The following is a 56,196-nucleotide window of genomic DNA, read 5'->3' on the forward strand; positions in this document are numbered from 1 at the left end:
AAACGCCCGGTCACATTCCGAACCCGGAAGCTAAGCCTTACAGCGCCGATGGTACTGCAGGGGGGACCCTGTGGGAGAGTAGGACGCCGCCGAACTCCTTTTAGAGCTCTGGCTCCTGGGCATACAGCCCGGGGGCCAGAGCTTTTTTGCGTTGAGGTAGGGTCGGGGAGCATCGTTGGCTCGTTCTCTACTGGAGGCCCCCGGGTGGAGGTCCAGGAGACCCGTGTTCAGACGGACCGGGTCCTCACCATCCCGAACATTCTCAGCATGGCGCGTCTCGTCGGCGTACCGCTGTTCCTGTGGCTGATTCTCAGGCCTGAGTTCGGGGGCCCGCAGAGCGACGGCTGGGCCCTCCTGGTGCTGGCTCTGAGCGGGGTCAGCGACTACCTGGACGGCAAGCTCGCGCGGCGCTGGAACCAGATCAGCAGCCTCGGCCGGCTCCTCGACCCGGCCGCGGACCGCCTCTACATTCTCTCGACCCTGGTCGGCCTTACCTGGCGGGAGATCCTGCCCCTCTGGCTGACGGCCGCACTGCTCGCGCGAGAGCTGGTTCTGCTGGTGATGGTGGGCATCCTCAGGCGGCACGGCTATCCGCCGCCGCAGGTGAACTTCCTGGGCAAGGCGGCCACCTTCAACCTGATGTACGCCTTCCCGCTTCTGCTGCTCAGTGACGGAACCGGGTGGCTGGCGTCACTCGCTGCCATTTTCGGATGGGCGTTCGCAGGATGGGGTACAACGCTCTATTGGTGGGCAGGAGTCCTCTACGTGGTACAAGTCCGCCGTCTGGTCCGTGCGGACGCCACGGCCGACTGAGCTCACCATCAGCAGTGGCTCGATGGCCCGCCGCAGAAAAGTGCGGGACAATCTGGACGGGTGAAGTCGGCTAGACCGTCTCTTCAAGGAGGACGCTTCCGACATGAAGGCCGTCGTGATGGCCGGAGGCGAAGGCACGCGCCTTCGCCCTATGACCTCGAGCATGCCCAAGCCGCTCCTGCCGGTGGCCAACCGGCCGATCATGGAGCACGTGCTGCGGCTGCTCAAAAGGCATGGGCTCAACGAGACCGTCGTCACCGTCCAGTTCCTGGCCTCACTGGTCAAGAACTACTTCGGTGACGGCGAAGAGCTCGGAATGGAGCTCAGCTATGCCAACGAGGAGAAGCCACTCGGTACCGCCGGAAGCGTCAAGAACGCCGAGGAGGCGTTGAAGGACGACGCCTTCCTCGTCATCTCCGGCGATGCCCTGACCGACTTCGACCTCACCGATCTGATCAACTTCCACAAGGAAAAGGGAGCACTCGTCACCGTCTGCCTGACGCGGGTGCCCAATCCACTGGAATTCGGCATCACGATCGTCGACGAAGAAGGCAAGGTCGAGCGTTTCCTGGAGAAGCCGACCTGGGGCCAGGTCTTCTCGGACACCGTGAACACCGGCATCTACGTGATGGAGCCCGAGGTCTTCAATTACGTCGAGGCCGACGTGCCCGTCGACTGGTCCGGTGACGTCTTCCCTCAGCTGATGAAGGAAGGCAAGCCGATCTACGGCTACGTCGCCGAGGGCTACTGGGAGGACGTCGGCACGCACGAGAGCTACGTGAAGGCCCAGGCAGACGTCCTCGAAGGCAAGGTCGACGTCGAGCTCGACGGGTTCGAGATCTCCCCCGGAGTATGGGTGGCCGAAGGTGCCGAAGTGCATCCCGACGCCGTTCTGCGCGGGCCGCTCTACATCGGCGACTACGCCAAGGTCGAGGCCGGCGCGGAGATCCGTGAGCACACCGTCGTCGGCTCGAACGTCGTCGTGAAGAGCGGGGCCTTCCTGCACAAGGCCGTCGTGCACGACAACGTCTACGTCGGACAGCACAGCAACCTGCGCGGATGCGTCGTAGGGAAGAACACCGACATCATGCGGGCGGCCCGGATCGAGGACGGGGCGGTCATCGGTGATGAGTGCCTGATCGGTGAAGAATCGATCGTCCAGGGCAACGTGCGGGTCTACCCGTTCAAGACCATCGAGGCCGGCGCCTTCGTCAACACCTCGGTGATCTGGGAATCGCGTGGACAGGCGCACCTCTTCGGTGCGCGGGGTGTCACCGGGATCCTCAACGTCGAGATCACGCCGGAACTGGCCGTGCGCCTGGCCGGCGCGTACGCCACGACGCTGAAGAAGGGATCCACCGTCACCACGGCCCGTGACCACTCCCGTGGCGCGCGGGCGCTGAAGCGGGCGGTCATCTCGGCCCTGCAGGCCAGCGCCATCGACGTACGGGACCTGGAGAACGTGCCGCTGCCGGTGGCGCGGCAGCAGACCGCCCGGGGAAGTGCCGGCGGCATCATGATCCGTACCTCGCCCGGGGTGCCGGACTCCGTCGACATCATGTTCTTCGACGGGCAGGGCGCAGACCTGTCGCAGGGCGGTCAGCGGAAGCTGGACCGGGTCTTCGCGCGCCAGGAATACCGGCGCGCGTTCCCCGGAGAGATCGGCGACCTGCACTTCCCGGCCAGCGTCTTCGACTCGTACACGGGATCGCTGCTGCGGAACGTGGACACGACCGGGATCTCCGAATCGGGTCTGAAGGTCGTGGTGGACGCCTCGAACGGCAGCGCCGGTCTCGTCCTGCCCAGTCTGCTCGGAAAGCTCGGGGTGGACTCGCTGACCATCAACCCGGGTCTGGACGAGTCACGGCCCACGGAGACGGCCGACATGCGGCGGCGCGGGCTCGTACGCCTCGGAGAGATCGTGGCGTCCTCACGGGCCGCGTTCGGCGTGCGGTTCGACCCCGTGGGTGAGCGGCTGTCCCTGGTGGACGAGAAGGGCCGGATCATCGAGGACGACCGGGCCTTGCTGGTCCTGCTCGACCTGGTGGCCGCCGAGCGGCGCAGCGGGCGGGTGGCCCTGCCGGTGACGACGACGCGGATCGCCGAACAGGTGGCGGCTTATCACGGGACGCAGGTCGAGTGGACGACGACCTCGCCCGACGACCTGACCCGGGTGGGGCGCGACGAGTCGACGATCTTCGGCGGGGACGGCAAGGGCGGCTTCATCGTCCCGGAGTTCAGCAGCGTCTTCGACGGCACGGCGGCCTTCGTCCGGTTGATCGGGCTCGTGGCCCGGACGCAGCTCACGCTGAGCCAGATCGACGCCCGGATCCCGCGGGCGCACGTCCTGAAGCGGGATCTGGCGACCCCGTGGGCCGTGAAGGGCCTCGTGATGCGGCGGGTCGTCGAGGCGGCCGGAGACCGCTTCGTGGACACCACCGACGGCGTCCGCGTGGTGGAGACGGACGGGCGCTGGGTGATGGTGCTGCCCGACCCGGCCGAGGCCGTCACCCACCTGTGGGCGGAGGGTCCCGACGACGCCTCCGCGCAGGCTCTGCTGGACGAGTGGACGACGGTCGTGGACAGCGCGGGGCGCTGAAACACGCACATGCGCGCGTGCCGGACAAGTGCCCCCAAAGGCGCCTGTCCGGCACGCCGGTGGGGCCGTTCGGAGGTACTGGGCGCGACGTGCGACGATGTGCGGCATGCCGCAGCAGCCCCCCGTTCGGAGCACACCCGCGCGCGCGTCGCGTCCGGACGCGTCCATGTCGCTGCTCACCAACGTCATGGACCACAGCCTCGACGACGGGTACGCCGAGGCCGCCGCCCGGAAGCAGGGCGCGGGCGCCGGCGGCATGCCCAGGACGCTGCGGGCCAAGCTCGGCCTGGCCGCCGGGCTGGTGCTGGCGGCCCTCGTGGTGACCGTGGGCGCGGCGCAGGCACGGGTCGCGGCCCCGGTCGTCGCCAAGGAGCGCGAGGAGCTGATCGACCGCATCGACCAGGAGACCGAGGCGGCGGACGAGCTCGAGGAGACGGTCGACGAGCTGCGCGACGACGTGAGCGCGCGGCAGCGCGAAGCCCTGCGCGACAGCGGTGGCGGGGAGCAGGCGGAACTGGTGGGCGTCCTGGCGGGCGCTGTCGAGGTGCACGGCCCCGGCGTCAAACTGGTCGTCGACGACGCGAAGGAAGCCTCCGCGGGCGGCGACGGGGATCCCCGCGAGACCACCGGGTTCTCCGACACGGGGCGGGTGCGCGACCGTGACATGCAGCGAGTGGTCAACGGGCTGTGGGCGTCGGGCGCAGAGGCCGTCTCCATCAACGGGCAGCGGCTGACGGCACTGTCGGCGATCAGGGCCGCGGGCGACGCCATACTGGTCGACAACAAGCCGCTGGTGCCGCCGTACACGGTGCTGGCGGTGGGGGACGGGAAGAACCTCAGCAGCCGGTTCCAGGACAGCGCCGACGGGCTGTACCTGCATGCCCTCCAGGAGAACTTCGGCATCCGGACCGCGATCTCCGTGGAGGACGACGTCCGGCTGCCCGCCGCACCGAGTGTGATCGTACGTACAGCACAGCCGAGAACTGAGAAGGGCACATCGTGATCGCCGTACTGGGCCTCGTCGTGGGAGTCGTGGCCGGCCTGTTGGTCCGGCCTGAGGTTCCGGCGGTCGTCGAGCCGTATCTGCCGATCGCCGTCGTGGCGGCGCTGGACGCCGTGTTCGGCGGGCTGCGCGCCATGCTCGACGGGATCTTCGACGACAAGGTCTTCGTGGTGTCGTTCCTGTCGAACGTGGTCGTGGCGGCCCTGATCGTGTTCCTGGGTGACAAGTTGGGCGTGGGCGCGCAGCTGTCCACGGGCGTCGTGGTCGTCCTCGGCATCCGGATCTTCTCCAACGCCGCGGCGATCCGCCGGCACGTGTTCCGGGCGTGAGGCCGATGAGCGACCAGGACGAGACGCGCCGGGGCGAGCCGTTCCAGGACGAGACGCCGACGACCAGGCTGCGCAGGGAGCTGCCCGCGGAGGTCCCTGTGGTGCCCGCGCAGGGGGCGGCGCCCGAGGAGATCTCCGAGCCGGAGCTGACCGGCCGGCAGCGGCTGGCCAAGGGGCTGTGGCCGCCGCGCGTGACCCGGGCCCAACTCATCGTCGCGGTCCTGCTGTTCGGCCTCGGCTTCGGCCTGGCCGTCCAGGTCGCCTCCAACAGCGACAGCGACAACGCCCTGCGCGGCGCACGTCAGGAAGATCTCGTACGCATCCTCGATGAACTCGATGACCGGAGTCAGCGTCTTGAGGACGAGAAGCAGGGCCTCGAAAAGCAGCGGCAGGAGCTGGAGAACAGCTCCGACCAGGCCGAGGAGGCCCGTAAGCAGACGGTCGAGAAGGAGAAGCAACTGGGTGTACTGGCGGGCACGGTGGCCGCTCAGGGACCCGGTATCACGATGACCATCGAGGACACCGAGGGGACGGTCGAGGCGGACATGCTGCTCGACGCGATCCAGGAGCTGCGCGCGGCAGGGGCGGAGGCGATCCAGGTGAACGGGGTGCGGGTCGTGGCCGACACGTATCTGACGGATTCCGGCAAGAGCGTGAACGTCGACGGGAACAAGATCAACACGCCCTATCGTTTCAAGGTCATCGGCAAGCCGCAGGACCTCGAACCGGCGCTCAACATCCCTGGAGGCGTGGTGCAGACTCTCGAGAAGGAGCAGGCCACCGTGACCGTCGAACGATCCACCAAGATCGTCGTGGACGCCTTGCGAGCGGCGGAGCAGCCTGACTACGCTCGGTCGTCCTCCCGGTGAACCGGTGGTGCATGGCGGCCGTCCGGCAGGGGCATGAGGTTGCGGGGGGTCGGCGCACCGATCGGGTGGTGCGTGGTGGAAACTGTCTGGTGGATACGGACGTTGTGAAGGTGTCCGGGTCGGCCGGTGTATTCAGTCAGGGTTCGTCCTGCCCCACGGGCGGGTCTGTTTCGGTCAAGGGGAATCGCCCGTGAAGTTGTTTGCGAAGTTGTTCGGCAAGAGCGCGCGAGAGGGCAGCGACAACGCGACCGCCCGTCATCGCGCCCAGCCCGACGCGGAGGGTCAGCGGCCGCTGTTCCGGGACCAGGTGGCTGGTCCGGGCGGTGACATTTCGGGAGGTCAGGGCGGGGCGTCGGTTGACCCTGCCCAGGCCGGCGGAATAGGTTTCGGCCAACCGTCGACCTCGAGTGCGGGTGGAGGGTTTTCCCCTATGTCGGCCCTGGTGTGTACGAGGTGCGGTAACCGCAACGCGGAGAACAGCCGCTTCTGCTCCAACTGCGGTGCGCCGTTGAGGCCCGGCCTGACGCCCGAGCGTGCGTCGGAGACGACCTCCACGATCTCCATCTCCGGTCTCGAGGCCTATGACTCCGAGGCCACCGGTCAGACCCAGTTGCCGGCGCTGTCTCCCGAGGCGCAGGCCGCGGTGGACGCGCTTCCGCTCGGCTCCGCGCTGCTGGTCGTGCGCCGCGGCCCCAACTCGGGCAGCCGCTTCCTGCTGGACGGCGACCTGACCACGGCCGGGCGTCACCCGCAGAGCGACATCTTCCTCGACGACGTGACGGTGTCGCGTCGGCACGTGGAGTTCCGTCGTCACCCGGACGGCTCGTTCACGGTCGCCGACGTCGGCAGTCTGAACGGTACCTATGTCAACCGGGAGCGGATCGACGAGGTCGCTCTGTCCAACGGTGACGAGGTGCAGATCGGCAAGTACCGGCTGGTCTTCTACGCGAGCCAGCGAGGCTACTGACCTTCCCCCGGCTCCGTCCGGGGGTACCTCCAGGGAAGGTCCATGCTGCGAACACCGAGGGGCGGTGCCGGGCACGGCACCGCCGTCGCGGACGGTGGTGCGATGAGCATCGGCACCGTGCTGAACATGCTGCGTGACGAGTTTCCCGAAGTCACCATCTCCAAGATCCGCTTCTTGGAGTCGGAGGGCCTGGTCGAGCCGCAGCGGACCCCCTCGGGGTACCGCAAGTTCAGCGTCGACGACGTGGAGCGCCTCGGGCACATCCTGAGGATGCAGCGGGACCACTATCTGCCGCTCAAGGTGATCCGCGAGCACCTGGACGCCATGGAGCGCGGCGAGGCCGTGCCGCTGCCGACGCTGGGGCGGCAACGGGACGGGGAAGCCGTCCCGGAGCCTTCCGAGGCGCCCACGGTCGCTCGCATCGGGCGGGCCGAGCTGCTGGCGGCCGCGGGGATCGGGGAGCGGGAGCTCGAGGAGTGGGAGTCGTACGGTCTCCTCGCGCCGCTGGAGAACGGGGCCTACGACGCCGAGGCGGCCACCGTGGCCTCGCTCGTCGCCGAGCTGGGGCGCTTCGGCATCGAGCCCCGGCACCTTCGTGTGATGAAGGCCGCCGCCGACCGTGAGGCCGGGCTCGTGGACCAGGTGGTCGCCCCGCTCAAGCGGCACCGCAATCCGCAGACCAGGGCCCACGCGGAGGCCCGTACCAAGGAGCTCGCCGGGCTGACGGTCCGGCTGCACGCGGCGCTCGTGCAGACCGCGCTCGGGGTGCGGCTGCCCTGACGCGGGCGGTCGAGGGCGGCTGGATCGGTCACCCGTTCCCGGCCCGACTACCCAAACGTCCCGAGCACGGCCTAGGGTTGCTGTGTGAACGAGCTCGATGTCGTAGGTGTCCGGGTCGAGATGCCCTCCAACCAACCGATCGTCCTGCTGCGTGAAGTGGGGGGCGATCGTTACCTCCCCATCTGGATCGGTCCGGGGGAGGCGACGGCCATCGCCTTCGCCCAGCAGGGCATGGCCCCCGCGCGGCCGCTGACCCACGACCTGTTCAAGGACGTGCTGGAGGCCGTCGGCCAGGAGCTCACGGAAGTGCGCATCACGGACCTGCGTGAGGGCGTCTTCTACGCCGAGCTGGTCTTCGCCAGCGGTGTCGAGGTCAGTGCCCGTCCGTCCGACGCCATAGCGCTGGCGCTGCGCACCGGAACGCCGATCTACGGCAGTGACACGGTGCTCGACGACGCGGGCATCGCGATCCCGGACGAGCAGGAGGACGAGGTGGAGAAGTTCCGCGAGTTCCTCGACCAGATCTCGCCCGAGGACTTCGGCACCAGCAACCAGTGACCACCGGGCGGGCAGGAAGACGGGGCCCGTGCGGAAGGAGTCGCCCCGGGCCCGGCGACTGCCAGGGGCCCGTGAGAGCGTCCTACGGCTCCCGCTCAGCGCATTCGGCTAGCCTTTCCCCGCGGCGGGGTGCGGGAAACCACTCTTAGGGTGATTATCACTCGGCGTGGCGAGTGTGGCGATCGTTGACGCACCCCTGGTGACTGCCTACCGTCGAGAAGGCAGGTCAAGGACGGAGGTCGGCGTGAGAAGCAGCGGCGACGGTACGGCTGGGGGTGCCCCCGGACTCGGTGTCGGGGGGAGCGGTCCGTACCCTCCCCCAAGCTCTCGGCTGCGTTCGGGCAGGGGGTACTCCTCCCACAACGGCGCGGCCGATCACGCTCCGCAGCGACCCGCGGCCGTGCCGAGCAGCGGAGGGGCGGCGTCCATGGCGTCCGAAGAGATCGGCTACCGCGGTCCGACGGCCTGTGCGGCCGCCGGCATCACCTATCGGCAACTGGACTACTGGGCGCGCACCGGGCTCGTCGAGCCGAGTGTGCGGCCCGCGTACGGGTCCGGGACGCAGCGTCTCTACAGCTTTCGGGACGTCGTCGTCCTGAAGATCGTCAAGCGGTTCCTCGACACCGGTGTGTCCCTGCAGAACATCCGCACCGCCGTCCAGCATCTGCGCGAGCGCGGGTTTCGCGATCTGGAGCGCATGACGTTGATGAGCGACGGCGCCACGGTCTACGAGTGCACCTCGCCGGACGAGGTCCACGCGCTGCTCCAGGGCGGTCAGGGCATCTTCGGCATCGCCGTGGGCGTGGTGTGGCGGGACGTCGAGAGCGCGCTGTCCCAGTTGCACGGGGAACGGGTCGACACCGGGGAGACGCTCGTCGGACACAACCCGGCGGACGAGCTGGCACGGCGGCGCAACCGGGCGGTCTGAGCACCGTGCCGGGTGCCGGACGGGCTGTCCGGCACCGTTGTCAGTGGCGTGGTGCAGCATCGGAACTGTGAGAAACGCGCCCACGATCCTGCATCTCGACATGGATGCCTTCTTCGCGCAGGCGGAGCAGGCGTCGAAGCCGAGTCTGCGCGGGAAAGCGGTCGTCGTGGGCGGCCTCGGGCCGCGCGGGGTGGTGGCGACCGCCTCGTACGAGGCACGGGTCTTCGGGGTGCACTCGGCGATGCCCATGACCCAGGCGCGCCGGCTGGCTCCGAACGCCGCCTACCTCACTCCGCGCTTCGCCTTCTACCGCTCGATCAGCGACCAGGTGATGGGCCTGCTGCGGGACCTGTCCCCGTTGGTCGAGCCGTTGAGTCTGGACGAGGCGTTCGTGGACCTGGAGGCGGGAGGAGCGGCCTGGGACAGCGAATCGGCGGAGCTGGCCGGGGCTCGGCTGCGGAGCGACATCCGGGCCGTGACGGGGCTGACGGGGTCCGTGGGGCTGGCCGCGTCCAAGATGCTCGCGAAGATCGCCTCGGAGCAGGCCAAGCCCGACGGCCTGGTGCTCATCGAGCCGGGTACCGAGCGGGCGCTGCTGGGACCCATGTCGGTGCGGACGCTGCCGGGTGTCGGGCCGGCCACCGGTGACCATCTGAGACGGGCGGGGATCACCACGGTCGACGAGATCGTCGAGGCGGGTGAGGACGAGCTCGTGCGGTTGCTGGGCAAGGCCCACGGGCATGGTCTGTACGCCATGGCGCTGGCGCGGGACCAGCGGCCGGTGGTGGCGGAGCGGGAGGCCAAGTCGGTGTCCGTCGAGGACACGTACGACGTGGACATCCACGACCGGATGCGGGTGGAGTCGGAGGTGCGGCGGCTGGCGGACCGGTGTGTGCGCAGGCTGCGGGGCGCCGGTCTGTCCGGGCGGACCATCGTGCTCAAGGTGCGGCGGTACGACTTCTCCACGCTCACGCGGTCCGAGACGCTGCGGGGGCCCACGGACGATCCGGCCGTGGTCCGGGAGGCCGCGGCGCGGTTGCTGGACTCGGTGGACACGACGGGCGGGGTGCGGCTGCTCGGCGTCGGGGTCAGCGGTCTGGCCGACTTCACGCAGGAGGATCTGTTCGCGCAGGCGGCCGGGGAGCGCGGGGAGGGGAGCGCGGAGGAGGTCCACGAAGAGCCCGTTCGCGAGGAGGCGGTACCCGTGGGGCATCCGTGGCGTCCGGGGCACGATGTGCGCCATGCCGTGCTGGGGCACGGATGGGTGCAGGGCAGCGGACTGGGGAGGGTCACCGTGCGGTTCGAGACACCCGACTCGGAGGTGGGGCGCGTTCGGACCTTCCGGGTCGACGACCCCGATCTGGAGCCGGCGGAGCCGTTGCCGCTGGTCCGGCAGGCGGCGGGGGAGGGCGTGGAGGGGGATCCGGCTTCCCGTGCGTCGATGACCGGCAGCGGGAACTCTGTGTGACGCCGTTCGTTACCTACAGTGACGGGTTGGTTCGTGGCGGTGCCGGTCGGGCCTTGGCGGTGGTGCCGGCGCCGGAAGAGGAGGGGCGATGAACAAGAGCGACGGTCAGCCGCCGCAGCGGGGTCGGGTGGCGCAGGAGGGGCGTGCCGGTGTGCGGGACCGGGAGCTGCTCACCGCAATCGCGGTCGGGCGTCGCCCGCGGCCCGGACGTCGCGTCGCCGGCTCGCCGAAGCGGGCGCGGGCCGATGCCTTCGGAGCGGGCACGCGCAGAGTGGTCGCACACGGGGCGGCCCGCCCGTTGCGCGACTCCTGCCGGGCGGACGGCGGCGCCGATACGGGCCTGTGCCCGACCGCGCGGCTCAGCTCTCCTCCGTGCCGGCCAGCCTGCCGAAGTCGTGGTCCGGCAGCGCGGGAGGAGCGGCCACGTCCAGGCCGTAGTGGTGGTAGAGCTGGAGTTCCTGGTCCGGGGAGAGGTGGCGGCCGACACCGAAGTCCGGGGCATCCTTGATCAGGGCGCGGTCGAAGGGGACGCGCAGGGCGCCGTCGACCAGCTCGCTGGGCTCGAGGGGGACGAACGCGTCCCGGGAGAACAGGCCGGTGCGTATGGCCGCCCACTCCGGCACGCCGGTCGCGTCGTCGAGGTAGACCTCGTCGATCGTGCCGATCTTGGTGCCGTTGCGGTCGAACGCCTTGCGGCCGATCAGGTTGCGCGGATCGATGTCGGTCTGCACGGGCCCTCCACTTGGTCGCAACTCCTCCGTAGGCACTACAAAAGAGCACATCGGGAAAGGCGGCCACTCGAAAGGAGGCGGTATTGAGCTCGCTGGTAGTCTGGCAACGGCTGCTGACCCCGTGCGGGAGAGTCCTCCGGACACCACCGGAGGCGCCGAAGGAGCAAATCCTCCCCGGAATCTCTCAGGCTCACGTACCGCACGGACGAGGTCACTCTGGAAAGCAGAGCGGGTGTCGACGGCTTCCGCTCTCACCGACGGTGAAAGCCGGGCGCCCTCGGGCGGCCGGTGAAGCTCTCAGGTTGAGATGACAGAGGGGGAGGCCGTCCGGGTACCCGCGCCGTGGTGCCCCTCGAAGGTCGTGTCAGACCAGGAGGCCTCCGCAATGACCGCCCACCGCATTCCGCTCTCCGAGCTCGAACAGGGCACCCCGTTCGAACAGCGGCACATCGGGCCCGACCAGGAGGCGCGGGCCAAGATGCTCGCCCAGGTCGGGTACGGCTCGCTGGACGAGCTGACCGCCGCCGCCGTCCCGGATGTGATCAAGAACGCCGACGCGCTGGACCTGCCGGGTGCGCGCTCCGAGGCCGAGGTGCTGGCCGAGCTGCGGGAGCTCGCCGACCGCAACCGGGTCCTGGACTCCATGATCGGGCTGGGTTACTACGGCACCTTCACGCCGCCGGTCATCCTGCGCAACGTCATGGAGAATCCCGCCTGGTACACGGCCTACACGCCCTACCAGCCGGAGATCTCGCAGGGCCGGCTCGAGGCGCTGCTGAACTTCCAGACGGTGGTCGCCGACCTCACCGGGCTGCCGACCTCCGGGGCCTCGCTGCTCGACGAGGGCACCGCGGCCGCCGAGGCGATGGCGTTGTCGCGGCGCATGGGCAAGAACAAGAAGGGCCTGTTCCTGGTCGACGCGGACGCTCTGCCGCAGACCATCGCCGTGATCGAGACGCGGGCCGAGCCGACCGGCGTCGAGGTCGTCGTCGCCGACCTGTCCGAGGGCATCCCGGCCGAGATCGCCGCGCGGGAGATCAACGGCGTACTGATCCAGTACCCCGGCGCCTCCGGGGCCGTACGCGACATCAAGCCGGTCATCGAGCAGGCCCATGAGCTGGGTGCGCTCGTCACCGTCGCCGCGGATCTGCTGGCGCTGACGCTGCTGACGTCGCCCGGTGAGCTGGGGGCGGACATCGCGGTCGGGACGACGCAGCGGTTCGGTGTGCCGATGGGCTTCGGCGGGCCGCACGCCGGTTACATGGCCGTGCACGAGAAGTTCGCGCGCAGCCTGCCCGGGCGGCTCGTGGGCGTGTCCGTCGACGCGGACGGGAACAAGGCCTACCGGCTGGCGCTGCAGACGCGTGAGCAGCACATCCGGCGGGAGAAGGCGACCAGCAACATCTGTACGGCGCAGGTGCTCCTCGCCGTCATGGCGGGGATGTACGCCGTCTACCACGGGCCCGAGGGGCTCAGGGCGATCGCGCGCCGGACGCACCGCTACGCGTCGATCCTGGCCGCCGGACTCACGGCCGGGGGCGTCGAGGTGGTGCACGGCGCCTACTTCGACACGCTGACCGTGCGCGTGCCGGGGAAGGCCGCCGCTGTCGTCGCCGCCGCGCGCGAGCACGGTGTCAACCTGCACCTCGTCGACGCCGACCGTGTGTCGGTGGCCTGCGACGAGACCACCGGGCGGGCCCAGGTGGGCGCCGTCTGGGCCGCCTTCGGGGTCGACGGGGACATCGAGGCGCTCGACGCGGTCGCGGAGGACGCCCTGCCGGCCGCGCTGCTGCGCACCGACACGATCCTGACCCACCCCGTGTTCCACCAGTACCGCTCCGAGACCGCGATGCTGCGCTACCTGCGCCGGCTCGCCGACCGCGACTACGCCCTCGACCGGGGCATGATCCCGCTGGGCTCCTGCACCATGAAGCTCAACGCGACCACCGAGATGGAGCCGGTCACCTGGCCCGAGTTCGGACAGCTGCACCCCTTCGCGCCCGCGGAGCAGGCGGAGGGCTACCTCACGCTCATCCGTGAGCTGGAGGAGCGTCTCGCCGAGGTCACCGGGTACGACAAGGTGTCCCTCCAGCCGAACGCCGGGTCGCAGGGTGAGCTGGCCGGTCTGCTCGCCGTGCGCGGGTACCACCGGGCCAACGGCGACGACCAGCGGACCGTGTGCCTCATCCCGTCGTCCGCGCACGGCACGAACGCCGCCAGCGCCGTGATGGCCGGCATGAAGGTCGTCGTGGTGAAGACCGCCGAGGACGGCGAGATCGACGTCGAGGACCTGCGGACGAAGATCGAGCGGCACCGGGACGAGCTGGCGGTGCTGATGATCACGTACCCGTCGACGCACGGGGTGTTCGAGGAGCACGTCGCCGACATCTGCGCCCAGGTGCACGAGGCCGGCGGGCAGGTGTACGTCGACGGCGCCAACCTCAACGCGCTCGTCGGCCTCGCCAAGCCGGGCCACTTCGGCGGCGACGTCTCGCACCTGAACCTGCACAAGACGTTCTGCATCCCGCACGGCGGCGGAGGGCCGGGTGTCGGGCCGGTGGCGGTGCGGTCCCACCTCGCGCCGTACCTGCCGAACCACCCGCTGCAGCCCGCCGCCGGGCCGGAGACGGGGGTGGGGCCGATCTCGGCCGCGCCCTGGGGCTCCGCGGGGATCCTGCCGATCTCGTGGGCGTACGTGCGGCTCATGGGCGGGGAGGGGCTGAAGCGGGCCACCCAGGTGGCGGTGCTCAGCGCCAACTACATCGCCAAGCGGCTCGAGCCGCACTACCCGGTGCTCTACACGGGCCCGGGCGGGCTGGTCGCGCACGAGTGCATCATCGACCTGCGGCCGCTGACCAAGGCGACCGGCGTGAGCGTCGACGATGTCGCCAAGCGGCTGATCGACTACGGGTTCCACGCGCCGACGATGTCGTTCCCGGTGGCGGGGACGCTGATGATCGAGCCGACCGAATCCGAGGACCTGGCCGAACTCGACCGCTTCTGCGAGACGATGATCGCGATTCGCGCGGAGATCGACAAGGTCGGGTCGGGCGAGTGGCCCGCCGACGACAACCCCCTGCGCCACGCCCCGCACACCGCGGCCGCGCTCGGCGGGGAGTGGGAGCACGCCTACACCCGCGAGGAGGCCGTCTTCCCGGCCGGGGTGTCCGCGGCCGACAAGTACTGGCCGCCGGTGCGCCGGATCGACCAGGCCTTCGGTGACCGGAACCTGGTCTGCTCGTGCCCGCCGCTGGACTCGTACCAGGACTGACGCGCAGGGGCCGAGGGCTTCCGTCCGGTTCGGGCGGGAGCCCTTCGGCGTGTCAGGACGTCGCGAGCGAGACCTCGGTCGACTTGATCAGGGCGACGACCGGAGTGCCGGCTGTCAGGCCGAGCTCGGCGACCGCTTCCCTGGTGATCACGGAGGTCAGCTCGCCGTCCTCCGTGGAGATCCTCACCGAGGCCATGGCGTCGCCGGCCGTCATCCCGGCGACGGTTCCCGGGAGCCGGTTGCGGATCGAGAGGCCCTCGGCCGGGGTCGTCGCCAGGGCGACCTGCGTCGACTTCACCAGCGCCCGGACGGTGGAGCCCGGGACGAGGCCGAGTTCGGTCACGGCCTCCCGGGTGACCGCCGCCGTGAGGGCCCGGCCGCCGGACAGACGGATCGTGACCACGGTCATCACCTCGCCCGGGGTGATGGCGGTGACGGTGCCGGGGAGCTGATTGCGGATGCTCAGGGTCATGAGCATCCACCGTAGGGCTCCGCCGTACCCGTGCCGGGTATGTACGGCGCGGACGGCCTTGTCGTCACCCCGGGCGCCCTCTCACAGTCCGCTCCGTAATGTTCGTCGACGAGACCGAATGTTTCGGCCGCTTCGGCCTCCCGGAGGGGCTCACGCGCCTGCGGACGGCTGCCACCTGGTCTGTTCCGGCTTCGAGTACTTCCCCGGAGGGCCGCTCCTCCACAGTCGCGATCCCGTGCACGGGCGGCAGATCGGCAACGTCTTCGACCGGCCCGCCCGACTGCCGTCGTCGGACGACCCGCCCGCCCCGGCCGGCATCCCCGCGCCGACGATCCGTCACCACGACGGCCGCTTCCACGAGGTCGCCGTCGGCGTGGCCGACGGCGGCACCTTCCTGGTCACCGTCGAACGGGCGGGGGATCCACGGCCGAAGGGGTGCGGGCGGCGCGTATCGGCCCGGTGACCGGCAAGGTGACCGAGGGGCCGGCCCCGGGGGGCCGGCGCCCGCGTGGCTGGTTCCCCCGGTTCCGCGTGCTCGGCCGGGAGGCCTTCCCCGCCCCTACGGGGGCCTGGCGCCCTTCGAGTCCGAGCCACAGGCAGGAGGGCTCCCGGTCGCCGGACGCCCGGCCCGGACGGCTGCGCTCACCGCGACCGGCGACGTCCTGGACCGCCCGGGCACACCGTCGCCGGCCGTCGGCGGCGCCGCCCCGACTGCCGTACGGCCGCCCTGCTGGAACCCGGCGCCGAGCGTCGCCGGGCTCTCCGTCCGCGTCGGCGAGGCCCGTCACCACGACCTCGAAGCAGGCGGGGGAGAGGCCGCCGCACGACCCACTGCCGTCCAGGCCGGGTTCCGCACGGCAGTGGGTCGCGTGGCGGCCGGTGCCGCCCGGGCGCCCTCACGCCCGTCGTCGCCATCCGTGCGACGGACCTGGTGGTGCCCGTCGTGACGGCCGCGGGCCAGGAGGGCCCCGGTGTCCGCCCGGCGGGCCCCGAAACGATCGTCTTCACCGCCGAGATCGCGGAGGGCCGCGTGCCGCTCGCCGAGCTCGACGGCCGGTACCTCTCTCCCCCCAGGTGGCCTGCGGCTTCACCGGCCGGCTCATCGGTCTCCACGTCACCGGGGGGACCGCCGCCTTCGACGGGCACGGGCGCCGCCCGCCCCGCTGAGTCGCCGCCTCTGGATTGCCTGCGTTCAAGGGGTTGCCACCCGTCGGAGCCTGTCTCTAGGGTGCGGCAGCAGCGAAGCTTTCTGGATCTAGTCCGAAACTTTCGAAATCGCTGGACGGACATGGGTGTGCCGTCCCGTACCCCAAGGAGCGCATGATGGGCGACCGGGCACTGTCCCGCCGCGGCTTCCTGGCGGCCTCCGCCGCGGCCGGTCTGAGCATGACGGCACTGAGCGCCTGCGGCGGCGACTCGGACGGAGGGTCGTCGGGAACGACCACCATCGAGTGGTGGAACATCTCCACCACCCAGCCGACGAAAGACGTCTGGGCCGCTCTGGCCAAGCAGTTCGAGGCGCAGAACCCCAAGGTCAAGGTCAAGATCGTCCAGTTGGAGAACGACGCCTACAAGTCGAAGATGACGGCCCTGACCGCCTCCGGGAAGCTGCCCGACATCTTCCACACCTGGGGCGGCGGCGTCCTGAAGCAGCAGTTGGAGGCCGGACTCGTCGAGGACCTCACCGAGCGGACCAAGGGGTGGGGGGACGGTCTGCTGCCGGTCGCCCGGGAGCCGTACCTCTTCGACGACAAGGTCTACGGGATCCCGTTCGACATCGGCATGATCGGCTTCTGGTACAACAAGGCCCTCTTCCAGCAGGCCGGCGTCAGCGCGCCCCCCACCACATGGAGCGGTTTCCTCGACACCGTGCGGAAGCTGAAGGCCGCCGGCGTCACCCCGCTGGCTCTGGCCGGCAAGGAGAAGTGGCCGGGCATGTACTACTGGGCCTACCTCGCGATGCGCACCGCGGGGGTCGACGCCCTCCAGAAGGCCGCCGACGACAAGGACTTCACCGGCGACGGCTTCGTCCGGGCCGGGCAGCACCTGAAGGACCTGGTCGATCTCGAGCCGTTCCAGAAGGGCTTCCTCGGCGCCGCCTATTCCAGCCCCACCGGCCAGGCCGCCACCGTCGGCAACGGCAAGGCCGCGATGGAGCTCATGGGGCAGTGGGCCCCCGTGGTGGAGGCCGACGCCGGCAAGGGGCTCGGCACGAACCTCGGCTTCTTCCCGTTCCCCGAGGTCGAGGGCGGCAAGGGCGCGCTCACCGAGGTGTTCGGCGGAGGCGGCGGCCACGCCCTGCGCGCGGGCGCGCCGCAGGAGGCCGTCGACTTCCTGAAGTTCTTCGCCTCCGCCACCACCGACACCGAACTGGTCAAGAAGACGGGGGTGCTGCCGGTGGTCCCGGCCGCCGAGAGCGCCCTCACCGACCCCAACCTCAAGGCCGTGCAGACCCAGCTGAAGGCGGCCACCGGCTTCCAGCTCTACCTCGACCAAGCCTACGCGCCCGCCGTCGGCCAGGAGATCAACGACAGCGTCGCCGCGCTCATCGCCGGCTCCAAGTCGCCCCAGCAGGTCGCCGAGTCGGTCACCAAGGTCGCGAAGGAAGAGCAGTAACCCGCAATGACCTCGACGTTCCCAAGGAAGCGGGATAGCAGGCGATGACCTCGACCTTCCTCCCGGACAAGCGGAGCGGCCCGGACGTCGGTCCCCCGCCCCCGGCCGCCGGCGCGGCCGGGGGACGGGCGCGCCGGCGCGCACGGCACTGGCTCACCGCCTTCGGCCTCCAGGTGCCGGCTCTGGTGCTGTTCGGCACGCTCGTACTGCTGCCGATGCTGTTCGCCCTGTACGCCGCGTTCTTCCGCTGGGGCGGCTTCGGCATGCCCGAGGACTACATCGGCGGCGACAACTTCACCCGGCTCTTCCAGGACCCGGTCTTCCTGGGCGACCTGTGGCGCTGCCTGGTCCTGGTCGTGTTCTCGCTCGTCGTCCAACTGCCGTTCGCGCTCGCCCTGGCGGTCGCCCTCAACCAGCGCATCCGCGGCCGGGCCGTCTACCGGATGCTGTTCTTCGCGCCGTACATCCTCTCCGAGGCGATCACCGGCGTGCTGTTCGGCATGATCTTCGCGCCGGACGACGGCCTCGCCGACCACGTCCTCGGCGCGGTCGGCCTGGACGGTGCGGGCGGGCAGTGGTTCGCCGATCCGTCCACCGTCATGGCCACCCTCTTCCTGGTCATGACCTGGAAGTACTTCGGCTTCCACATGATGCTCTACCTGGCCGGACTCCAGTCCATCCCGGCGGAGCTGACCGAGGCGGCCCTGATCGACGGGGCCGGCCCCTGGCAGCGGTTCCGCCACGTCACCCTGCCGCTGCTGGCGCCCACCCTGCGGATCAGTGTCTTCCTGTCCGTCATCGGCTCGATCCAGCTCTTCGACCTGGTGTGGGTGACCACCGCGGGCGGCCCCGACCACCACTCCGAGACGATGGCCGTGACCATGTTCCAGTACGGCTTCAAGCGCTACCAGGTGGGCTACGCCAGCGCGATCAGCGTGGCCATGTTCGCCCTCAGCCTCGTCTTCGCCCTCGCCTACCAGCGGTTCGTGCTCCGCCGCGACCTGGAGGGGGCCACCACGACCCTGCGAGGAGGCGGCTCGTGAGCGTCCGTGAGACCGGCGGTGCCGGGAGCGTCCGCAAGACCGGCGCCGGGCGCCTTCGTGAGCCCGGCGGCGCCGTGGGGGCGCGCAAGGGCGGCCGCACCCTTCCGCTGCACGTCGTCCTCGTCGCCGTCGGCGCGGTGATGGCGGTTCCGCTCCTCTACGCGGTCCTGTCCGGCTTCAAGTCCACCGACGAGCTCTCCCGCAACCCCGTCGGGCTGCCCGAGTCGTGGGTGACCTCCAACTACACCGACATCCTGGGCGCGGGGTCGTTCTGGCGGCTGGTCGGCAGCAGCACGCTGATCGCGATCGGGACGACGATCGTGGTGGTCGCGGTGTCCGCGCTCGCCGCGTTCTCCTTCGCCCGCTTCACCTTCCGCGGCCGGGAGGCACTGTTCACGCTGTTCACGATGGGGCTGATGTTCCCCTTCGCGGTGGCCGCGCTGCCGTTGTTCCTGCTGCTGCGCTCGCTGGACCTGCTGGACAACCCGCTCGGCGTGATCCTCCCGCAGGCCGCCTTCGGGCTGCCGATGACCATCGTCATCCTGCGCGGCTTCTTCCGGGAGATCCCCGCCGAACTGGAGGAGGCGGCCACCCTCGACGGCTGCGGCACCCTCGGGTTCTTCTGGCGGATCCTGCTGCCCATGGCGCGCCCGGCCCTCGGCACGGTCTCCGTCCTCGCCGTGGTGGGCAGCTGGAACAACTTCTTCCTGCCGTTGCTGGTCTTCACCGACTCGACGTGGTGGACGATCCCGATCGGCGTCCAGCAGTTCCAGGGCCAGTACTCCGCCGAGTACGCCCGGGTCTTCGCCTACCTGGTCCTCGCCATGGTTCCCGCCCTGGCCTTCTACTCCGTCGCCGAGCGCCAGCTCGTCGGCGGCCTCACCGCCGGCGCCACGAAGGGATGACGCGCGCCCGCGGACGTACCGCACCACTGACGCCGTACGGCTCACCCACACCACCCGACCGTGAGGAGTCGCACCATGCCCGGCACCTTCCGTGTTCCCCGCACCTCCCGCACCCGGCTCAGACTCGCCGGGGCCCTCGCCGCCGTCCTCGTCGCCGCCGGGGTCGCGGGCGGCCCCGCCGCCCAGGCGGGGGAGCAGCACCGTGAGAGGACCCTGGCCGACCTCGCCCAGCGCCACGGCCGTTACTTCGGCAGCGCCACCGACAACCCCGAACTCACCGACACCGCCTACACGAAGGTCCTGGGCCACGAGTTCGACATGATCACCCCCGGCAACGGCATGAAGTGGTACGCCACCGAGCCGCAGCAGGGCGTGTTCGACTTCTCCGCGGGCGACGAGATCGTCGACCTCGCCCGTGCGAACCACCAGAAGGTGCGCGGCCACACCCTCGTCTGGCACAGCCAGTTGCCCGACTGGCTCACCGGCAGGGAGTGGACCGCCGACGAACTGCGGGCCGTGCTGAAGAAGCACATCCAGACCGAGGTCCGTCACTACCGGGGCAAGGTGTACGCCTGGGACGTCGTCAACGAGGCGTTCAACGAGGACGGCACCTACCGCGAGACGGTCTTCTACAAGACGCTCGGACCGGGCTACATCGCCGACGCCCTGCGCTGGGCCCACCAGGCCGACCCGAAGGCGAAGCTGTACCTCAACGACTACAACGTCGAGGCCGTCGGCCCGAAGAGCGACGCCTACCACCGGCTCGCGAAGGAACTGAAGGCCCAGGGCGTCCCGTTGCACGGCTTCGGCCTCCAGGCCCATCTCGCCCTCCAGTACGGCTATCCGGCGACCCTGGAGGACAACCTCCGCCGCTTCGCCCGCCTCGGCCTGGACACGGCGCTCACCGAGGTCGACGTACGGATGCTGCTGCCCGCGACCGACGAGAAGCTGGCCCAACAGGCCGACTGGTACCGGGACATGACCGAGGCCTGCCTCGCGGTGCGGCGCTGCGTCGGCATCACCGTCTGGGACTACACCGACAAGTACTCGTGGATCCCGGCGTTCTTCCCCGGCGAGGGCGCGGCGCTGCCGTGGGACGAGCAGCTCGCGCCGAAGCCGGCCTACCACGCGATCAGGGAGGCGCTGCTGCGGAAGTGAGGCTCGGCGCCGGACGCTCGGCGCCCCCGGCGGGGGAGGGGGAGCCGGCGGGGGAGGGGGAGCCGGTGGCGCGGCGCTCGGCCGCACCACCGGCTCCGCGCCCGGTTCCCCGCGCGGCGAGCCGGGTCGTCCGCCGCACGCCGGGCCGAGGACCGCGCGGACGGCGGGCTCGCCCGTGCCGGCGGGGGCCGGCGGACGGCCGGCGACGGCGGGCCGTCCCGGCGGACTTCCGGGAGGCCGGCCGAACCGGTCAGCACGCTCGTGTCCTCCGCTCCGGCGCCCGCAGGCCGCGCCGGCGCGGCGCCCCGATCGCGCCGAGCGCCCTCACGGAGGGCGAGGGGTGCCGGACACGCGTCGGGGCCGGTGCGCGGCGGCGGCCGCGTCCGGCCCCTCGGATCACCGGGCGGCGTCGGGCGGTGCCGTCCGGGCGGTGCTCGGGCCCGCTCAGGCCGCGGTGACGACCCGGCCGGCGCCCAGCGGACGGTGCGGCGCGATGATCCGGCCGTCCGGCAGGAGCTCACCGGTGTCCTCGAAGAGCAGGACGCCGTTGCACAGCAGGCTCCAGCCCTGCTCCGGGTGGTGCGCCACGCAACGGGCGGATTCCCGGTCGGCGGAGTCGGCTGTCGGGCACGGTGGCTGGTGCTGGCACATGGAGGGGATCTTTCGCTCTGTCGTGTCGTGTGGAAGGTGTGTCGTGTCTGTCCCGCGGCGTGAAACGTCGTTCATGGCCGCCCCCCGTTGTGATAAGTCGGTCGGAACCCAGTGTTGCCCCACGGGCGTCGATCCGCAGGGATTTCGCTGCACCGCTTCTCACAGGTTGATGACGCCTCACCCACGCGGGCGGTTCATCTCAACTGCACGGTCACTTCGGGTGGTTCCGACTGGCCGGATGGGGCTAGTCCACGCGTGTGCGACGGGCCGAGACAGAGCCGTACCCCGTCACCCCGGTACGGGTGACGGGGTACGGAGGGCCGGTGGCCGGGCCCGGCGCGTCAGGCCGGGGAGCCGAGCAGGGGGCCCGGGCCCGGGGGGACCCGCAGCGTCAGGACGGGCAGCAGTTCGGCGACCCGGTGCGGGAGGTGGGCGGGGATCCCGGGGGGCGCCGGGGCCAGCGGCACCAGCAGGTCGGTCTCGGCGGGGTGGCCGGTGGCGCCGTCGGAGGCGATGTCGCCGTGCAGCCACAGCGTGAGCATGTACAGGCCGGGGACGGACAACAGGCGTGCCTGGTAAGGCTGCGCGGACGACTCCGCCTGACGCAGCGCGCGCTCGGTGGAGGCGATGTAGGGCCCCTCGAAGAAGTGCGAGAAGGCCCAGCCGTCCGGGGTCAGCCGGGTCTCGGCCGCGGCCACGGCGCGGTCGCCGCAGCGGATCAGGAAGCGCCAGCCGGCCAGCCGGGTCGCGGACAGGCCCTCGGGGGTGATGCGGTCCAGGACGTGCACGGGCAGCGGCAGCTCGGGGGTGGCGGGCCCCTGTGCCGCGCGCAGTGACGGGGTCCGAGCCTCGCGGACCGCGGTGGGGGAACCTAGTGCCGTGAGGACGGAGCGCAGGGCGGGCGCGGGAGCCGGGGGGACATGCAGCGGCATGATGGGTCGCCTCTCAGTGGACAGGCACGGTGACGCGAGGGCGTGGGGCGGACGGCGCTGTCAGCTCTCGGTGAGGTCAGAGAGGCGGTGGCCGGGGCCGGGGAATCCGGGGTACGCCAGCGGCCTGCCGTCCGTCACCTCGACGACGACAGGCTCCTTCGACCGTGGGCGCCCACCTTCTCTGCCTGTTCGCGGAGTTTATACGACACGTGTTCAGACTATGTTTCGTCTAGCCGCTTCCGGGACACCCGGCAAGAGTCCATTCGGTCGGCGATACGCGTGAATCATCCCGATTCAGAAGGGGGTCCGCCTCGATGACCTCGGGATATGTGCGCGCAACGATCGGCCTATTCTCGTCGGCGTTTTTCACGAGACCCCGAGTTCGTGAAACAACGCTTTGCGCCTTGCCCGGTGAATGTGCCTGTGGACATCTCCGGTCAGGGTAGCGGGTGACAGGACGGACGGGGGACGTTATCGATCGACGGGGCTGGGCATCATCACACCTGACCCCGGACGGCGGGCGGCCGGAGCATCGGCCCGCCCATGTGAGGAGGGACGCTTCGATGGGGGAGAAGGTGGTGGCAGGAGGATTCGACCTGTCCGATCGCCAGCGCTACCGCGACAAGCTGCGGCAGTGCCTGACGGGACTGGAGCGACTCCTGGCCCAGCAGCGCTTCGACCGCCCGAAGAACCTCATGGGGCTCGAGATCGAACTGAATCTCGCGGGTGCCGACGGACTGCCGAAAATGCTGAATGGGCAAGTGCTGGAGAGGATCGCGAGCCGTGATTTCCAAACAGAACTCGCCATGTTCAACCTGGAAGTCAACATAGCTCCACACCGGCTGGGCGGGCGGGTATTCGATCGGCTCGCCGAGGAACTCCGCACGTCGTTGGCATATGCCCACCGGAAGGCGGGAGAAGTCGACGCGGGAATCGTGATGATCGGTATTCTGCCGACTCTGGACCGTGACGACCTGGTCTCCTCCAATCTCTCCGAGGTCGACCGCTACACCCTTCTGAACGATCAGATCGTGGCCGCCCGCGGCGAGGAGTTCACCCTCGAGATCGACGGCGTGGAGCACCTTTCCTGCACCTCGAAGTCGATCGTGCCCGAGGCCGCCTGCACCTCCGTGCAGCTGCACCTCCAGGTCACCCCGGCGCGCTTCCCCGACGTGTGGAACGCCGCCCAGGCCGTCGCCGCCGCGCAGGTCGCCATCGGCGCCAACTCGCCGTTCCTCTTCGGCCGCGAGCTGTGGCGGGAGTCGAGGCCCCCGCTGTTCCAGCAGGCCACCGACACCCGGCCGCCGGAGCTCCAGGCGCAGGGCGTACGGCCGCGGACCTGGTTCGGCGAGCGGTGGATCAGTTCGGCGTACGAGCTGTTCGAGGAGAACCTGCGCTACTTCCCCGCCCTGCTGCCCCTCTGCGACGAGGAGGACCCGCTCGAGGTCCTGGCGGCGGGCGGCGTGCCCAAGCTCGCCGAGCTCGTCCTGCACAACGGCACCATCTACCGCTGGAACCGGCCCGTCTACGGCATCGCCGACGGCGTCCCCCACCTGCGCGTGGAGAACCGCGTCCTGCCCGCCGGCCCCACCGTCACCGACGTCGTCGCCAACGCGGCCTTCTACTACGGCGTCGTCCGCGCCCTCGCCGAGGACTCGCGGCCGGTGTGGACGCGGATGCCCTTCGAGACCGCCGCGGCCAACTTCGACGCCGCCTGCCGGAACGGCATCGACGCCCGGCTCCAGTGGCCGCGGCGGGGCCGGCTCGGCGGCACGGCCGAGGTCGACGCGGTGAGCCTCGTCCGGGACGAGTTGCTGCCGCTGGCCGAGGCCGGGCTGGACGCGTGGGGCGTGGAACCGGCCGACCGCGACTTCTACCTGGGCGTCATCGAGGAGCGGTGCCGGCGGCGGACCAACGGCGCGAGCTGGCAGGTGGCCACGTTCCACCGCGCCCTGGAGGCGGGGCTGTCCCGCGACGCGGCGCTCGCGGCGACCACCCGGCGCTACGCCGAGCTGATGCGCGAGGGGGAACCGGCGCACACCTGGCCGGTGGGGCTGCCGGAGCCGGTCCCCGCGGGCTGAGGACGTCCCTCCCCCTCCTGGCCGGGGCTTCCGCAGCCAGGAGGGGGGAAGCGAGGCGCGTGAGACGCTGCCCGGACCCCGGGTCGCTCCGTCGGCGAGATCCCGGGGTGAGCCGGGCGCTCCGGACCGTGATCGCCCCCCTTCCCGACGCCCGCGCGACGGCCGTGCCGGAGGCGCTCGACGCGGCCGGTCCGGTGAACGACTGCGGGCCGCTGCCGCCACCGCGGCGGGGCCGTCGCACTCCGGCGTCCGGAAACCGTGCTCCTGGAGCGGTCGCCGTCGCCCGGGCCGGCGCGGGCACGCCAGGAACCCGAGGGCCGCCCGGTTCTCGTCGTGCGCAGCCCCCACCGGCCCCCCAGCGCGTACGGGCGGTCCAGCCAGCGCCTGCCGTCCTCCGGGCGGAAGAGGCCCAGGCCGACGGCGCGGAGGCGAGAGAGGCGTCCTCGGTCCGCTCGGCCGCGGCCTGCGGCGCAGGGGCCGGGTCCGGGGAGGCGGCCACGGCCAGGCGTACCGGGGCGCCCCGGCAGGAGGAGCCGAAGGGCGGCGAACCGCCGCGTCCGGCCGCCGCCGAACCGGGCACCGTGAGGACGAGGGCCGTCGCGCCCGCCGTGGCGCGGCGACGGGCGCGAACACGGGGGCCGCCCGCGCCCGCCTCCCGGGGATCGGGCAAGCTGTGACGTCCCATGACGGTGGTGCCCTCCCTGCCGGTCCGCGTGCCGGGTGCCCGGCCGCACGGCACGCGAAGGGGAGGCACGCCCCGTACGGCGTCCGTCCCCTCCACGGCCTGTCGCGCACGATGTCGCACCTGCCGTCGAGACCTGACGACGCGCCGACGGGGACGAGGCGGGTCTACCCCACTGGAGGCAGGTGTGCAGGCGGACGAGGGGCCGGTGGCCGGGTCTGTGCCGCAGGAGCGGTTCTCGCGTCGGATCTTCCGCGACGAGACGCTGCTCGTGCTGGCGCTCTCGCTCGGTGCGAGCGGTGTCTCCGCACTGATCAGATTCGTCGGATCGGTCACGAAACCGGGAGGCCTCAAGGACCAGGCCGCGACCCTCAACGCCTCGGCCGCACCGGGCCGTCCCTGGCTCGATCTGGCCTGGCAGCTCTTCTGGATCGCCACGGCGCTCGTCCCGGTCGCGCTCGTCGCGCACTTCCTGCTGCGCGAGGGACGGGGACTGCGCACCCTGGGCTTCGACCGCACCCGCCCCTGGTCCGACCTCGGACGCGGCGCCGCGATCGCGGCGGTCATCGGCAGTTCGGGCATCGCCTTCTACCTGGCCGCGCGCGGTCTCGGCTTCAACCTCACGGTGGTCCCCGAGGCGTTGCCCGAGGTGTGGTGGAAGTACCCCGTGCTCATCCTGTCCGCCTTGCAGAACGCGATCCTCGAAGAGGTCATCGTCGTCGGCTACCTGCTGCGCCGGCTGGGCCAGTTGGGCTGGACGCCGACCGGCGCGCTGGTGGCCAGCTCCGTGCTGCGCGGCTCCTACCACCTCTACCAGGGCATCGGCGGCTTCGTCGGCAACATGGCGATGGGCGTGGTCTTCGTGTATCTCTACCGGCGCTGGGGCCGGGTGGGTCCCCTGGTGGTGGCGCACTCCCTGCTCGACATCGGGGCGTTCGTCGGATACGCGCTGCTGGCGGGGAAGGTGGGGTGGCTGCCCACGGCGTGAGCCGGCACGGGGCGGGCGGGCGCCGTCACGCGCCCTCACGCGTCGGTGCGCGGCGGTGCGCGGCGCACGGGTCGGGACGGGCCACCCGTCCTCCTCGCGGGACCCGTCCTAGGCGAGCAGGTCGCCCTCGATGACCGTGACCGCGCGGCCGCCCAGCAGGGTGCGCTCGCCCCGCAGTTCGGTGCGCACCCGGCCCGAGCGGGGCGACGCCTGGAGGCCGGTGAGGCCGGGACGGCCCAGGCGCTCCGACCAGTAGGGGGCCAGTGCGGTGTGGGCGCTGCCGGTGACCGGGTCCTCGTCGATGCCGACGTTCGGGAAGAAGCACCGGGAGACGAAGTCGTAGCCCAGGGCCGGGTTCTCGGCGCGGGCGGTGGCGATGACGCCGCGGCTGGAGCAGGCGCCCAGGGCCTTGTGGTCGGGCCGCAGCGCGTGGACGGTCTTCTCGTCGGCGAGTTCGACCAGCAGGTCGCGGACGTTCGGGCCGGTGTCGAACACCGCGAGCGGTTCGGCGCCCAGGGCCTCGGCGACGCCCTCCGGGACGTCCACGCGGGTGAGCGGGGCGGTCGGGAAGTCCAGGGTGTAGGAGCCGTCCTCGGCGGGCGTCGCCACGAGGACACCGCTGCGGGTGGCGAACCGCACCGGCCCGGTGTGGGCGCCGGTGGTGTGCAGGACATGGGCGGTGGCGAGCGTGGCGTGACCGCACATCGCCACCTCGGTGACCGGGGTGAACCACCGCAGTGCCCAGTCCGCCTCGCCGCCCGGCGGGAGCGGGTGGGTGAACGCCGTCTCGGCGTGGTTGACCTCCATGGCGACGTTCTGGAGCCAGTCGTCGTCCGGGAAGGCGTCGAGCAGCAGGACCCCGGCCGGGTTGCCGGCGAAGGGACGGTCGGTGAAGGCATCGACGATTCGAATCCGCATGTCGGCGACGGTAGGGGACGACGGAGAAGACGGGCCAAGGCCAATGCGCAACTGCTGGACCGCTCGGGGAGCGGGCCGGTCGCGGGCCGGCTTGGGCCCCGCCGCGCGGAAGCGGTGCCGGACCCGGCCCCGCCGTACAAGGTGCCTCCCGGGGGGCGCTGCGCACCTCGCGCCCTGCATCCGCCCCCGAGAGGGGCCCCGGGAGGAACCACGCCTTCCCGAAAGGGATTTGAGGGGCGGCAGGTCCGGGACGGCGGGAAACCGAGCGGGAGGAGCGGCCCTGGACGACACGACGGCGACCGGCGAGAAAAGGGGCGGCGGACCGGGTCGGCCCCGGCCGTGAGCAGGGCCCGGTCGGCGGGGGCGTACGCGTGGAAGGCGGGGGCCGTCGTCCTGCGCCCCGGGACCGTGCTCGAGGCCGGCGATCCGCGGCGCGGCCGTCGGCGCTCGGCGTGCCGCCGCCCCGCGCGACCGGCAACCGGCCGCGGAACCCCCGTCCGGAGCGCCTACGGGCGGCCCCGTCGACCGCCCCGAACCGTGCGGCGGTGCTCCGGCAAGGCGCAACCGGGGGAACGCTGGGATGCTGGGGAAAGGCCTCGCGGCGTGGCGCGTCCCGGAGGGACGTCGCCGGTCCAGGACAGCCGCGAGACCGGGAAGGCGGTGGACCATGTGCCGTTGGCTCGCCTACTCGGGCGCACCCGTCCTGCTCGACGCGATCCTCTACAAGCCGAAGCACTCGCTGATCGACCAGAGCCTGCACTCGCGGCTGGGCGTCGAGACGACGAACGGCGACGGGTTCGGCATCGGCTGGTACGCGCCGCACGTGGACACCCCCGCGGTGGTGCGGGACATCGGCCCGGCCTGGAGCAACCGCAACCTGCGGGAGATCTCCGGACACGTCGCCTCGCACCTGTTCTTCGCCCACATCCGGGCCTCGACCGGATCCGCCGTGCAGCAGACGAACTGCCATCCGTTCCGCCACGGCCGCTGGATGTGGATGCACAACGGCGCGATCGCCGAGTTCCACCGGATCCGGCGCGACCTGGCCCTGGCCGTGGATCCGCGGCTCTTCCTCGACATGGAGGGATCGACGGACTCCGAGATGATGTTCTACCTGGCCCTCACCTTCGGCCTGGAGCAGGACCCGCCCGGCGCGGTCGCGCGGATGGCGGACCTGGTGGAACGCACCGGTCACGAGCACGGCGTGGAGTACCCGCTGCAGATGACGGTCGCCGTCACCGACGGGAACCGGTTGTGGGCCTTCCGCTACTCCAGCCAGAAGGACTCCCGCTCGCTCTTCTACAGCACCCGGGTGGACACCCTGCGGGCCCTCCACCCCGACCTGCGGTACCTGTGGGAGATGTCCGAGGAGGCCCGTCTCATCGTCTCCGAGCCCCTGGGCGATCTGCCCGGCGCCTGGAACGAGGTCCCCGAGGGCACCTACGGCGTGGTGCAGGCCGGAAGGGACGAGATGCGCGCCTTCGTCCCGCAGGCGGCGTAGTCCCGGGCCGCTGTCCGGACGCGGCGGCGCACGGTCGTCCCGCGCGGCCGCGTCGACGGCGGAGGGGCTCCGCCCGGCGCCGGAGTGGCGTCAGCGCCGCCGGCGCCGTCCGGGACGCGGGCGGAGCGCACCGGCTCGGGGACGGCGGACGGAGACGCAGGGCTCAGTGCGCCGGCCTGGTCACCCGCACCGGAGTCTGCTGCCCGTGCGTGACCGGTGACCTCCGGTCGCGCACGGTCGGCAAGAGCGGTCACATGCCTTCCTTGCGGTCCGCCGGCAGCAGCCTGCCGGCGGCGATCACCCTGCACCGCGGACGCGGCGGACCTCCGGTGGGGGTCTTGTCAGGCGAGTGTTTCCGATATATCGTTGACGCATCGCGACAGATCAACGATGGAATGAAGGAAGTGGTGGCGATGCGTACCCACGGATTCGAGCACGGACATCGGCAGGGCGGCCCCTCCGGGCGTGGCCGGGGCGGTCACGGACCGGACTTCGAGCGGCTCCGCGCGGCCTTCGGCCCCTTCGGGCCGGGTGGTCCGGGCGGTCCCGGATTCGGCCCCGGCGGTCCCGGCGGCTTCGGGCCGGTCTTCGGCCACGGACCCTGGGGCGGACGAGGGCGTGGCGGGCCGAGGGGGAGGGCACGGCGCGGTGACGTACGGGCCTCGATCCTGGCCCTGCTCAAGGAGCGGCCCATGCACGGCTACGAGATGATCCAGGAGATCGCCGAACGCAGCGGCGGCGCGTGGAAGCCGAGCCCCGGCTCGGTGTACCCCACCCTCCAACTGCTGGAGGACGAGGGCCTGATCAGCAGTGAGTCCGAGGGCGGCAAGAAGCTGTTCTCGCTCACCGAGCCCGGTCGTGCGGCGGCCGAGGAAGGACCGGACGCGCCCTGGGAGGAGGCGTCCCGCGGAGTCGACTGGGAGGCCCTCGGCGAGATCCGCCAAGCCGGCTTCGGTCTGATGGAGGCCTTCGGCCAGGTCTGGAAGACCGGCAGCAAGGAACAGCGGGAGAAGGCCCTCGCGGTCATCAACGAGGCCCGCAAGAAGCTGTACCTGATCCTCGCCGACGAGGACTGACGGCCTCCCCGCCGTGAGAGGGGCGCCCCGTGGACCGGTCCACGGGACGTTCCCGTGTCCGGGCGCGCGGACGGCCGGTGGCGGAGTGAGTCCGGCAGCGAGGGCGAGGAGGCGCGCGCGACAGGGCGGAGAACGGCCTGATCTCCTCCCCAGGGAGGAGATTCCGTCCCCCGCCGTCCGCTCCGCGCGGGACGCGAAGATGCTCCGCTCCGCGGATGACCCGGTGCGCCGGGACTGATGGGGTGGAGGACGTGCAAGCCCGTACTTCCCGGCAGCCGGCCCGCGACGAGGCGGCCCGCGCCCTGGACGACGACGCCGGGTGCAGCGCCGAACTGGCGGCGGCGCTCGCCGGTGCGCGCCGCAGGGCCGTCCGGGACGGGGACCGGCAGGTCGACACCGCTCACCTGCTGCACTCACTCCTGGAACACGACCCCGAGGTGCGCGCCGCCGTCGACGACGGCCCTCGGCTCGTCCGCCTCCTCGGCTACCTCGTCCAGCGCAGCATCGGCTACGGCCTGCGCTGGCGCAGCGGTGTCGAGGACTCCGGCACGCCGCCGGCCGGCACGGGCGTGGAGGGCTTCTCGCCCCTCGCCGCCGCGGCGACGGAACGGGCGCGCGGCCGGGCCGCCCGCCGCGCCGGCGACAGGGTCCGGGGCGCCGATCTGCTGGCGGCGATCGTCGCCGACCCCGAGGCCCGGGCCGTCGAGGTGCTCACCCGCGCGGGCGTCGACGTCCGCGGGGTGCGGAGCCGGATCGCGGACGGTCCGCAGGAGTGCGCCGGGGGCGGCGAGACCTCCCGCTGACCGCCCGCCGCTCCGCCGCGACAGCCCGCCGCTCCGCCGCGACCGCCCGCCGGCCGGTCGCGGCCGGTCCGCTCCGCGTCCAGCCGCTGAGACAGGTGTCAACGGGGATGACGCTCATGTCGTCGCCTGTCATCATGTGCCGGTGCATACGTCTGTGAGCAGTCAGGGCAACCGCGGGAAGGGCATCGGGCTCTCCCTGGCGGTCGGGTCGGCCATCGCCTTCGGCGGGTCCGGAGTGGCGGCCAAGCCGCTGATCGAGGCGGGGCTCGACCCGCTGCACGTGGTGTGGCTGAGGGTGACGGGCGCGGCCCTGGTGATGCTGCCGCTCGCCGTGCGCCACCGCGCGCTGCTGCGCCGCCGGCCCGCCCTGCTCGCCGGGTTCGGTCTGCTCGGCGTGGCCGGCGTGCAGGCCTTCTACTTCGCCGCGATCTCCCGCATACCCGTCGGCGTCGCCCTGCTCGTGGAGTACCTCGCGCCCGCCCTGGTGCTGGGCTGGGTGCGCTTCGTGCAGCGGCGGCCGGTGACCCGTGCCGCCGCGCTCGGCGTGGTCCTCGCCGTGGGCGGGCTCGCCTGCGTCGTCGAGGTCTGGTCGGGGCTCGGCTTCGACGCCCTCGGACTGCTTCTCGCGCTGGCCGCCGCGGGCTGCCAGGTCGGCTACTTCGTCCTGTCCGACCAGGGCAGCGACTCCGGTGACGGCGCCCCCGACCCGCTCGGCGTCATCGCGTACGGCCTTCTGGCCGGCGCCGCCGTGCTCACGGTGGTCGCCCGCCCCTGGGGCATGGACTGGTCCGTGCTGGCGCACACCGCCCGCATGAACGGCGCCGAGGTCCCGGCCTGGCTGCTGCTCGCCTGGATCGTGCTGATCGCCACGGTCGTCGCGTACATCACCGGCGTGACCTCCGTGCGCCGGCTCTCGCCGCAGGTCGCCGGCGTGGTGGCGTGCCTGGAGGCGGTCATCGCGACCGTCCTGGCCTGGTTCCTGCTCGGCGAGCACCTCTCCGCCCCGCAGATCGCGGGCGGCGCGGTGGTCCTGCTGGGCGCGTTCATCGCCCAGTCGTCCGCGCCGTCCAAGGGCTCCGCGCAGCCGGTCGCGAGCGGGAGCCCCGAGCGTGAGCTGTCCGCCCGCGGGACCGCCGCCTGAGGCCGTGACCGTGGATCCGGAACGCGTTCTCCCTCCTCCGGCCGCCCGCGAGGCGGGCCGTCGGTGCACCACGCCCGGCACGCCGTGCCGGGCAGAAGGGCGCTGCCGCGGAAGAGATCCGCGTCCGCGGTCCGGCGGACGGTCCCGGCCGTCGCCCTGTCGGGCGAGCGCCCCACGGCCCCGGTCGTCGCCGGAACGCCGCTCCCGCCGGGCCCGGTGACGGGCCCGGCGGAGGCGCGGGACGGGACGGGGACCGGCGCGGGGGCGGGTGCGGGCCCCGCTGACCGGCCCGTCCCGCGCTCAGGGGCGGACCGGAGTCACAGCGCCGCCAGGTAGTCCGGGAGTTCGGTGCCCGGGGCCAGGTCGGCCTCGGGCAGCGGGGCGCCGTAGCCCTTGCGCAGCGGGAGCACGCCCGCCCAGTGCGGGAGGGCGAGGTCCTCGGGCTCCTCGTTCACCCCGCCGGTGCGGGTCTTGGCCGAGACCTCGTTCAGGTCGAGGCGGATCACCGCGGTGGCGGCCAGTTCCTTCTTGTCGGCGGGCCGGGAATCGGCGGCCCGGCCGGGGACGACGTGGTCGACCAGGGCGTCCAGCGCCGTCCGCTTCTCCTCCGGGTCCGTCACGTCGTGGGCGAGCCCGTGCACCACCACCGAGCGGTAGTTGATCGAGTGGTGGAAGGCCGAGCGGGCCAGGACCAGCCCGTCGACGTGCGTCACCGTCAGGCACACCGGCAGCCCGGGGGCGGCCTGTCCCGCCATCCGCAGGGGGCGCGACCCCGTCGAACCGTGGACGTAGAGCGTCTCGCCGACCCTGCCGTACAGCGTCGGCAGCACGACGGGCGCCCCGTCGCGGACGAAGCCCAGGTGGCAGACGTATCCCTCGTCGAGTATCGCGTGCACCAGTGCCCTGTCGTAGGAGGCCTTCTGCGCGGCACGGGTGGGGACCGTGCGGTCGGTCGGGGCGTAGGCGGCGGGTGTCGTCGGTTGCTGGGTCCCCGGCATGGCGCTCTCCATTGCACTAGTGCATAATCGGCTTTGTGCTAGGAGAGTATCCGATCGAGGGTCGGCGCGCAGCGGACATTTCCGCGAGCGTCGAGCGCGCGGTGGGCGCCGGCGAGTTGAGTCCGGGACAACTGCTGCCCCCCATGCGGGAGTTGGCCGAGCGGCTCGGGGTGAACCCGAACACCGTGGCGGCCGCCTACCGCACGCTGCGCGAACGCGGGGTGATCGAGACCGACGGACGCCGTGGCAGCCGGGTGCGGTCGAAGCCGGCCACGACCGGGCGCGAGTTCATCCGGGTGGAGGTCCCGGCCGGGGCGCGGGACGCCTCCGCCGGCAACCCGGACACCGCGCTGCTGCCGCCGCTGGCGCCGGCGTTCGCGTGGGCGGCCGCACAGGGCGACCGGGAGCCCGTCCTGTACGAACACGAGCCCGTGGAGCCCGAACTGGCGCGCCTGGCACGGGCGGACCTCGACGCCGACGCCGTCCCGGCCGGGCCGGTGGCCGTCACGTCCGGTTCGCTGGACGCCGTCGAGCGTGTCCTCGCGGTGCACCTGCGGCCCGGGGACACCGTGGCCGTGGAGGACCCGGGCTGGGGCTCGCTGCTGGACCTGGTGCCGGCGCTCGGGCTGCGCACGGCCCCCGTCGGCCTGGACGACGACGGGCCGCTGCCCGAGGACGTGGACCGCGCCCTCCGGGCCGGGGCGCGGGCGCTCATCGTCACCGACCGGGCGCAGAACCCGACCGGCGCCGCCGTGAGCGCCGCACGCGCGCGTGCCCTGCGGGACGTGCTGCGCGAGCACCCGCGGACCCTGCTCGTCGAGGACGACCACGGCCACCGGATCGTCGACCTGCCCCTGCATCCCCTCGCGGGCGCCACCCGGCACTGGGCGTTCGTGCGCTCGGTCGCCAAGGCGTACGGTCCCGACCTGCGGCTCGCCGTCCTCACCGGGGACGACCTCACCCTCGACCGGGTCCGCGGGCGGCAGCGGCTCGGCCCCGGCTGGGTCAGCCGGATCACCCAGCGCGCCGTCGTGCGGCTGTGGACCGACCGGGCGGTGGACGCCCGCGCGGTCGCGGCGGCGTACGGCCGCCGCCGCGACGCGCTGATCGCCGCGCTGGCCGAGCGGGGGGTCGGGGCGCGGGGGCGCAGCGGGATGAACGTGTGGATCCCCGTCACCGACGAGACCGGAGCCGTGGCCCGCTTGCTGCAGGCCGGCTGGGCCGTCGCCCCCGGGGCGCGCTTCCGGCTCGGCTCGCCGCCCGGGATCCGGATCACCGTGTCGACGTTGACCCGGGAAGAGGTGGAGGCGCTGGCGGACGCGGTCGCCTCCGCCGTACGGCCGGGCCCCGCGCGCGGCTACGTCTGAGCGGTGGCCGTGCCGGGGTCCCGCGCCCCGCGGCGGGGCGGCGCGCCCGGCACGCCGCCCGCCTCCGCGCGACGGCCCCGCCGTACCGCTACGCCTTCCGCCGCACCTGCGTCAGCGCGGCCCCCGCCAGCACGATCACCGCGCCCACCGGCGTCGACCAGCTCAGCGACTCGCCGAGCAGGACCACGCCCGCCGCCGTCGCGATGACGGGGATGAAGTACGTGACCATCTGGGCCGTCGTCGGGCCGACCTCGGTGACCAGGCCGTACTGGATGAGGACCGCGAGGCCGGTGCCGAGGGCGCCCAGGGCGGCGACCGCGAGCAGCGGCGCCAGCGGGAAGCGGCTGGGGAAACCCGCGAACAGCGGTGTGACGACGGCGAGCTGGACGGTCGCCACGAGCAGCTGCGCGCCGGTCAGCGACAGGGCCGAGGAACCGGTGCCGGCCAGGGTGCGGCGGACGTAGATCCAGCCGATGGGGTAGCTGAGGGAGGCCAGCAGGGCCAGTGCCGTGCCCCGGGCGTCCAGTCCGTCGAAGCCCTGCCAGGCGCCGAGGACCGTCAGGACACCGAGGAAGCCGAGGCCCAGGCCCGCGACCCTGACCCGGGTCGGCCGGTCCTCGGAGAGGGCGACCAGGGAGAGGGCCATGCCCCACAGCGGCGAGGTCGCGTTGCAGATGCCCGCGAGCGTGGACGGGATCGTCAGCTCCGCGTAGGCGAACAACGAGAACGGCAGCGCGTTCAGGAGGAGGGCGGCGACCGTCAGGTGCCCCCAGGTGCGAGCCCCGCGCGGCAGCCGCTCCCGCTTCACCGCCATCGCGGCCGCCAGGACCGCCGTGCCGAACACCAGCCGGCCGAGCGTCACCTGGAAGGGCGCGTAGCCGTCCGTGCCCACCTTGATGAGCAGGAAACTGAAACCCCAGATCAGGGACAGGGCGGCGAAGCGGAGGCGCCAGTCCAGGACGCGGCGGGGACGGGCCGGGGCGGCCGGGGGCCGGGTTGCGGTGGTGGGGGCGACGGTGGTCATGGTCCTTACGGTGCTGGACGGACACCTCGTAGCACAAGCGAGAATCCGCACCGGATATCTCGTAGCATCGCTTACATGTTGAACCTGGAGCGCCTGCGCACCCTCGACGCCCTGGCCCGGCACGGCTCGGTCAGCGGCGCCGCCGTGGGACTGCACATCACGACGTCGGCCGTCTCCCAGCAGATGGCCAAGCTGGAACGGGAGGTCGGACAGCAGCTCCTCGCCAGGCACGGGCGGGGGGTGCGGCTGACCGACGCGGGCCGGCTGCTCGCCGACCACGCGGCCCGGATCCTGTCACAGGTGGAGCTCGCCCAGGCGGACCTGGAGGCGCAGCGCGGCCAGGTGGCGGGGGAGCTGCGGCTGTCGGCCTTCCCGACCGCCGCCCGCGGCCTGTTCCCCCGCGCGCTCGCCGAGCTGCGCAAGGCGCATCCCGCGCTGCGGGTGCGCTCCTGCGAGCTGGAGCCGGAGAAGGGGATCTCCCAAGTGGTGAGCGGCGACCTCGATCTCGCGGTCGTCCTCGACTGGTACAACAAACCGATGCCGGTCCCGGACGGCCTGGTCAAGGCGCCCCTCCTCGACGACCCCGCCGATGTGGCGATGCCGGCCGGCCACCGGCTCGCCGGGCGGGAGGAGGTGGACCTCGCGGAGTTCGCCGAGGACGAGTGGATCACCTGGGGCCAGGGCGAGTTCTGCCACGAGTGGCTGATGTTCACGCTGCGCTCGCGAGGGGTCGAACCGATCGTCGGCCACCGTGCCGCCGAGACCCACACCCAGCTCAACCTGGTGGCCGCCGGGCTGGGCGTGTGCATCGCGCCCCTGCTCGGCAGGCACCCGGTGCCCGAGGGAGTCGTCACGGTCCCGCTGCGGCAGCGGATGCGGCGGCACGTCTACGTCGTGTGGCGGGCGGACGCGGACCGCCGTCCGTCGATCCGGGCGGCGGTCGAGTCGCTCAAGTCGGCGGCGGCGGCCCTGAACTGATCCCCTCGTCCGCCCTGGCCGCCGGGCCCGCCCCCGTCCGCGCGCGGGCGCCCCGGCGTGCGGACCCGCCCTGTCCCGGCCGCCCGGCTCGCGGACCCGTCCGTTCGCGGGCGCCCGGCTCGCGGACCCGTCCGCTACCGGCCGCGCAGTTTGCGGAAGTCCCAGGAGACGATCTTCTCCGGCTTCAGCCGCACCCACGCGTGCCGCCCGTCGTGCGGCATCGAGTCCAGACCGAAGTTCTTCCGCGCGAACAGCGTCTCCACGGCGTCGAGTTCGGCACACAGCTCGCCGGTGCGGGGCGCCTCGCCGACGAACTCCACGGCGCCGGAGAGCTCCACGCCCCGCAGCGACTCGTACTCCTCGCCCGTGTCCACCACGATCGCGACCCTCGGATCACGGCGCAGCTGGGCCCAGCGCTTGCTGCGCACGACCGAGTACAGCCACAGCGCGCTGCCGTCCCACAGGAACCACAGGGCGCTCACGTGCGGGGCTCCGTCGGCGGACACGGTGGCCACCCGGCAGGTGCGCTGGGTGGTGAGGAACGCGTCCAGCTCGCCCGGCGTCATCATGATCTTCCGGCCCCGGCGCTGTGTGACGGTCATCCGGCCCCCTCTTCCGCTCTTGTCACGGTGCTTCCCGCCTCCTGCTTACCAGAACGATCTTCTGATGATCGATGCCCTTGCGGTGCCTGCCGTCGATGCGGACGACCGCGCGGACGGGCGCGGGCGTCAGGCCAGCGTGATCGAGTCCCCGCTGACCGTGATCTTCACCTCGGGCAGCGGCTTCGTCGCCGGGCCGCTCTTCACGCTGCCGTCCGTGACGGAGAAGTTGCTCTGGTGGCAGGGGCAGTTGATGACCCCGTCCGAGACGCTCTTCACCGCACAGCCCTGGTGGGTGCACACGGCCGAGTACGCCTTGAACTCGCCGGCCGTCGGCTGCACGACGACCACCTTCTCGGACTCGAAGACCTTGCCGCCCCCCTCGGGGATGTCGGCGGTCGTCGTGAGCGCGCCGCCCGCCGCCGCACCGCCCGTGCCCGCCGACCCGGAGCCGCCCGCGGACCCCGTCGACCCGCCCGAGCCGTCGGACGAGGCCGACGAACTCGACGCGTCGTCGTCGGATCCCCCGCACGCGGTCAGTGCGGCGGCGAGCCCCGCGGCTCCGGCGGCCGCCACGACGGTACGGCGGGCGGGTCCCGACACGGGTGTGTGCGATGCGCTGGTCATGCTGGGGTTCCCTTCGGGGGAGGATCGGTGAACTGCCCGGATGTACGGGTGGCGGGCGCCGCCTGTTCAGCGCCGGCCCCGAGTCCGGACGGTGTCGAGATGGTGACCCGTGCGAGATCAGGCGGGCGTAAGCCACAGCTGTCGCGAAGCTGTCGGCCCGGCGCGGCGGGCCACGCCCACCCCAGTAGCCTGGGGCGATGCTCAAGGAAGTCGTCGCGACCCGTTACATCACGCCCCTGCGTGAGGGCGGCTCGCTGCCGGGGCTCGTCGAGGCCGACGACCTCGGGACCTACGTCCTGAAGTTCACCGGCGCCGGACAGGGCCGCAAGACGCTCGTCGCGGAGGTGGTCTGCGGCGAACTCGCCCGCCGGCTGGGTCTGCGGGTCCCCCGCCTGGTGACCGTCGGCCTCGATCCGGTGCTGGGGCTCGGCGAACCCGACCAGCAGGTGCAGGACCTGCTGCGGTCCAGCGGCGGCGCCAACCTCGGCATGGGCTTCCTCTCCGGGGCCCTCGGCTTCGACCCGCTCGCCTTCCCGGTGAGCCCGCGGGAGGCCGGCCGGATCCTCTGGTTCGACGCGCTGGTGAACAACGTCGACCGCTCCTGGCGCAACCCCAACCTGCTCGTGCACCGCGGCGACCTGTGGCTCATCGACCACGGCGCCACCATGATCTGGCACCACAACTGGCCCTCCGCCGAGGCCTCCGCCGCCCGCCCCTACGACGCCGGCGACCACGCCCTCGCCCGCTTCCGCCCGGACGTCGCCGCCGCGGCCGCCGAGCTGGCCCCCCTGGTCACCGCCGGCCTCCTCGCCGAGGTCACCGCCGAGATCCCGGACGCCTGGCTGGCCGACGAGCCGGGCTTCGACACCCCGGACGCGCTGCGGCGTGCCTACGCGGCACCCCTGCTCGCGCGCGCCGCCGTCATCCACGAACGCATCAAGGGGGCCGAGTGAACGACCGCCACATCATCAGGGCCGGCGAGGCGAACGACCGGGACGTCTACGAGTACGCCCTGCTGCGCGTCGTCCCCCGCGTGGAGCGCGGCGAGTGCATCAACGCCGGCGTGCTCGTCTACTGCCGCGCCCAGGCGTACGTCGGCGCCCGCACCCACCTCGACGAGGCCCGGCTGCTGGCCCTCGACCCGGAGGCGGACGTGGCCGGGGTGCGGGCCGCGCTGCGCGCCGTCGAGGGCGTGTGCGCCGGGGGCGAGGCGGCCGGGCAGGCGGCCGCGGACGACGCCGGGCGGCGCTTCCGCTGGCTGATCGCCCCGCGCTCCACCGTGGTCCAGCCGGGTCCCGTGCACACCGGGCTCACCACCGACGCCGAGGGCGAGGCGCGGCGCCTGCTGGACCTCCTGGTGAGGTAATGGATCACATGCGCCCGGTGCGCCGTTGACACCGGGTGCCATGGCTTCTAGCGTCACGTGTGCCGAAGGTACTAAGCGGTCGCTCACCTGACGGGCGTACCGTGGAGTCGCAGACCAACCCCAGGCGTTCAGGCTTTCTCGAGGGCGAGGAGATCCAGACATGTCCACCACTGAGCAGCGGGTCGCAGTAGTCACCGGCGCCGCGCGCGGCATCGGCGCCGCCACCGCGGTGCGGCTGGCCGCCGAGGGCCGCGCGGTCGCGGTGATCGACCTCGACGAGGCCGCCTGCAAGGACACCGTCGAGAAGATCACCGCGGCGGGCGGCCGGGCGATCGCGGTCGGCGCCGACGTCTCCGACGAGGCCCAGGTCGAGGCCGCGATCGCGCGGGTCGTCGAGGAGCTCGGCGCCCCGACGATCCTCGTCAACAACGCGGGCGTGCTCCGCGACAACCTGCTGTTCAAGATGAGCGCCTCGGACTGGGACACGGTCCTGAACGTGCACCTGCGCGGCTCGTTCCTGGTCACCAAGGCCGTCCAGAAGCACATGGTCGACGCCGGTTTCGGACGGATCGTCAACCTCTCCTCGTCCTCCGCGCTCGGCAACCGCGGCCAGGCCAACTACTCCGCCGCCAAGGCCGGTCTCCAGGGCTTCACCAAGACCCTCGCCATCGAGCTCGGCAAGTTCGGCATCACCGCCAACGCCGTCGCCCCCGGCTTCATCGCCACCGACATGACGGCCGCCACCGCCGCCCGGGTCGGCATGGGCTTCGAGGAGTTCAAGGCCGCCGCCGCCACCCAGATCCCCGTGGCGCGCGTCGGCGAGCCCGACGACATCGCCAACGCGATCGCCTTCTTCACGGGCGAGGCCGCCGGCTTCGTCTCCGGCCAGGTGCTGTACGTCGCCGGCGGACCGCTCGACTAGGGATCACGAGGAACACGGACATGACTGAACTGCCCGCACTCTCCGGCAAGGTCGCCCTCGTCACGGGCGCCAGCCGCGGCATCGGCTACGGCGTCGCCGAGGCGCTCGTCGCCCGCGGCGACCGGGTCTGCATCACCGGACGGGGCGAGGACGCCCTCAAGGAGGCCGTCGAGAAGCTCGGCGCCGACCGCGTCATCGGCGTCGCCGGCAAGGCCCACGACGTGGCGCACCAGGCCGCCGCCGTCGAGCGCACGATGGAGGCCTTCGGCCGCGTCGACTACCTGGTCAACAACGCCGGCACCAACCCGGTCTTCGGGCCGATCGCCGACCTCGACCTGGACGTGGCCCGCAAGGTCTTCGAGACCAACGTGGTCTCGGCGCTCGGCTTCGCGCAGCGCACCTGGCACGCCTGGCAGAAGGACAACGGCGGCGCGATCGTCAACATCGCCTCCGTCGCCGGCCTGTCCGCCTCGCCCTTCATCGGCGCGTACGGCGTCAGCAAGGCCGCGATGATCAACCTGACCCAGCAGCTGGCGCACGAGTTCGCGCCGAAGGTGCGGGTCAACGCGATCGCCCCGGCCGTGGTGAAGACCAAGTTCGCCCAGGCCCTGTACGAGGGCCGGGAGGCGGAGGCGGCCGCCGCCTACCCGCTGGGCCGGCTCGGCGTGCCCTCCGACATCGGGGGCGCCACCGCGTTCCTGACGTCCGAGCAGTCCGACTGGGTGACCGGTCAGACGCTCGTCGTCGACGGCGGCATCTTCCTCAACGCCGGCGTGGGCTGATCCGCTCCGCACCGACCACGGGCGCCGCCTCCACGACGGAGGCGGCGCCCGTGTCCCGTCGCGCAGGGTCGCCCTCGTCCGCCGGAATCCGTCGCACTGCGTGATGACAACGTCGTCGCGCTCGGAGGTGATCAAGAACCCTTTCCGAGGGCGGAGTCACCCGGCGTGTCGCTGCGGTATGGTCTGCCGACCCTTGGTATGGCAGATCGAGGAGCGTGCGCGTGTTCAACCGGAACCGATCCTTGCAGCAAGTGGCGGCGATCGTGTCCATATCGCTGGTGGCCGGATGCAGTCTCCTGGGGGAGGAGAGCTCCGACGAAGGCGGACCGATCGTCGTGGGCACCACCAGTGCCCCCAGCACCCTGGATCCCGCCGCCGCCTGGGACGGCTCCTGGGAGTTGTTCCGCAACGTCTACCAGACGCTCCTCTCCTATCCGAACGGCGCGACGACGCCCCAGCCGGACGCCGCCAAGGACTGCAGGTTCACCGACGCCTCCAGCCGGATCTACCGCTGCGAACTGCGCGAGGGCCTCACCTTCTCCAACGGCGACAAGCTCGACGCGGCGGCCGTGAAGCACTCCATCGACCGGATCAGGGAGATCGACGCCTCCACCGGCCCGTCCGGACTGCTGGGCAGCCTCGACCGGGTCGAGACGGCCGGCGACAAGGAGGTCGTCTTCCGGCTCAACAAGGCCGACGCCACCTTCCCCTACGTGCTCGCCACTCCGGGCATGTCCCTCGTCGCCCCCGAGGAGTACCCGGCGAAGTCGCTGCGCGAGGACGACGGCATCGTCGGCTCCGGCCCCTACCGGCTGGAGAAGTACGACGAGGGCAAGCAGGCCCGGCTCGTGCGCAACGACAGCTACAAGGGCGTCGCCGACCGCAAGAACGACGCGGTGACCATCCGCTACTTCCAGGACTCCGGCGAGATGGTCAAGGCCCTGCGGAGCAAGCAGATCGACATCACCTACCAGGGCCTCGCCGCCGACGACATCGTGGCCCTGGAGGGCAAGGGCGCCGACAACGAGGGCCTGGAGCTGGTCGAGGGCGCCGCCAGCAACATCAACTACCTGGTGTTCAACCCCAAGGACCCCATGGCGAACAAGCTCGCCGTGCGCCAGGCCGTGGCCCAGGTCATCGACCGGCCGGCGATCGCGCACAAGGTCTACCAGGACACCGTCGACCCGCTGTACTCCATGGTCCCGAAGGGCCTGACCGGCCACACCACCGCGTTCTTCGACGACTACGGCGACCCCGACCCCGACAAGGCCCGCGAGATCCTCTCCGACGCCGACATCGACACGCCCGTCCCGCTCACCCTCTGGTACACCACCGACCGTTACGGCTCCGACACCGCCGCCGAGTTCAAGGAGCTCAAGTCGCAGCTGGAGGCCTCGGGGCTGTTCGCGGTCACGCTGAAGAGCCGCCCGTGGAAGACGTACGTGGTCGGCTACCAGAACGGCGAGTACCCGGTGTTCGGCCGCGGCTGGGCCCCCGACTTCCCGGACGCCGACAACTTCATCGCCCCCTTCGTCGGCGAGGAGAACGCGCTCGGCACGCCCTACCCGGCGAAGCAGATCACCGACGTGCTGCTGCCCCGCTCCCGTCAGGAGAGCGACCGCGCCAGCGTGGTGAAGGAGTTCCAGGAGGCCCAGCAGATCCTCGTGGACGACGCCCGGCTGCTGCCGCTGTGGCAGGGCAAGCAGTACATCGCCGCGAACGAGGACGTCTCCGGCGGGGAGCGGTCGCTGGACCCGTCGACGATCATGATGGTGTGGGAGCTGTCCCGCAAGACCAGCTGGTGACGCCGCGGGGCGACGAGCGCGTCCCGCGGGCCGGGGGGCACGTTGTCAGTGGTCACCTGTAGGTTCTGTGACCTGGAAGTGACCGCACAACGGAGGACGTTGACGTGACCGACATCGCCATGCTGCCCGAGTCCTGGCGCGGGGTCCTGGGGGACGAACTGCAGCAGCCCTACTTCGAGGAGCTGACGCGGTTCGTCGAGGAGGAGCGAGCGAAGGGTCCCGTCTACCCTCCGCGCGAGGAGGTCTTCGCCGCACTCGACGCGACCCCCTACGAGCGGGTGAAGGTCCTGGTCCTCGGCCAGGACCCGTACCACGGCGAGGGCCAGGGGCACGGCCTGTGCTTCTCGGTGCGGCCCGGCGTGAAGATCCCGCCGTCGCTGCGCAACATCTACAAGGAGATGCACGAGGAGCTGGGCACGCCCGTCCCGGACAACGGCTACCTCATGCCGTGGGCCCGGCAGGGCGTGCTGCTGCTCAACGCGGTCCTCACCGTCCGCGCCGGCGAGGCGAACTCGCACAAGGGCAAGGGCTGGGAGAAGTTCACGGACGCGGTGATCCGCGCCGTCGCCGACCGGCCCGACCCGGCGGTCTTCGTCCTGTGGGGCAACTACGCGCAGAAGAAGCTGCCCCTGATCGACGAGACGCGGCACGCGGTGGTCAAGGGCGCGCACCCCTCCCCGCTGTCCGCGAAGAAGTTCTTCGGCTCCCGCCCGTTCACACAGATCAACGAAGCGGTGGCCCGGCAGGGTCACGAGCCGATCGACTGGACGATCCCGAACCTGGCCTGACCCCCGCCGGGCCGGTCCTCCCCGGACCGGCCCGGTGCCGCCTGACCGGGATTGCCCCCGCCTACGGCTAGCGTCGTGGCAACGACGCAAGGAGGCGCGGTGGCGGAGCACCGACAGGGACAGACGACGCCGGACGCGCTGCTGACGCGCATCGGGCAGGTCGTGATGCTGCACCACGGCGGAGACCGCGAGGAGGCCCGGCGCCGGCTGCTCGACCTGTGGGCGGAGATCGGCGAGGACGGTGACGCGCTGCACCGCTGCACCGTGGCCCACTACCTGGCCGACACCCAGGACGACCCCTTCGACGAGCTGGCCTGGGACCTGCGCGCGCTGACCGCCGCCGAGGAGCACGAGGGCTCACCGCAGGCGCGGGCACTGTACCCGTCACTGCACCTCAACCTGGCCGCGGACTACGTGAAGCTGGGCCGCTCCGAGGCCGCGCGCACCCATGTGCGCAGGGCACGCCGGGCGGCCGGCGCCCTGGGCGACGACAGCTACGGGGACGGGGTGCGGGCGGCGATCAGCAGGATGGAGCTGCGGCTGGGGGAGGGGGGCTTCGGCGGCGCCCCGGGCGGGTAGCGCCCTAGCGTCCGTACACCTGCTCGCAGATCACCGCCTCCGGACTGTCCGCGCGCCAGCCCCCGTACCGCTTGCCGAGTCCGCACACACCGGAGTTCCCGCGGGCGTCCGGCCGTGCGTCCGGCGCCTGCCCGTGCGGCGGTGCCGGGTGCCGGTGTTCCGGGCGCGCCGGCCGGGGGTGCGGGCGCGGCTGCGGGCGGGAGCGGTCCGGCGGCTGCCCGCCGGGCGCCGCCGGTACGGTCCGCCGCGGAGCGGGTGTCGCCGGCGCCCGCCGCCCGCGGTCCGTCCCCACCCTCTCCAGCGCCTCCACGGCCGGCGCCTGCCCGACCCGCCTCCCGGCCGCAGCGCCCTGCCGGTCCGCCCCGGCGTCCCCGCCCGTCGCGCCCCGCGGGGGCACGGCCGGCACGGAGGCCGCCGGGAGCGGGCCCGGTGCGGCCGGGTGCCGGACGGTCACGCATCCGGCCAGGGCCGAGACGGCCACGGTCACCAGCAGCGTCGCGGTGGTCCTCGTTCGATGCACCCGCGCCACTCTGCTGGGTCCGGCTCCCGTCGGCACGGCGGACGACCGCGTCATGGCCCACACGGGTGATCCGCCACCCCGTTCGAGGGACGGCCATGTCGATCGGCTGACAGCACGTCAATCACTCGTTGACGCCCGGGCGCGCCTGCGCGACGCACGCGCGGACGGCCGCTCCGGGGCCCGGCTCAGGAAGGTCCGGCAGGGCTCAGGGGCCGCACGCCCGCGTGGGGGACCGCCGGCCGGCGGCCGCCCCGGGAGGAAGCCGTATGCTGCCGTGCAGGCAGGCGCGGACCAGCAGTGAAGGAGCCCTCGTGAAGGTCGGCTGCATCGGACTCGGCGACATCGCGCGGAAGGCGTACCTCCCGGTGCTCGGCGCGCTGCCCGGGCTCGAACTGCACCTGCAGACCCGCACCCCGGCCACCCTCGAGGAGGTCGCCGACAGCCTGCGCGTCCCCGCGCGTCAGCGGCACCGGGACCTCGACGCGCTGCTCGCCCAGGACCTGGACGCCGCGTTCGTGCACGCGCCCACCGTCGTGCACCCCGAGATCGTCACCCGGCTGCTGGAGGCGGGCGTACCGACGTACGTCGACAAGCCCCTGGCGTACGAACTGGCGGACTCCGAGCGGCTCGTGACGCTCGCCGAGGAGCGCGGGACCGGTCTCGCCGTCGGCTTCAACCGGCGGCACGCCCCCGGCTACGCGCAGTGCGCCGACCATCCGCGCGAGCTGATCCTGATGCAGAAGAACCGGGTCGGGCTGCCCGAGGAACCGCGCACGATGATCCTCGACGACTTCATCCACGTCGTCGACACGCTGCGGTTCCTGGCGCCGGGGCCGGTGGACGACGTGACCGTGCGGGCCCGGCTCGTGGACGGGCTGCTGCACCACGTCGTCCTGCAGCTCTCCGGGGACGGTTTCACCGCGCTCGGCGTCATGAACCGGCTCAGCGGCTCGAACGAGGAGATCCTGGAGGTGTCCGGGCAGGACACCAAGCGGCAGGTGGTCAACCTCGCGGAGGTCGTCGACCACAAGGGCCAGCCGACCGTGCGGCGGCGCGGCGACTGGGTGCCGGTGGCCCGCCAGCGCGGCATCGAACAGGCCGTGCTGGCCTTCCTCGACGCCGTGCGCGCGGGCAGGCCGCTCAGCGCCCGGGACGCGCTGGCGACTCACGAACTGTGCGAGCGGGTGGTACGCGCGGTGCGGGAGCGTTCCGGCGCTGCCTGACCGCCCGCGCTCCCTCCGCGAGGCACACGGCCGCGAGGACCACCAGGGCCGTGTGGGCCGGCCAGTCGCCGAAGCGGACGTACAGGGTGGTGCCCCGGGCCAGCGGCACCTCGTGGACCGCGCTGGTGCTCGCGTCCGTCCCCAGCCACGGTCCCACCCGCCGGCCGTTCGCGTCGTAGACGGCGGACACGCCCGTCAGCGTCGCGTGGACGAACGGACGGCCGGTCTCCGCGGCGCGCAGGGCGCCGAGCGAGGCGTGCTGCGCGGGGGCCCAGCTCCGCTGGAACGTCGACGTCGACGACTGGGCGACCAGCACGGCGGCGCCGTCCTCGGCCAGATGCCGGCTCATGTCCGGGAACGCGGTCTCGAAGCACACCATCGGGCCGATGCGCAGCCCCGGAGCGGCGTCCATCACGACCTGCTCCGTGCCGCGCCGGCGGTCCTCCCCGGCCGCCTTGCCGACGGAGGTCGCCCAGCCGAGCAGCGAGCGGGCCGGGATGTACTCACCGAAGGGCACCAGACGCATCTTGTCGTACCGGTCGCCGGTCGGGCCGTCCGGTCCGACCAGGACCGAGCTCTTGTAGATGCCGGGCCGGTCGGAGCGGCGCGCGTCGACGTTGACCAGGATGTCCGCGCCGGTCGCCCGGGACAGCGCCGTCAGCCGCCGCGCCAGGTCGGGCCGGTCGCCGAGGTCGTGGCCGACGCTGCTCTCGCCCCAGACGATCAGGTCGACGTCCTGCCCGACGAGCCGGCGGGTCAGCTGTTCCTCGCGGTCGAAACGGCGGTCGGGGCCGGTGACGACACCCGGCTGCACGACGGCGATCCGGGCCTGCCGCCCGTCGGCGTCCGGGCGGGGCGCCCACACCCAGGCGGCGGAGGCCGCGGCGGCCGTCGCCACCAGTCCCGCGACGGCGGGCACGCGGTGCGCCGGCACGGCGACGAGCACCGCGACCGCCACGTTCACGGCCACCACCAGGAAGCTGAGCAGCCACACCCCTCCGACGGACGCCAGCCGCAGCGCCGGCTCCACCTGCCACTGGCTGGCGCCGAGCATCCCCCACGGCCCGCCCAGCCCTTGCCAGGAGCGGACGAGTTCGACCGCCAGCCAGCCCGACGGCAGCACGACCAGCGCGGCGCAGGCCCGGCCGGGTGCGGGCGCTCCGCCCAGGAACCGGCGCACCAGCCGGCCCCACGGCGCCCACAGCGCGCCCAGCAGCGCGGCGATCACGAGGGTGAAGACGTGCAGGTTCGGCAGCAGCCACAGGTGCATGGCGAGCATGAACCCGAACCCCCCGCTCCAGCCGTCGTACGCCGCCCGCCGGCCCGTCGGGGCCGAGCGGGCGAGCAGGATCCAGGGAACCAGCGCGAGGAACGCCCACCACCACAGCGCGGGCGCCGGAAAGGCCGGCACGGGCAGCGCGCCCGCGAGCGCCGCCACGGCCGAGCGCCGCCACGGGGAGGTGAGCCAGGGACCGAACGTCTTCATACGGCACCTCCCTACCCGCTGATGCCTTCAGTGTGCGCGCCACGAGCGATCTCCGACCGGACGGGCCCGCGCCGGCCGAAGACGTACGGTCGGGCGGCCGGGCCGGTGGGGCGCCGGGGCGTCGGGGCGCCGGGGGAGGGGCCGGTGGGGCGGCGGGCGAGCGGGTGGGCTTCCGGCCAGGTGGCAGGGCGCCGCTGGGCGGGACGCCCCGCTTCCAGGCCCGCCGGACGGGCCGTGCCCGTCGGAGCAGGCCTGGCCCTCCCCCAGCAGGGCCGCCCTGTCTCCAACAGGCCCGCCCCGTCGGAACGGGCCCCTGGCGGAACGGGCCCGTCCGTCGCAGCGGGCCCACCCGAGGGGGCGGGCTCGGCCGGCGGGGGCGCGGCTCCCGGTCCAGCCGCCCCGACGCCCTCGCCGGGCGGGCGGCGGCCGTCTTCCGTTCAGCCGGCGTCCCGGCCGGACAGGCGCCGCCACTTCTCCTGGACGACCACCTCGCGCAGCCGCCAGCCGTCGTCCGTCCGCAGCAGGCCGAAGGCGTACCGGCCGCCGCAGACGACGTCGGGGGCGGCCGAGGAGTCGTCGGCCGCCAGCCGCATCGGGTTGACGTAGTCGGCCCCGACCCGGGCGGTGTCGCCCCGGTCGTGTTCGAGGACGCCGAACCGGAGGCGACGGTTGACGATGAGGTGCTGCCGCATCGAGAACGTCCGCATGCTCTCCGCGAGCCACGCGGCCACCCGACCGGCGTCCCCCTCGATGCCCCCGGCGGAACGGTAGTCCGCCCGCCCGTCCGGCGTGAACAACTCCCGGTACGCCGCCCAGTCGCCGTCGTCGACGGCCACCGCGTAGTCGGTGATCAGTCCGTCGACGGCCAGCCGGTCCATCACCGTGGCGAGCTCCACACGCTGCGTCATGGCCCGAGTGTTGGGCATGGGCGACGCCGAGCCAAGAGGCGCGCGGAGACCGCCGCGGATCCGCCGATATCCGGTGGCCGTCCGGGCCGGTGAGCGGCGAGGCTGGGCACCGTGAACGATCGAACCGCCGACCGGCTCCCGGAACGTCCCGAGCAGCAGGAGCCGAAGTTCCGCATCCGCGCCCTGCACACCGAGGACACCGTCACCGTCTACCAGGCCTACCGCCCGCAGATCGGCAACGCGGCGGCGCGCGCCGGACGTTTCCCGACGTCCTGGAGCCGGGAGCGCATGACCTGGATCAAGCCGTCCTTCCTCTGGATGATGTACCGCTGCGGCTGGGCCACGAAGGAGGGCCAGGAGACCGTCCTGGCCGTCGAGATCACGCGTGACGGCTTCGAGTGGGCGCTGCGGCACGCCTGCCTGTCGCACTTCGTGCCGGAGCTGCACGGCGACCAGGCCGCCTGGAAACAGCAGTTGAGGCGGTCACCGGCGCGCGTGCAGTGGGACCCGGAACGCGACCTGCACCTGAACCCCCTGCCGCACCGCTCCCTGCAACTGGGCCTGGCGGGTGAGGCGACGGTCCGCTACGCCGACGAGTGGATCGTCCGCATCGAGGACGTCACCCCGCTGGCCAGGGAGATCCACGCACACGTGCGCGCCGGCGAACTCGGCCGTGCCAAGGCCCTGTTGCCGGTCGAGCGGCCGTACGAGGCGGGCGAGGGCGTGCTGGTGCGCCTGCGGACGCAGGCCGGTTGACGGCCCCTTCGCGCCAAGCCGCGCTCACCGGCCTCGACCGGTGCGGCGCCGGGAGGCCGGGCGGATCTACTCCACGTCGATGCCGAAATCCTGAACGAGTTCCTCCAGGCCGCCCGTGTAGCCCTTGCCGCCCAGGACGAAGTCCCAGTCCCCGTTCGACCTGCGGCGGAAGGAACCGAGCACCAGGGCGGTTTCGCGCGGCCGGCCGTCGGAGACCTCGAGCTGTCCCAGCTCGGCCGGCGCCGGGTCGAGCAGGCGGATGCGGGCGTCCGTGAAACCGGAGAGGTCGGCGTCCGGATCGGCCTCCGGGTCGACGGCCGCCACGAGCACGAACCGGTCCGCCTCATCGGGCAACCCGTCGAAGGAGACACAGATCGCGGCCTTGTCAGGCGCGGTGGCCGGGAGAGCACGCACGGAGCCGTCCGGCGTCCGCGGGTTGTCGAAGAAGACGAAGTGATCGTCACTGAGGACCCGGTTGCCACGGCAGACGAGAGCGCACACGTCCAAGGCGACGCTTCCGGTCCACGACATGCCCAGGACGTCGTAGTCGTCCGGCAGCCGAGTGCAGGCGTCGGTCCCACCGTCTGCGGCTGCCTGGCTGTGGGAACGGTGCTGTGGGGAACCGCCGAGGTGTGGATCATGGCCGTGTGACGCAGTGGACGAAGGAGGAACACCCGGCCGGGCAGCCGGCTCCTGAGCTCTCCCCGTACCAGAAGGCGATGCGGCAAAGGCTCCTCGCGGCCCCGGTGTTACCGGCGCCCGAGTCCTGGCGGCGCATCCCCGAAGCCGAAGCGGCACGACAACGACTGCTCCGCTGTGAAGCGGCCGGCGGCTTCGGGCGAACCCGAGGCGGAGGGCGCAAGGTCTGTGAACGAGGCTCGGCCTGGGGCGTCGATCCGCTTTCGCACCCTCCTTCCTGGCCGGTGACGCCGGAGACGAGGATGCCGGCGGTGGCCGGCCGTGGCCCTCAGTGGTTCGAGCCCTTGAAGTGATGATCAGAGACCTGTTCCCGTGCCGTGCGCCACTGTGACCGAGTCTGCTCGACCACGTTGTCCCACTGCCGGCGGACCTCGTGGTCGGAAGGGCGGTCGCCCTGACGGATCCGGCTGAGTTCGTCTCGTACTTCTCGTCCCAGTGCTGCCGATGCGACAAGACCGAGCATGGCTGCGAAGAGGGCGGAGATCATCGCGAAGACGGCACCGACCACCCCGTAGCGTGCGACGGAGGAGTTGAAGAGATGCGGCATGTAGATCCTTGCGCCCACTGAATAAGCCACCGTCAGAACGGCGCCGGTGAGGCCGAAGGGAAGCAGGTCCGGCCAGTCGATCCGCTTCGCTGACAGGATCCAGCCGCTCCAGACGAGGAATGCGGCAGTCACCGGTACCCCGCACACCAAGGCGGCGACACCCAGCGCGCCCCTGCCGAGGGGCGCGGAGAGCAACGCGCTGACCGCTCCGTAGCCACCGAGAGTGAGGATCCACCACAAGCCGTTGCGCGTGTTGCGCATGCTGAGGGGCTTGAGTTCCCATGCCTGTTCGAAGAGTCGCTGCGCGGCTCGCGCGAAACTCAGCACCGAGATCGTCAGAAACACGACTCCGAAGACGCCCACGCTCGTACTGGTCCCTTCGGCAGGAGAGAACAGCGAGTTGACCGCCGTGGCGCTTGCTCCGGTGAGGTTGTAGCGCTTGATGATCCGCTCTGCGGCGTCGTAGTGCGCGAAGACAGCGCCGAGGAGGATGGAGAGCGGGACCAATGTCGTCAAGGCGCTGGACGCCAGTGCCATCGAGCGGTCGAAACCCATGATCTTCTGAAACCGGTTGATGACCCGCAACGCGAAGGCGGGCCGCAGCCAGAACGTCAGCGTTCTGACGAGGCGCTCTCGATTGATCCCCGCCGTGCTGCCCTCCGTGAGAATCGGGACCTTTGTGGGCTAAGCGAGCCTAACGGACGGTCGCCGGACCGGTGAAGGGCGACACGAGGAGCAGCACGCCGACCGCACGATGCCTCACCTCGTCACTCGAGTCCGCTGTGCCAGGGGAGATCGGAGCCGTAAGGGCTGTGAGCGCGGCCTGACGTGGATCAAGCCGCCCTCCCTCTGGATCACGCACCCGTGCGCGCCGGCGAACTCGGCCGTGCGAAGGCCCTGTTGCCGGCCGGGCGGCCGTACGAGGCGGGCGAGGACGTGCCGGTGCGCCCGCGGGCGCGGGCCGGTCGGCCGTTGCGTGGAGGCCGTTGGGCGGCGCATAGGGTGAACCCCATGTCTGCCCCCTTGAGTTCTCCGAGAACCCGCGCCGCGCTCCGCACGTCGGCACGGATATCCGTCGACCTGCTGCTGGTGTTCGCGATGCTCATGGTGGCCCTGTGGCTGCTGGGCCGGATGTGGTCCGTGGTCTGGCCGCTCGTCGTCGGTCTGCTGCTGACGACGCTGACGTGGCCGTCGACGCGTTTCCTGCGGCGTCACGGGTGGGGGCCGGCGTCGGCCGCCTCGGCGGTGACGGTGGTGTTCCTGCTCGTCGCCGCGGGGGTGGTGGCGCTGATCGCCGTTCCGGTGGCGTCCCAGTCGGGTGAGCTGACCGACGGGGTGGTCGAGGGTCTGCAGAGGCTGCGCGAGTGGGCTTCCGGGCCGCCGCTGAACATCGGGGACGACCAGATCACGAAGGCCCTGGACACGGCTGTCGCCCGCGCCCAGGACGGGGTCGGCAGCATGGTCACCGCCGTGGTGACGGGGGTGAGCACCGTGGTGAACGGTGTGGTCACGGCCGTCCTGGCGGTGTTCCTGATGTTCTTCTTCCTCAAGGACGGCCCGCGGTTCCTGCCGTGGCTCGCCCGCCAGCTGCCCGGCCGGCTCGCGACCGACGTCCCGGAGGTGGCGGCGCGCAGCTGGGACACCCTGGGCGCCTTCGTGCGGTCCCAGGCGCTCGTCGGCCTGCTCGACGCCGTGCTGATCGGGATCGGCCTGTGGGTCCTGGACGTACCGCTGGTGCTCCCGCTGGCGGTGCTGACCTTCGTCTCCGCCTTCGTGCCGATCGTCGGCGCGCTGTTCGCGGGTTTCGTCGCGGTCCTCATCGCCCTGGTGTCGAACGGCCTGACGGACGCCCTGATCGTGCTGGCCGTCATCGTCGTGGTGCAGCAGCTCGAGGGCAACGTGTTCCAGCCGATGATCCAGAGCCGTGGGCTGGGCATCCACGCGGCGGTCGTCCTGCTGGCGGTGACGTTGGGCGGCAGCCTCGCCGGCATCGTGGGCAGCCTGCTCGCCGTGCCGGTCGCCGCGGTGCTGGCGGTCGTCTGGAACTACGTGCGCGACCAGCTCGGCGACCCGTCGCAGGAGCCCGACGCCGACGGTCCGCGCACGGGGGCCGCCGTCCCGTCGTAGCCGGTACGGGCGCCGGGCGATCCGGGCCGGCGGTCCGGTCGCCGGCGGCGGGTGGGGCCCACCGCGCCGTCACCGCCGAGGCGCGGCGGCGGTACGGCCGGACGCACCCCGGCCCCGGCGTCGAGCGCCGGGGGCACGCGGCCACGGCGACCGGTCGGCACGCGCCCGGACCGGGTGGGCCGTGCCGGCCCGGGTCTTCGCCGGGCGGTGGCCGACCCGGGCCGGTACGGCCGGGCGGACGGCGCGCGGGACGGGTCCGTCGCGTTCCGGCCCGCGCACACGGCGGCGGGCATCAGGCCGCCTCGACCACGCCACCGCGGATCGCCGCCGCCCATTCCACCACCAGCAGCTCGTACTCGGCCCGCTCCTCGGCCGACAGGGAACCGCCCGTGCGCAGCCACAGCGCCCGGATCTGCTCGTTCACCTCGGCGGCAGACCGCACGGAACCAGGGGAGTCAGAAGTGGGGGACATGCGCCACAGCGTAGGCCCAAGCGCTGACCCTCCGCTACCGGGCGGCTACGCAAGCCGTGGGGAGTCGGTCACGGTCGTCGTGCGTCCCCCGACGGCGCGGGCCGACGGCGCCCGGGTCGCGGGGGACGTGACGGGGTCTCGGTGACCGCGCCGGGCACCGGTGGGCAGGGCGGGCCTGTTCGGGTGCGGGGCGCGGCCCGCGGGGAGCGGAGGCGTGCTCAGCCGGCCGACTCGGCCGCGTGCGGGCTGAGGACGCCCGCCATGACCAGCCCGATCAGCACGATGCCGAGGACGACGCGGTAGTAGACGAACGGCATGAAGGACTTGGTGCTGATGAACTTCATGAACCAGGCGATCACGGCGTATCCGGACGCGAACGCGATCACCGTCGCGAAGGCCGTCGGCCCCCAGTCCACGTGGCCGCCCTCCATCGCGTCCTTCAGTTCGAAGACGCCGGAGGCCATGACCGCGGGGATGGCGAGCAGGAACGAGTAGCGGGCCGCCGCCTCGCGCTTGTAGCCCATGAACAGGCCGCCGCTGATGGTGGCGCCGGAGCGGGAGACGCCCGGGATGAGGGCGCAGGCCTGGCAGAGGCCGAAGATCAGGCCGTCCTTCACCCCGAGGTCGTCCAGGGTCTTGCGCTGCTTGGGCGTGCGGTGGCGCCCGCCGTTCTCGTCGCGCGCCGCCAGCCGGTCCGCGATGCCGATGACGACACCGACCACCACGAGCATGGTCGCGGTGACCCGCAGATCGCGGAACGGGCCCTCGATCTGGTCCTTGAGCGTGACGCCGAGCAGACCGATCGGGATGGAGCCGACGATCACCAGCCAGCCCATCTGGGCGTCGTGGTCCTTGCGCATCGTCTTGTCGAACAGCGACCGGGACCATGCCGAGATGATCCGCCCGATGTCCTTGCGGAAGTAGATCAGCACCGCTGCCTCCGTGCCGATCTGGGTGATCGCCGTGAAGGCGGCGCCGGGGTCCTCCCAGCCCGAGAAGGCCGCGGTCAGCCGCAGGTGCGCGCTGGAGGAAACGGGGAGGAACTCGGTCAGCCCCTGGACGAGTCCGAGGATGAGGGATTCAAACCAAGACATGAGGTTACGGAGTCCAAGTGCCGATCGGAGAGGAGCGACGGGCGCGGCGGGCCGCCGCGCGCGGTGATCAAGTGGTGTGCCGAAGGCAGCGTAGCGCCCCTCGGTGACAGGCCGGGCACAGGGGTTTGGGCCGCTGCCGTTCGACCGGGCGGAAACACGCGGTGGCGCGTCGCGCCCGGATCTTCGGGAACGGTTTCGCGGGACGCCCCGGAGGGGAAGCGCGCGTGGCGGCGGACCTGGGCCGATGTGTTGACCCGCCGCCGGGCGGCCGCTTACGTTGCTGCCGCAGAGAAAGCGCTTGCTGCACGGCCGGCGTCCCGCGTCCCCCGCGAGGCCGCCGGTCACCGGTCCGTCCGGGCGTCCGGCCCGCACGGGCTTCCGGTCCGTTCGGGCGCCCGGTCTGCTCGGTTCTACGGTCGTCCGTCGGAGGAGTGCTGATCACGCCCATGACCCCACCCGCATCCGCTCCGCTCGCCGGCCGCCGTGTCCGGGCCGCCGTCATCGGCACCGGCGCCATCGCCCGCGGCTCCCATCTGCCCGCCCTCCAGCAGCTCGCGGCCGAGGGCGAGACGGAGGTCGTCGCGGCCGTCGACATCGACGCCGGCGCGGTCGAGGCCTTCTGTGCGGAGGGCGGGGTCCCGCACGCCTACACCGACCTGGAGCGGATGCTCGCCGAGCAGCGCCCCGACCTGGTGACCGTCTGCACCCCGCCGACCCTGCACCGCGAGCAGAGCGTGGCCGCGCTGCGGGCCGGCGCCTGGGTGTGGTGCGAGAAGCCCCCGGTGCCGACCCTGGCCGACTACGACGCCGTGGGGGCGCAGGAGGGCGCCGAGGGCGGCCCGTACGCCTCGATCGTCTTCCAGCACCGCTTCGGGTCCGGCGCCCGGCACGTACGGCGGCTGCTCGCCGGGCAGGCCCTCGGCCGGCCGCTCGTGGCGCACTGCCAGACGACCTGGTACCGGGACACCGCCTACTACGCCGTGCCCTGGCGCGGCCGCTGGCGGACCGAGGGCGGCGGCCCCGCCATGGGCCACGGCATCCACCAGATGGACCTGCTGCTGGATCTGCTCGGCCCGTGGAGCGAGGTGCGCGCCATGGCCGGCCGGCTCGTGCACGACGTGGAGACCGAGGACGTCTCCACCGCGCTGGTCCGCTTCGAGGGCGGCGCCCTGGCCACGATCGTGAACAGCGTCCTCAGCCCCGACGAGGTCAGCCGCATCCGCATCGACTGCGAGCGCGCCACCGTCGAGCTCACCCACCTCTACGGCCACTCCAACGCCGACTGGCGCATCACCCCGGCCCCGGACGTGCCCGGCGAACTGGCGGCCGCCTGGCAGGACTTCGGGACGGACGTGCCCAGCTCGCACCTCGCGCAGCTGCGCGAGCTGGTCGCGAGCATGCGTGCGGGGGAGCGGCCGCGCAGCAGCGGGGCCGACGGCCGCACCAGCCTGGAGCTGGTCACCGCGCTGTACAAGTCGGCGTTCACGGACGCGACGGTGAAGCGGGGCGAGATCGGTCCCGGCGACCCCTTCTACACGGCCCTGCACGGCGGCGCCCCCGGCTGGGCGCCGGCCGCCGCGCCGGCCGCCGGGGAGGTGCCCGCGTGACCGGTCTGCGCCTCGTCCACGCGCACGGCGACCGGATCACCGTGACCGACCCGGTGACCGGGGTCGAGCTGCTCGCCTACGTCTACCGGCCGGAGGCCGCGTGGGAGGCGCCGAAGCCGTACCTCCACCCCTTGCGGACCCTCGCGGGCGACGTCGTCACCGACTACCGGCCCAACGACCACCGCTGGCACAAGGGCCTGTCGCTGACCGCCTCCCACCTCTCGGGCGCGAACCTGTGGGGCGGGAACAGCTACGTCCACGGCCAGGGATACCTGCGCCTGCCGGAGCGGGTCGGCTCGATGGCGCACGTCGCCTTCGACGAGGTCGCGGCCGACGGCGACCGGGTCGTCATCGCCGAGCAGCTGACCTGGCACCCGCACAGCGGCGAGCTGTGGGCACGGGAGCGGCGCCGGATCGAGGTGCACGACGTCGACCGCGCCTCCGGCTCCTGGGCGCTGACCTGGACGAGCGCGATCACCAACCGCCGGGACGAGCCCCTGCGGTTCGGCAGTCCGACCACCGCCGGGCGTGCGACGGCCGGCTACACGGGGCTGTTCTGGCGGGGTCCGCGCGCCTTCCGGGACGGGCGCGTCATCGGCCCCGAGGGCGAGGGTCCCGGGCTGATGGGCAGCCAGGGCCCCTGGCTCGCCTTCTCCGGCGAGCACGACGGCGCCGACGGCCACGCGACCGTCGTCTTCGCCCACGCCCCCGAGAACGACCACTCCGGTGCCGGGGGAGCCCACCCCGCGCACTGGTTCGTGCGCAACGAGCCCTTCGCCGGCATCGCCCCGTCCTGGGCGTTCCACGACGAACTGGAGCTGGCTCCCGGCGACACCCTCACCCGCCGGTACCGCGTCGTCGTGGCCGACGGCGCCTGGGAACGGGAGGAGATCGCCGCGTACCTGCGGGCGCACCCGTGGTGAGTGCCCGGGGAGCGTGAGGCGGGCTTCGCGGCGGTGTCGCCGGCCCGGGATCCGCGCGTTCGCGACCGGGCCGCCGCCGTCCTCGGCACGGATCCCGCCCGCCGCGAGCGGCGCGAGCGCCGGCCGCGCGGTGCGGCGGCCGCCGGGCCCGCGGTGGTCAGTGGGGCCGGCGGCAGGGGGGAGGCCGCTCCCCGGGGACGCGGCGGTCGCCGCGAGGCGGGCCGCGCCGGTCGGACCGCCCGCGGACCGTCGTCCGTCATGTCGTCGCCGTCGGACCCGCCACGGTCCATCCCGGGGCCTGCGGGTGGGCCGTGAGGTCCTCGTGGCGCACCTGCCCGCCGCAGGCGGCGCAGGTGACCACCGGGACCATCTCGTGGCCGCAGACGTGCTCGACCACCATGGGCCGGTCGTCGTCCCCGCGGAGGTGACGGTCGCCCCACGCCATGAGCGTCATCAGGACCGGCTCCAGTTCGAGCCCCGCCTGCGTCGGCCGGTACTCGAAGCGCTGCGGACGCTCGCTGTAGGCGCGCTTGGTCAGGATCCCGGCGTCGACCAGGCGGCGCAGGCGGGTGGCGAGGACGTCGCGCGGGGCGCCGATGTTGCGCACCAGCTGGTCGAAACGGCCGTTGCCGAGGCACACCTCGCGCAGGACGAGCAGGGAGTGCTTCTCGCCGACGAGCGCCAGGGCGTCGGCGATCGAGCAGGGACGCGGGTCT

At 72.4% G+C, this 56,196-nt stretch carries 52 protein-coding genes, 1 rRNA gene, 1 pseudogene and 1 riboswitch (1 of these 55 only partly in view); of the genes and pseudogenes, 37 read left to right on the forward strand and 17 right to left on the reverse strand.

Features of this window, described 5'->3' with window-relative positions; translation table 11 throughout:
* From rrf to ACH4F6_RS26800, 11 genes are all read left to right on the forward strand, one after another.
* A 5S ribosomal RNA gene (rrf, locus tag ACH4F6_RS26750) occupies positions 1-95 on the forward strand; the annotation flags it as partial.
* A gap of 109 nt (positions 96-204) precedes the next feature.
* Positions 205-813, forward strand: a complete 609-nt coding sequence (locus tag ACH4F6_RS26755; RefSeq protein ID WP_397962887.1) for a CDP-alcohol phosphatidyltransferase family protein — start codon at positions 205-207, stop codon at positions 811-813.
* A gap of 103 nt (positions 814-916) precedes the next feature.
* Positions 917-3,412 carry a sugar phosphate nucleotidyltransferase gene (locus ACH4F6_RS26760; protein ID WP_397962888.1) on the forward strand — a complete coding sequence of 832 codons (2,496 nt, stop codon included), beginning with the start codon at positions 917-919 and terminating at the stop codon, positions 3,410-3,412.
* Positions 3,413-3,509: 97 nt separating this feature from the next.
* Positions 3,510-4,415, forward strand: coding sequence for a DUF881 domain-containing protein (locus ACH4F6_RS26765; protein WP_397962889.1), 906 nt, complete (start codon positions 3,510-3,512; stop codon positions 4,413-4,415).
* On the forward strand, positions 4,412-4,744 hold the full coding sequence (locus ACH4F6_RS26770) for a small basic family protein (RefSeq protein WP_003988855.1): 333 nt from the start codon (positions 4,412-4,414) through the stop codon (positions 4,742-4,744). The genes ACH4F6_RS26765 and ACH4F6_RS26770 overlap by 4 nt, the downstream gene beginning before the upstream one ends.
* A gap of 5 nt (positions 4,745-4,749) precedes the next feature.
* Positions 4,750-5,613: a DUF881 domain-containing protein gene (locus ACH4F6_RS26775; protein ID WP_397962890.1), complete on the forward strand. Its 864-nt coding sequence runs from the start codon at positions 4,750-4,752 to the stop codon at positions 5,611-5,613.
* A gap of 82 nt (positions 5,614-5,695) precedes the next feature.
* Entirely contained in the window at positions 5,696-6,580 is an 885-nt protein-coding gene (locus ACH4F6_RS26780) for an FHA domain-containing protein (protein WP_397963117.1), read from the forward strand.
* Between the two features lie 42 nt (positions 6,581-6,622).
* On the forward strand, positions 6,623-7,360 hold the full coding sequence (locus ACH4F6_RS26785; RefSeq protein ID WP_397962891.1) for a MerR family transcriptional regulator: 738 nt from the start codon (positions 6,623-6,625) through the stop codon (positions 7,358-7,360).
* 84 nt (positions 7,361-7,444) lie between these two features.
* Entirely contained in the window at positions 7,445-7,918 is a 474-nt protein-coding gene (locus ACH4F6_RS26790) for a bifunctional nuclease family protein (RefSeq protein WP_004934251.1), read from the forward strand.
* A 244-nt stretch (positions 7,919-8,162) separates the two neighbouring features.
* Positions 8,163-8,846, forward strand: coding sequence for a MerR family transcriptional regulator (locus ACH4F6_RS26795; RefSeq protein ID WP_397962892.1), 684 nt, complete (start codon positions 8,163-8,165; stop codon positions 8,844-8,846).
* A 67-nt stretch (positions 8,847-8,913) separates the two neighbouring features.
* Positions 8,914-10,314 (forward strand): DNA polymerase IV, encoded by a 1,401-nt coding sequence (locus tag ACH4F6_RS26800; RefSeq protein WP_397962893.1) that lies wholly within the window; start codon positions 8,914-8,916, stop codon positions 10,312-10,314.
* Between the two features lie 359 nt (positions 10,315-10,673).
* Here the strand turns inward: ACH4F6_RS26800 and ACH4F6_RS26805 are convergent, their stop codons facing one another.
* On the reverse strand, positions 10,674-11,045 hold the full coding sequence (locus ACH4F6_RS26805; protein ID WP_397962894.1) for a PRC-barrel domain-containing protein: 372 nt from the start codon (positions 11,043-11,045) through the stop codon (positions 10,674-10,676).
* Positions 11,046-11,159: 114 nt separating this feature from the next.
* A riboswitch (glycine riboswitch) is annotated at positions 11,160-11,255 on the forward strand.
* A 175-nt stretch (positions 11,256-11,430) separates the two neighbouring features.
* Here ACH4F6_RS26805 and gcvP point away from each other — a divergent pair.
* Complete coding sequence (gene gcvP, locus ACH4F6_RS26810) at positions 11,431-14,316, forward strand: aminomethyl-transferring glycine dehydrogenase (RefSeq protein WP_397962895.1); 2,886 nt, start codon at positions 11,431-11,433, stop codon at positions 14,314-14,316.
* Positions 14,317-14,368: 52 nt separating this feature from the next.
* Here gcvP and ACH4F6_RS26815 read toward each other — a convergent pair whose 3' ends face one another.
* A complete protein-coding gene (locus tag ACH4F6_RS26815; protein WP_397962896.1) occupies positions 14,369-14,788 on the reverse strand; it encodes a molybdopterin-binding protein in 420 nt (139 codons plus the stop codon).
* A gap of 118 nt (positions 14,789-14,906) precedes the next feature.
* Between ACH4F6_RS26815 and ACH4F6_RS26820 the strand changes: the two genes are divergently transcribed.
* The 5 genes from ACH4F6_RS26820 to ACH4F6_RS26840 all read left to right on the forward strand — a co-directional run bounded on the left by ACH4F6_RS26820 (position 14,907) and on the right by ACH4F6_RS26840 (position 20,510).
* Positions 14,907-15,251, forward strand: a complete 345-nt coding sequence (locus ACH4F6_RS26820) for a family 43 glycosylhydrolase (protein ID WP_397962897.1) — start codon at positions 14,907-14,909, stop codon at positions 15,249-15,251.
* A gap of 860 nt (positions 15,252-16,111) precedes the next feature.
* A complete protein-coding gene (locus ACH4F6_RS26825; RefSeq protein WP_397962898.1) occupies positions 16,112-17,404 on the forward strand; it encodes an extracellular solute-binding protein in 1,293 nt (430 codons plus the stop codon).
* Positions 17,405-17,448: 44 nt separating this feature from the next.
* The gene (locus ACH4F6_RS26830; protein ID WP_397962899.1) at positions 17,449-18,447 is read left to right on the forward strand and encodes a carbohydrate ABC transporter permease; all 999 of its coding nucleotides are present in this window, start codon (positions 17,449-17,451) and stop codon (positions 18,445-18,447) included.
* A gap of 140 nt (positions 18,448-18,587) precedes the next feature.
* Positions 18,588-19,352 (forward strand): carbohydrate ABC transporter permease, encoded by a 765-nt coding sequence (locus tag ACH4F6_RS26835; RefSeq protein WP_397963118.1) that lies wholly within the window; start codon positions 18,588-18,590, stop codon positions 19,350-19,352.
* A gap of 75 nt (positions 19,353-19,427) precedes the next feature.
* Positions 19,428-20,510: an endo-1,4-beta-xylanase gene (locus tag ACH4F6_RS26840; protein WP_397962900.1), complete on the forward strand. Its 1,083-nt coding sequence runs from the start codon at positions 19,428-19,430 to the stop codon at positions 20,508-20,510.
* Between the two features lie 444 nt (positions 20,511-20,954).
* On the opposite strand, the gene ACH4F6_RS26845 is transcribed toward ACH4F6_RS26840, so the two are convergent.
* Together ACH4F6_RS26845 and ACH4F6_RS26850 are read right to left on the reverse strand one after the other, a co-directional pair.
* Positions 20,955-21,161: a DUF5999 family protein gene (locus ACH4F6_RS26845; RefSeq protein WP_397962901.1), complete on the reverse strand. Its 207-nt coding sequence runs from the start codon at positions 21,159-21,161 to the stop codon at positions 20,955-20,957.
* A gap of 341 nt (positions 21,162-21,502) precedes the next feature.
* A complete protein-coding gene (locus tag ACH4F6_RS26850) occupies positions 21,503-22,093 on the reverse strand; it encodes a hypothetical protein (protein WP_397962902.1) in 591 nt (196 codons plus the stop codon).
* A 563-nt stretch (positions 22,094-22,656) separates the two neighbouring features.
* Here ACH4F6_RS26850 and ACH4F6_RS26855 point away from each other — a divergent pair.
* Together ACH4F6_RS26855 and ACH4F6_RS26860 are read left to right on the forward strand one after the other, a co-directional pair.
* Positions 22,657-24,174, forward strand: a complete 1,518-nt coding sequence (locus ACH4F6_RS26855; protein WP_397962903.1) for a glutamate--cysteine ligase — start codon at positions 22,657-22,659, stop codon at positions 24,172-24,174.
* An 869-nt stretch (positions 24,175-25,043) separates the two neighbouring features.
* Positions 25,044-25,844, forward strand: coding sequence for a CPBP family intramembrane glutamic endopeptidase (locus ACH4F6_RS26860; RefSeq protein ID WP_397962904.1), 801 nt, complete (start codon positions 25,044-25,046; stop codon positions 25,842-25,844).
* Between the two features lie 108 nt (positions 25,845-25,952).
* On the opposite strand, the gene ACH4F6_RS26865 is transcribed toward ACH4F6_RS26860, so the two are convergent.
* A complete protein-coding gene (locus tag ACH4F6_RS26865; protein ID WP_397962905.1) occupies positions 25,953-26,762 on the reverse strand; it encodes a PhzF family phenazine biosynthesis protein in 810 nt (269 codons plus the stop codon).
* Between the two features lie 667 nt (positions 26,763-27,429).
* On the opposite strand from ACH4F6_RS26865, the gene ACH4F6_RS26870 reads away from it, so the two are divergent.
* From ACH4F6_RS26870 to ACH4F6_RS26885, 4 genes are all read left to right on the forward strand, one after another.
* A complete protein-coding gene (locus ACH4F6_RS26870; protein ID WP_397962906.1) occupies positions 27,430-28,263 on the forward strand; it encodes a class II glutamine amidotransferase in 834 nt (277 codons plus the stop codon).
* Positions 28,264-28,676: 413 nt separating this feature from the next.
* Complete coding sequence (locus ACH4F6_RS26875; protein ID WP_397962907.1) at positions 28,677-29,339, forward strand: PadR family transcriptional regulator; 663 nt, start codon at positions 28,677-28,679, stop codon at positions 29,337-29,339.
* A gap of 251 nt (positions 29,340-29,590) precedes the next feature.
* The gene (locus tag ACH4F6_RS26880) at positions 29,591-30,142 is read left to right on the forward strand and encodes a Clp protease N-terminal domain-containing protein (RefSeq protein ID WP_397962908.1); all 552 of its coding nucleotides are present in this window, start codon (positions 29,591-29,593) and stop codon (positions 30,140-30,142) included.
* 136 nt (positions 30,143-30,278) lie between these two features.
* Entirely contained in the window at positions 30,279-31,283 is a 1,005-nt protein-coding gene (locus tag ACH4F6_RS26885; protein ID WP_397962909.1) for an EamA family transporter, read from the forward strand.
* 317 nt (positions 31,284-31,600) lie between these two features.
* Here ACH4F6_RS26885 and ACH4F6_RS26890 read toward each other — a convergent pair whose 3' ends face one another.
* The gene (locus ACH4F6_RS26890; RefSeq protein ID WP_397962910.1) at positions 31,601-32,281 is read right to left on the reverse strand and encodes a pyridoxamine 5'-phosphate oxidase family protein; all 681 of its coding nucleotides are present in this window, start codon (positions 32,279-32,281) and stop codon (positions 31,601-31,603) included.
* A 35-nt stretch (positions 32,282-32,316) separates the two neighbouring features.
* On the opposite strand from ACH4F6_RS26890, the gene ACH4F6_RS26895 reads away from it, so the two are divergent.
* Positions 32,317-33,648, forward strand: a complete 1,332-nt coding sequence (locus tag ACH4F6_RS26895) for an aminotransferase class I/II-fold pyridoxal phosphate-dependent enzyme (protein WP_397962911.1) — start codon at positions 32,317-32,319, stop codon at positions 33,646-33,648.
* 88 nt (positions 33,649-33,736) lie between these two features.
* Here the strand turns inward: ACH4F6_RS26895 and ACH4F6_RS26900 are convergent, their stop codons facing one another.
* A complete protein-coding gene (locus ACH4F6_RS26900) occupies positions 33,737-34,672 on the reverse strand; it encodes a DMT family transporter (RefSeq protein ID WP_397962912.1) in 936 nt (311 codons plus the stop codon).
* 75 nt (positions 34,673-34,747) lie between these two features.
* Between ACH4F6_RS26900 and ACH4F6_RS26905 the strand changes: the two genes are divergently transcribed.
* Positions 34,748-35,650 (forward strand): LysR family transcriptional regulator, encoded by a 903-nt coding sequence (locus ACH4F6_RS26905; protein WP_397962913.1) that lies wholly within the window; start codon positions 34,748-34,750, stop codon positions 35,648-35,650.
* A 134-nt stretch (positions 35,651-35,784) separates the two neighbouring features.
* Here ACH4F6_RS26905 and ACH4F6_RS26910 read toward each other — a convergent pair whose 3' ends face one another.
* Together ACH4F6_RS26910 and ACH4F6_RS26915 are read right to left on the reverse strand one after the other, a co-directional pair.
* Positions 35,785-36,252, reverse strand: coding sequence for a pyridoxamine 5'-phosphate oxidase family protein (locus ACH4F6_RS26910; protein WP_397962914.1), 468 nt, complete (start codon positions 36,250-36,252; stop codon positions 35,785-35,787).
* Between the two features lie 126 nt (positions 36,253-36,378).
* On the reverse strand, positions 36,379-36,876 hold the full coding sequence (locus tag ACH4F6_RS26915; RefSeq protein ID WP_397962915.1) for a Rieske (2Fe-2S) protein: 498 nt from the start codon (positions 36,874-36,876) through the stop codon (positions 36,379-36,381).
* 197 nt (positions 36,877-37,073) lie between these two features.
* Here ACH4F6_RS26915 and ACH4F6_RS26920 point away from each other — a divergent pair, with 197 nt between their 5' ends.
* The 7 genes from ACH4F6_RS26920 to ACH4F6_RS26950 all read left to right on the forward strand — a co-directional run bounded on the left by ACH4F6_RS26920 (position 37,074) and on the right by ACH4F6_RS26950 (position 43,118).
* Complete coding sequence (locus ACH4F6_RS26920) at positions 37,074-37,829, forward strand: HipA family kinase (protein ID WP_397962916.1); 756 nt, start codon at positions 37,074-37,076, stop codon at positions 37,827-37,829.
* The gene (locus tag ACH4F6_RS26925) at positions 37,826-38,242 is read left to right on the forward strand and encodes a DUF3037 domain-containing protein (RefSeq protein WP_397962917.1); all 417 of its coding nucleotides are present in this window, start codon (positions 37,826-37,828) and stop codon (positions 38,240-38,242) included. Before ACH4F6_RS26920 ends, ACH4F6_RS26925 begins: the two co-directional genes overlap by 4 nt.
* A 160-nt stretch (positions 38,243-38,402) precedes the next feature.
* A complete protein-coding gene (fabG, locus tag ACH4F6_RS26930; RefSeq protein ID WP_397962918.1) occupies positions 38,403-39,164 on the forward strand; it encodes a 3-oxoacyl-ACP reductase FabG in 762 nt (253 codons plus the stop codon).
* 20 nt (positions 39,165-39,184) lie between these two features.
* Entirely contained in the window at positions 39,185-39,946 is a 762-nt protein-coding gene (locus ACH4F6_RS26935; protein ID WP_397962919.1) for an SDR family oxidoreductase, read from the forward strand.
* 221 nt (positions 39,947-40,167) lie between these two features.
* Entirely contained in the window at positions 40,168-41,751 is a 1,584-nt protein-coding gene (locus ACH4F6_RS26940; RefSeq protein WP_397962920.1) for an ABC transporter substrate-binding protein, read from the forward strand.
* Between the two features lie 104 nt (positions 41,752-41,855).
* Positions 41,856-42,539: a uracil-DNA glycosylase gene (gene ung, locus ACH4F6_RS26945; RefSeq protein ID WP_397962921.1), complete on the forward strand. Its 684-nt coding sequence runs from the start codon at positions 41,856-41,858 to the stop codon at positions 42,537-42,539.
* 99 nt (positions 42,540-42,638) lie between these two features.
* The gene (locus ACH4F6_RS26950; RefSeq protein ID WP_397962922.1) at positions 42,639-43,118 is read left to right on the forward strand and encodes a hypothetical protein; all 480 of its coding nucleotides are present in this window, start codon (positions 42,639-42,641) and stop codon (positions 43,116-43,118) included.
* A 4-nt stretch (positions 43,119-43,122) separates the two neighbouring features.
* Here the strand turns inward: ACH4F6_RS26950 and ACH4F6_RS26955 are convergent, their stop codons facing one another.
* A complete protein-coding gene (locus ACH4F6_RS26955; protein ID WP_397962923.1) occupies positions 43,123-43,638 on the reverse strand; it encodes a hypothetical protein in 516 nt (171 codons plus the stop codon).
* 311 nt (positions 43,639-43,949) lie between these two features.
* Here ACH4F6_RS26955 and ACH4F6_RS26960 point away from each other — a divergent pair, with 311 nt between their 5' ends.
* Complete coding sequence (locus ACH4F6_RS26960) at positions 43,950-44,861, forward strand: Gfo/Idh/MocA family protein (protein ID WP_397963119.1); 912 nt, start codon at positions 43,950-43,952, stop codon at positions 44,859-44,861.
* Here ACH4F6_RS26960 and lnt read toward each other — a convergent pair.
* Together lnt and ACH4F6_RS26970 are read right to left on the reverse strand one after the other, a co-directional pair.
* On the reverse strand, positions 44,779-46,347 hold the full coding sequence (gene lnt / locus ACH4F6_RS26965; protein WP_397962924.1) for an apolipoprotein N-acyltransferase: 1,569 nt from the start codon (positions 46,345-46,347) through the stop codon (positions 44,779-44,781). The two genes, ACH4F6_RS26960 and lnt, sit on opposite strands and share 83 nt — an antisense overlap.
* Before the next feature lie 437 nt (positions 46,348-46,784).
* Positions 46,785-47,255, reverse strand: coding sequence for a nuclear transport factor 2 family protein (locus tag ACH4F6_RS26970; RefSeq protein ID WP_397962925.1), 471 nt, complete (start codon positions 47,253-47,255; stop codon positions 46,785-46,787).
* 111 nt (positions 47,256-47,366) lie between these two features.
* Between ACH4F6_RS26970 and ACH4F6_RS26975 the strand changes: the two genes are divergently transcribed.
* Complete coding sequence (locus ACH4F6_RS26975; RefSeq protein ID WP_397962926.1) at positions 47,367-48,011, forward strand: DUF4291 domain-containing protein; 645 nt, start codon at positions 47,367-47,369, stop codon at positions 48,009-48,011.
* Between the two features lie 66 nt (positions 48,012-48,077).
* On the opposite strand, the pseudogene ACH4F6_RS26980 reads toward ACH4F6_RS26975, so the two are convergent.
* Both ACH4F6_RS26980 and ACH4F6_RS26985 read right to left on the reverse strand, forming a co-directional pair.
* A pseudogene (locus ACH4F6_RS26980) lies at positions 48,078-48,563 on the reverse strand (TerD family protein); the annotation flags it as partial.
* 415 nt (positions 48,564-48,978) lie between these two features.
* On the reverse strand, positions 48,979-49,812 hold the full coding sequence (locus tag ACH4F6_RS26985; RefSeq protein WP_397962927.1) for a hypothetical protein: 834 nt from the start codon (positions 49,810-49,812) through the stop codon (positions 48,979-48,981).
* A 456-nt stretch (positions 49,813-50,268) separates the two neighbouring features.
* Between ACH4F6_RS26985 and ACH4F6_RS26990 the strand changes: the two genes are divergently transcribed.
* The gene (locus tag ACH4F6_RS26990; RefSeq protein WP_397962928.1) at positions 50,269-51,384 is read left to right on the forward strand and encodes an AI-2E family transporter; all 1,116 of its coding nucleotides are present in this window, start codon (positions 50,269-50,271) and stop codon (positions 51,382-51,384) included.
* Between the two features lie 292 nt (positions 51,385-51,676).
* On the opposite strand, the gene ACH4F6_RS26995 is transcribed toward ACH4F6_RS26990, so the two are convergent.
* Together ACH4F6_RS26995 and ACH4F6_RS27000 are read right to left on the reverse strand one after the other, a co-directional pair.
* Complete coding sequence (locus ACH4F6_RS26995) at positions 51,677-51,856, reverse strand: hypothetical protein (RefSeq protein ID WP_397962929.1); 180 nt, start codon at positions 51,854-51,856, stop codon at positions 51,677-51,679.
* A gap of 218 nt (positions 51,857-52,074) precedes the next feature.
* Positions 52,075-52,950 carry an undecaprenyl-diphosphate phosphatase gene (locus ACH4F6_RS27000; protein ID WP_397962930.1) on the reverse strand — a complete coding sequence of 292 codons (876 nt, stop codon included), beginning with the start codon at positions 52,948-52,950 and terminating at the stop codon, positions 52,075-52,077.
* Positions 52,951-53,396: 446 nt separating this feature from the next.
* Here ACH4F6_RS27000 and ACH4F6_RS27005 point away from each other — a divergent pair, with 446 nt between their 5' ends.
* Together ACH4F6_RS27005 and ACH4F6_RS27010 are read left to right on the forward strand one after the other, a co-directional pair.
* The gene (locus ACH4F6_RS27005) at positions 53,397-54,557 is read left to right on the forward strand and encodes a Gfo/Idh/MocA family protein (protein ID WP_397962931.1); all 1,161 of its coding nucleotides are present in this window, start codon (positions 53,397-53,399) and stop codon (positions 54,555-54,557) included.
* The gene (locus tag ACH4F6_RS27010; RefSeq protein ID WP_397962932.1) at positions 54,554-55,480 is read left to right on the forward strand and encodes a PmoA family protein; all 927 of its coding nucleotides are present in this window, start codon (positions 54,554-54,556) and stop codon (positions 55,478-55,480) included. Before ACH4F6_RS27005 ends, ACH4F6_RS27010 begins: the two co-directional genes overlap by 4 nt.
* Before the next feature lie 256 nt (positions 55,481-55,736).
* On the opposite strand, the gene ACH4F6_RS27015 is transcribed toward ACH4F6_RS27010, so the two are convergent.
* Positions 55,737-56,196: the 3' portion of a winged helix-turn-helix transcriptional regulator gene (locus ACH4F6_RS27015; RefSeq protein ID WP_397962933.1), read on the reverse strand. It continues 17 nt past the right edge of the window; the window shows 460 of its 477 coding nt (coding positions 18-477); the start codon falls outside the window, past its right edge; it ends in the stop codon at positions 55,737-55,739.

It is taken from the genome of Streptomyces sp. NPDC017936 (genome assembly GCF_044328485.1).
Taxonomy (GTDB): Bacteria; Actinomycetota; Actinomycetes; order Streptomycetales; family Streptomycetaceae; genus Streptomyces.

What these genes read in the sequence shown, in the direction of transcription:
- ACH4F6_RS26760 (WP_397962888.1), top strand. Translation starts at nt 917, where the DNA reads ATGAAGGCCGTCGTGATGGCCGGAGGCGAAGGCACGCGCCTTCGCCCT.
- ACH4F6_RS26765 (WP_397962889.1), top strand. Translation starts at nt 3,510, where the DNA reads ATGTGCGGCATGCCGCAGCAGCCCCCCGTTCGGAGCACACCCGCGCGC.
- ACH4F6_RS26775 (WP_397962890.1), top strand. Translation starts at nt 4,750, where the DNA reads ATGAGCGACCAGGACGAGACGCGCCGGGGCGAGCCGTTCCAGGACGAG.
- ACH4F6_RS26785 (WP_397962891.1), top strand. Translation starts at nt 6,623, where the DNA reads ATGCTGCGAACACCGAGGGGCGGTGCCGGGCACGGCACCGCCGTCGCG.
- gcvP (WP_397962895.1), top strand. Translation starts at nt 11,431, where the DNA reads ATGACCGCCCACCGCATTCCGCTCTCCGAGCTCGAACAGGGCACCCCG.
- ACH4F6_RS26815 (WP_397962896.1), bottom strand. Translation starts at nt 14,788, where the DNA reads ATGACCCTGAGCATCCGCAATCAGCTCCCCGGCACCGTCACCGCCATC.
- ACH4F6_RS26820 (WP_397962897.1), top strand. Translation starts at nt 14,907, where the DNA reads ATGTTTCGGCCGCTTCGGCCTCCCGGAGGGGCTCACGCGCCTGCGGAC.
- ACH4F6_RS26825 (WP_397962898.1), top strand. Translation starts at nt 16,112, where the DNA reads ATGGGCGACCGGGCACTGTCCCGCCGCGGCTTCCTGGCGGCCTCCGCC.
- ACH4F6_RS26830 (WP_397962899.1), top strand. Translation starts at nt 17,449, where the DNA reads ATGACCTCGACCTTCCTCCCGGACAAGCGGAGCGGCCCGGACGTCGGT.
- ACH4F6_RS26835 (WP_397963118.1), top strand. Translation starts at nt 18,588, where the DNA reads ATGGCGGTTCCGCTCCTCTACGCGGTCCTGTCCGGCTTCAAGTCCACC.
- ACH4F6_RS26840 (WP_397962900.1), top strand. Translation starts at nt 19,428, where the DNA reads ATGCCCGGCACCTTCCGTGTTCCCCGCACCTCCCGCACCCGGCTCAGA.
- ACH4F6_RS26845 (WP_397962901.1), bottom strand. Translation starts at nt 21,161, where the DNA reads ATGTGCCAGCACCAGCCACCGTGCCCGACAGCCGACTCCGCCGACCGG.
- ACH4F6_RS26850 (WP_397962902.1), bottom strand. Translation starts at nt 22,093, where the DNA reads ATGCCGCTGCATGTCCCCCCGGCTCCCGCGCCCGCCCTGCGCTCCGTC.
- ACH4F6_RS26855 (WP_397962903.1), top strand. Translation starts at nt 22,657, where the DNA reads ATGGGGGAGAAGGTGGTGGCAGGAGGATTCGACCTGTCCGATCGCCAG.
- ACH4F6_RS26865 (WP_397962905.1), bottom strand. Translation starts at nt 26,762, where the DNA reads ATGCGGATTCGAATCGTCGATGCCTTCACCGACCGTCCCTTCGCCGGC.
- ACH4F6_RS26870 (WP_397962906.1), top strand. Translation starts at nt 27,430, where the DNA reads ATGTGCCGTTGGCTCGCCTACTCGGGCGCACCCGTCCTGCTCGACGCG.
- ACH4F6_RS26875 (WP_397962907.1), top strand. Translation starts at nt 28,677, where the DNA reads ATGCGTACCCACGGATTCGAGCACGGACATCGGCAGGGCGGCCCCTCC.
- ACH4F6_RS26890 (WP_397962910.1), bottom strand. Translation starts at nt 32,281, where the DNA reads ATGCCGGGGACCCAGCAACCGACGACACCCGCCGCCTACGCCCCGACC.
- ACH4F6_RS26900 (WP_397962912.1), bottom strand. Translation starts at nt 34,672, where the DNA reads ATGACCACCGTCGCCCCCACCACCGCAACCCGGCCCCCGGCCGCCCCG.
- ACH4F6_RS26905 (WP_397962913.1), top strand. Translation starts at nt 34,748, where the DNA reads ATGTTGAACCTGGAGCGCCTGCGCACCCTCGACGCCCTGGCCCGGCAC.
- ACH4F6_RS26910 (WP_397962914.1), bottom strand. Translation starts at nt 36,252, where the DNA reads ATGACCGTCACACAGCGCCGGGGCCGGAAGATCATGATGACGCCGGGC.
- ACH4F6_RS26915 (WP_397962915.1), bottom strand. Translation starts at nt 36,876, where the DNA reads ATGACCAGCGCATCGCACACACCCGTGTCGGGACCCGCCCGCCGTACC.
- ACH4F6_RS26920 (WP_397962916.1), top strand. Translation starts at nt 37,074, where the DNA reads ATGCTCAAGGAAGTCGTCGCGACCCGTTACATCACGCCCCTGCGTGAG.
- fabG (WP_397962918.1), top strand. Translation starts at nt 38,403, where the DNA reads ATGTCCACCACTGAGCAGCGGGTCGCAGTAGTCACCGGCGCCGCGCGC.
- ACH4F6_RS26935 (WP_397962919.1), top strand. Translation starts at nt 39,185, where the DNA reads ATGACTGAACTGCCCGCACTCTCCGGCAAGGTCGCCCTCGTCACGGGC.
- lnt (WP_397962924.1), bottom strand. Translation starts at nt 46,347, where the DNA reads ATGAAGACGTTCGGTCCCTGGCTCACCTCCCCGTGGCGGCGCTCGGCC.
- ACH4F6_RS26970 (WP_397962925.1), bottom strand. Translation starts at nt 47,255, where the DNA reads ATGACGCAGCGTGTGGAGCTCGCCACGGTGATGGACCGGCTGGCCGTC.
- ACH4F6_RS26985 (WP_397962927.1), bottom strand. Translation starts at nt 49,812, where the DNA reads ATGGGTTTCGACCGCTCGATGGCACTGGCGTCCAGCGCCTTGACGACA.
- ACH4F6_RS26990 (WP_397962928.1), top strand. Translation starts at nt 50,269, where the DNA reads ATGTCTGCCCCCTTGAGTTCTCCGAGAACCCGCGCCGCGCTCCGCACG.
- ACH4F6_RS26995 (WP_397962929.1), bottom strand. Translation starts at nt 51,856, where the DNA reads ATGTCCCCCACTTCTGACTCCCCTGGTTCCGTGCGGTCTGCCGCCGAG.
- ACH4F6_RS27000 (WP_397962930.1), bottom strand. Translation starts at nt 52,950, where the DNA reads ATGTCTTGGTTTGAATCCCTCATCCTCGGACTCGTCCAGGGGCTGACC.
- ACH4F6_RS27005 (WP_397962931.1), top strand. Translation starts at nt 53,397, where the DNA reads ATGACCCCACCCGCATCCGCTCCGCTCGCCGGCCGCCGTGTCCGGGCC.